Source organism: Streptomyces sp. NPDC057474 (assembly GCF_042802555.1).
Classification (GTDB): Bacteria; Actinomycetota; Actinomycetes; order Streptomycetales; family Streptomycetaceae; genus Streptomyces.
This window is the reverse complement of sequence record NZ_JBHVDX010000021.1, coordinates 1-57,671: the sequence shown is the minus strand read 5'-3', so window position 1 is coordinate 57,671 and position 57,671 is coordinate 1. Positions and strand designations below refer to the sequence as shown.

Sequence of the window (57,671 nt, the reverse complement as noted above, 5' to 3'; positions counted from 1 at the left end):
GTTGCCGACTCCGTACAGCAGGCCGTCCTGCACCCGGAAGTCGATCCCGACCAGGGCCGTGTCGCCGCTGAGCCCGGTGATGACCCGCACCCAGTTGAGCACGTCCGGCCGGTCCGTCGTGAACGTGGCCATCAGGGTGCCGTCGCCGCTGATCCCGAACGCGCGCAGGCTGGGGACGGCGGCGGGGGCGGCCGAAGCGGTGCCCGGCATGCCGAGCATGAGTGCCGTCGACGTGACCACGACCGCCATCGCCGCCGTGATTCTCTTTCTCGTGCCTGCTTTCATCGGGGTTTCCCTCCCGTTTGGGCGAGCGCCATTGTGTGGCGCCTGGCTGAGGAATTTCCGTACCCGGGCCCGTACTGATTGCGGGAACCGTTCCGTAGTCGCGCCGGAATGATTGCCGCGGTCTTCCCCCCATGGGCGTGTACGCGGTTCTCATTAAGGCCGCTTTACGACTCCTCCACAAGCGGAAGAGGTGACGGGAACGCCCCGATCCGTGAATTTTGCGCACTGTGACAAAAACCCTGTCGGTATACTTGCCGCCGATTTATGCGGAGTGATGAACGCCGTCCGGATCTCGTCTGTCGGCCCGTTCGTCCGGAATGACATGCTCGCGTCCATGGGGAGCCTTTTCGCCGAACTGGCCCGTCAGGCGTCGACCAACGCCCGCCGGGAGGTAGAGACCTACACGCGTGAGATCCCGGAGTTCGGGTTCCTGGACAAGGACCCCCGGGCACGGGCCGAGACGCTGGAGCACTCGGTGTGGTTACGGCACCGCACCGTCGAACTGTCTCCGGACAACAGCGAGTTGAGCGCCAACGATCTTGGCTACATCGCGTCCATGGGAGAGCTGCGGGCCGGTGCGGGCATGTCGCTCGACGCACGGCAGTGGGTGCTGCGCGTGCACACCGCGCTCATGCTGCGCGAGATCAACGAGGCGACCGAGGCCCAGCGCGGCGGCGGTGTCGACGAACTCATGCGGATGATGACCTGGTTCGCCCCGCAGGGCGAGCGCGGCATCGGCGCCTACCGCCAGGGATTCGTCCGCGTACTGCGCCGCCGAATGCCGCACACCGAGCAGGTCGCCCTGCTGGCCCGGTCATTGCTGAACGGGGATCCGATAGCGGCGGAACTCGCCGCGGCCGTGGACATGGAACTGCCGGATCACTGCGCCGTGACGGTGTTCCGGCTACCGGACCCTCCCGCCGTCGACCGTTTTCTGCAAAACGAGATCGAAACGCTGGTGAAGAGTCACCAGGTGCCGGTCATGTGGGGCCCGGAGGGCGACGACGGGAGCGGTGAGCTGATCGCTCTGGTTCCCCTGGTCTCCGGCGCCGCGGAAGCGGAGAACGTACCGCCGCACACCGTTCCCGACCTCTTACCCGATCTCACCCCCGACCACTTGCCGGATCTCGTGCGGGACTTCGCCCGGGCCCTCGGCCGCCCCTGCGCCGTCGGCACCGCCACCGCTCCGCTGCCCGGGCTGTCCGACGCCCTGGACAGGGCGCGGCGGATCAGCCGGGCGGCCCCGCTGCGCCGGGCCTCCGCCCAGCAGCGACCGCACACCCTGGCCGACGTCTTCGTCGAACTCGCCGTCGCTGACGTGCCGTTCGTCGACGACTGGCTGCGCTCGCTGGCCCGTCGGCTGGACTCCGGCCCGGACCTGCTGATCACCCTCGACGCGTACTACCGGCACGACATGCACCGCGGCGCCACGGCGACCGCTCTCAACGTCCACACCCGCACCCTGGACTACCGCCTCCGCCGGGTACGGGAACTCACCGGCATCGACCCGGGCTCGACCCGGGGTGTCCGGACGCTCAGCGCGGTCGTCACCCGGCGCCAGTCGGGAGCGTGGCGCTGACCGCGTCAGGCGCGCCGGGCCAGGTGGCCGCCGTCCCCGCGCCGTCTCCGATGCGGCAGGCTGGGGGCGTGAGCAACTCCAGTGACTCCCTCTTCATCAAGATCTGTGGTCTGAGGACCGAGCAGGACGTCGACACGGCCGTCGAGGCGGGCGCCGACGCCATCGGCTTCGTCTTCTCGGCCAGCCCGCGCCGGATCGACGCCGCCACCGCCGCACGGCTGAGCCGCCGTGTGCCGGAGCACGTCCTGACGGTCGGCGTCTTCCGCCAGGAGCCGCTTGGCGATGTGCGGTCCCTGGCCACCGAGTCGGGGATCCGGGCGATCCAGCTGCACGGCCCCGAGGACCGCGCCTACTACGACGACCTGGCGGCCGGCGACTGGACCCTGATCCGCGCCGCGGCGTTCGGCGACTCGGTGCCGAGCTGTGGGGAGTTCGGCGAGGACATGCTCCTCCTCGACGCGCCCGTCCCCGGCTCGGGCATCGCCTGGGACTGGGCGAGCAGGCCGCTGGCGGCCGCCGGGGAGAAGTGGCTCCTCGCGGGCGGCCTCACCCCGGAGAACGTGCGCGACGCCGTCGCCGTCACCCACCCCTGGGGCGTCGACGTCTCCAGTGGCGTGGAGCAGAGCCGAGGCGTCAAGGACCCCGGTCTGATCACGGAGTTCGTCAAGGCGGCCCGCGCCGGGCGGTGACAGGCCGTCGTCGAGGTCGGCGCGCGGCTCGGCCGGCGGCGACCTCCGAGGTCAGCCGTGTGCGGCCGGCCGAGTTCGACCGTGTGCGGCCGGCCGAGGCCCGGGTCGCGGGCGTGCTCACGGCTGTGAGTCACGGGGCTGAAGCTGTGAGTGGTGATGCCCGGCGTTCCCCCGGAAGTGACCCTGGGGTAGGGTCCCACCGTTCCGGCTACCGGCTGAAGGTGCGCCGGTACGGGGAGTGTCGGAGGGGTGGCGTGAGGGAAACCCAGTCGGGTGAGGATGTGTCCGTGGAGCTGGACGGCGCGGGGTTGGAGGCGATGTCTCCCGAACCGCTGCTGACCCGGGACTACGAGACGCGTCCCTCGCTGGTGTACGAGCGGCTGCGGCAGCGGCACGGCGCGGTGGCGCCGGTCGATCTGCTGGGCGTACCCGCCTGGCTGGTCCTGGGCTATCGCGAGGCGCTCCAGGTGCTCCAGGACGACGACGGCTGGCCCAAGGGCCTGGAGAACTGGCGGGCCCGGACCGAGGGCAGGGTCCCCGCCGACTGGCCGCTCGGGCCCTCCCTGGAGGTCAACCACGTACTGATCCAGGGCGGCCCCGGCTACCGGACGCTGCGGACGGCGTGGGACCAGGCGCTCAGGCCGTTCCAGGACCCGCGCAACCCCCAGGCGAAGCGGCTGAAGTCGGCCGTGACCGCCTACGCCGACGAGCTGATCACCCTGATGGGGCAGGCGGGCGGCACGGGGCTGGCGGACCTGTCCGCGCAGTTCTCCCGGCCCCTGCCGCTGATGGTGGCCAGCCATCTGCTCGGCTTCCCCGGTTCCCAGGGCGACGACGCCCTGATGGACATGTGGCGGGTACTGGACGCGGGCCCCGACGCGGGGCCCGCCCTGGACCGGCTGCTGGGCGCGCTGGCGGAACTGGCGGAGCTGAAGCTGAAGACGCCGGGCGAGGACTTCCCGTCCCACCTGCTGGCCGCCCACCCGGACCTTTCGCTCGACGAGCTGGCCCGCGAACTGTTCATGCTGCTGGGTATGACGTCCGACCACGTCGGCATCCTCATCTCCAACACGGTCGTCGAGGTCCTCTCGGGCGAGGACAGCGTGCGGGCCAGCCTCTCCGCCGGCATGGTCCGGGAGGCCATGAACCGGGTCGTCATGCGGAAGCCGCCGCTGGTGAACTTCGTGCCGAGGTTCGCGGCCAAGGACACCCCGCTCGGCAACTACACGATCCGCGCGGGCGACCCGGTCTGGGTCTCCTCCGCCGCGGCGCACGCCGACCCGCTCTTCGCCGACCACGTGGCACCCAGCACCACGGTCAGCACCCGGGCGCACCTGTCCTGGGGCGCGGGCCCGCGCCAGTGCCCGGCACGCGAACTCGCCTCGACGGTCGCGGCCGTCGGAGTGGGCCGGCTGTTCGAGCGGTTCGCCAACCTGGACCTCGCCCTCCCCGTCGACCAACTGCCCTGGCGTTCCTCGCCCTTCATGCGGGGCCTGCGCTCGCTGCCCGTACGGTACGAACTCGCGCAGACGGCCGAACGGCCGCCGGTGGACGGCCAGGCGGCGGAGCCGACGGGGGCGGGGGACGCGGCGGAGACGGTGACGCCGGACGTGTCCGCCCGGCAGCGCTCCTCGCTGTGGCGCTATCTCACGGGACTGATCCGCCCCGGCCGCTGACGCCGGCCCCGGGCTCCGGTCGCGGCGCCGCGACTTCTGCCGGATGACCCTGCCCGTCGTCCTGCGAGGGCAGCCGGCGTGTGGAGCCGAAGAACCCCGGCGACGGCTTCGCCTCCCTGTGGGCGAAGTCCGTCGACGCCGACGGCAACACCGCCGAGCACGGTGATCCGCGCGTACCGGCTGCGCCGACCGGCACGGGCGGGGCCGGCGAAGGAGGTCACGGGCTCCTCGTCGGGCCCGTGACTCCGGCGGCCTCAGCAGTCCTTCCCGGTGAGCAGCCGCCGGGGATTGGCGATGCGGAAGGCGTACGCCGCCGCCCCGCCCAGGCCGAAGCCGGGCTGTTGCGGGGGCTCGGCGTAGGGGCGGTCGGAGCCCTGGACGACGGCGTCCACGCCGAGCGCGCGGACCACGGCTTCGACGGCGGTCGGGCCGTAGGAGGACGTCTCGACGAAGACGTCCGGGTCCACTCCCGCCTCGCTCCCGCCGCTCCGGGCGGCGAAGCGCTCCCCGTGGAGCGGGGCGAGCCCGGCCAGCAGGGCGAAACACACCCGAAGGCGGGGGTGACGGGGCCGGCCGAAGGCGCGGAAGGCGAACCAGGCGGAGTGCATCTGCTGTACGTAGGGGACCATCGCGGGCCACCAGCCGGGTCCCTCGGAGCCGCCGGGCGCGGGCCCCGGGTGGACGAACAGCGGGAGGCCGCGTTCTTCGAGGAGGTCGAGGAGCGGGGCGCAGCGCGCGTAACCGGACGCGTCGGCCAGGGCGTTCGCCGGGAGCTGGAGGCCGACGAAGCCCCGGTCGAGGTCCCCGGCGGTCGCCTTCGCGTCGACGTCCCGTACGCAGGCGGCGGCCCAGGCACCGAACGGTTCGGGGAGCGCGGCCGCGCCCTCGTGGTAGGCGTCGAGCAGGGGGCGGGCCTCGGTCGCGGGCAGCCATTCCACGCCGATCGGGGAGGAGAGCGAGATGAGGGCCCGGCCGAGGCCGTCGGTGCCGGCGAGGTCCGCGCGGCGGGCGATGTCGTGGTCGGCGGGCGGGAGCTCGTAGGGCGGCTCGCCGTCGAGGAACAGGGTCCAGCCGTCCAGGAACGGTGGTTCGCGGCGTGACCGTAGGGCCGTCACCAGCGAGGGGGTCCACAGATGCTGGTGCACGTCGCAGTTGGTCATGCCGCTCCTCCCACCAAGGCCGACGCTTCCCCGGTCAGGGCGCGCAGTGTGCTCCGGACGTCGTCGCATTCCAGGATGTCGCGGCGCACCGTCTCCACGTCCACCCCGCACGGCCGGTCGTCGTCCAGGCGGGGAACCACTGCCCGGATCGCGCGCCGCAGGAACTCCGGACCCCGCCCCAGTACGGCCGGAGCCGCCAGATCCACCGCCTGCGCGGCGACCACGGCCTCCACGGCGAGCACCTGCCGCAGCCGGGTGAGCACCGTCGTGAGCCGCCGGGCGCCCAGCGACGCGTTGGTCGAGTCGTCCTCGACGGCCGCCGCGCCATGACGGGGGTCGGTGGACACGGGGACGGACAGCATGCGGATCTCGGCGACGAGCGCCTGCGCCGTCTTGGTCAGCGGCGCGAAGCCCGAGCGTTCCGGGCCGTACGGCGAGAGGTTCGCCGGCAGTCCGCTGACGGCGGGGTCGAGCAGGCGGCGCATGCGTTCGGCGGAGACCGACGCGGTCTGTGTCAGCGCCAGCGCGAGGGTGTCGAAGGCGAGGGCCAGGGCCGGGGTGTGGAAGTTGCCGGAGGAGAGGATTTCGCCCGTGTCCGCCACGACCACCGGGTTGTCGCCGCAGCCGTTCAGCTCGGGGTCCAGCGCGGCGGCGGCGAAGTCCAGCGCCGCGTACGCGGCTCCGTGCACCTGGGCCGCGCAGCGCAGACTGACGGGGTCCTGGACCCGCCGCGCGTGCCGGGGATCGGTCAGCTCGCCGCCGTCCAGCAGGGCGAGCAGTCCGCCCGCCGCGCGGGACTGACCGGGGGCGGGACGCAGGGACAGCACCCGCGCGTCGAGCGGGCTGGTGTTGGCCCGGAAGCCCTCGTAGGTGAGCGCCGTGACCGCCTGCGCCAACGCGAGGACGGCGGCCGTCTCGTGCAGGGCGAGGGCGCCCTGCCCGGCCGCCAGCGGGCTCGCGCCGCACAGCACATGTCCGTCCTTCGGCCCCAGTGCGGCCGGGGCGAGCCCCGCCCGCCGCAGTGCCGTGGCGCCGTCGAGCACCTCGCCGCCGAACTCGGCGTCGCCCTCCCCGATGACGACCAGCCCGACATGGGCCATCTGGCACAGATCGGAGGCGCCGATCGACCCCACCTCCGGGATCACGGGGTGCACCCGCGCGTTGAGCAGGTCCACGAGCAGTCGCAGGATCTCCGGTCGTACGCCGCTGCCCCCGCTCGCGATGCCGTTGGCGCGGGCGAGGAGCGCGGCCCGTACGACGGGCACCGGCAGCGGATCGCCGACCGCGTGGGCCCGCCCCCGGACCGTACGCACGCTGAAGACCTCCAGCTCGTCGCGCGGCAGCGCGTACGACGAGCGGGTGCCGAGGCCCGTCGTCAGGCCGTACGTCGGCACCTGGCGGTCGACGACGTCCTCGACGACGGCCCGGTCACGTGCCAGCCGGGGGAGAACCTCGTCCGCGAGGGCGACCGGGGCTCCGTGCCGGGCGACGGCCACGACCTCGTCGTACGACAGCGTCCGCCCGTCGACGACGACCTCCGCGCCTTCGCTCGTCCCCGTCCCGAACCGCATGGGGTGTCTCCCCTTCCTCTGAGCCGCCCCATTATGAAGGGGAGTAAACATCGCAGACAGTGAAGAATTCGGGCATCCCCGGTGCGACTTGCTGTGAACGTAACGTGCCGTTCACAAAATTCCATTGACTGTCATTCAGTCACCGACAACTCTGCATGACCATATGCAGTCGGGTAAGGGGCAGTCTTGATCAGATTCGACGCGGTGAGCAAAAAATATCCAAACGGCACGACAGCGGTGGACGACCTGTCCCTGGAACTGGCCGAGGGTGGCATCACGGTCCTGGTCGGTCCTTCCGGCTGCGGCAAGACCACCACTCTGCGCATGATCAACCGCATGGTGGAGCCGACCGCAGGCACGGTGAGCCTGCGCGGCCGGGACATCCGGGAGGTCAACGCGCCCGAGCTGCGCCGGGGCATCGGGTATGTGATCCAGCACGCGGGGTTGTTCCCGCACCGCACCATCCTGGACAACATAGCCACCGTTCCGCTGCTGTTGGGGTGGGGCAAGAAGAAGGCGCGGGCCCGGGCGGCGGAGCTGCTCGAACTGGTGGGCCTGCCCGCCGAGATGGCCAAGCGCTACCCGAACCAGCTCTCCGGCGGGCAGCAGCAGCGCGTCGGGGTGGCCAGGGCGCTGGGCGCCGACCCGCCGGTGCTGCTGATGGACGAGCCGTTCAGCGCGGTCGACCCGATCGTGCGGGCGGAGCTGCAGGCCGAGTTCATCCGGCTGCAGAAGGAGCTGCACAAGACGATCGTGTTCGTCACCCATGACATCGACGAGGCCATCAAACTCGGCGACAACATCGCCGTGTTCCGCACCGGCGGCAAGCTCGCCCAGTTCGACACGCCCGAGCGGCTGCTCGCCAGTCCCGCCGACGACTTCGTGGCCGACTTCGTGGGGCAGGACCGGGGCATCCGCCGGCTCTCCTTCGTCGACGCGGCCGAACTGCCGCTGCGCGACGGCCCGGTGCTGCCGGCCGCCTCTCCCGTCGCCGAGGCCCGGACGGCGGACGCGCCCTGGGTGCTCGTCGTCGACGACGCCCGGCGGCCGCTCGGCTGGGCCGCGACCGACGCGCTGCCGGACACCGGAACCCTCGCGGACGCGCCCCTGGCCCCCCTCGGCCACACCTTCAGCCTCGTCGGAGACTCGGCACGGGCCGCCCTCGACTCGGCCCTCCTGTCACCCGCCCGCCTCGCGGTGGCCGTCGACGCGGAGGGCGCGGTCGTCGGAGTCACGGACGCGCACGAGTTGTCCGCCGGAGCGGTCGCCGCCGAGCGGTCTGCCGGGGCGACGGCCGGGGGAGTGCCGGCCGCCGGGAGTGCGTCGGCCGAAGTCGCCTCGGCCGCGCCCAAGTTGACCGTGGACAAGTCGTCCCCCGCCGACACCCCGGGCGACGGTGACCGATGAGCGACGACGAACCGCTGGTCCGGTGGCAGTGGATAGCCGACCACACGGCCGAACTCGCCGAGTACACCGGCATCCACCTCAGACTCGGCCTGCTGCCGGTGCTGCTCGGGCTGATCATCTCCGTGCCGCTCGGCATCCTGTGCCACCGCTGGCGCTGGCTCTACCCGCCGGTGTTGACCGTGTCGAACATCCTGTACTCGATCCCGTCCCTCGCCCTGTTCATGATCTTCGTCCGGTACACCGGGCTGACCGAACAGACGGTGATGATCCCGCTGACGCTCTACACCCTGTCGGTGCTGGTCCCCAACGTGGTCGACGGCCTCGCCTCGGTCCCCGAGTCCGTCCGGCTCGCGGCCACCGCGATGGGATTCGGCGCCGTACGCCGGGTCGTCCAGGTCGAGTTGCCGATCGCCGTACCCGTCGTCATCGCCGGCGTACGCGTCGCCGCCGTCTCGTCCATCAGCCTCGTCGCCGTGGGACAGCTGATCGGACAGGGCGGCCTCGGCTACTACATCACCCGCGGTCTCCAACTCGACTTCCCCACCCCGATCGTCACCGCGATCGTCCTGATCATGCTGCTCGCCCTTGCCACCGACGCGTTGCTGGTCCTGGCACAGCGGCTGCTCACCCCGTGGTCCCGGAACAAGGTGACGTCGGCATGAACGATTTCCTGAACCAGATGGAGCTCGTGGGGGACTGGCTGACGTCCTCGGCGCAGTGGCACGGAGACGAGGGCATCCCGCAGCGGCTGGTGGAGCATCTCACCTACAGCGGACTGTCGTTGCTGTTCGCCGCCGTCATCGGGCTGACGTTCGGACTGCTCGTCGGGCACACCGGCCGCGGTGCCTTCGCCGTGGCCAGCGTGGCCAACCTCGCCCGCGCGATTCCCACCTTCGGCCTGGTCGTCCTCGTCGTCACGCTCGCCGGGCTCAGCACCACGCCCGTCCTGGTCGCCCTGGTCGCCCTCGCGGTACCGCCGATCCTCATCAACACCTTCGAAGGGGTGCGGGGCGTGGACCCCGCCACCCGGGACGCCGCGCGCGGGGTCGGCATGACCGAGTGGGAGGTCCTGACCCGGGTCGAGGTGCCGATGGCGCTGCCGCTGATCCTCCTCGGACTGCGGGTCGCCGCGATCCAGGTCGTGGCCACCGCGACCGTCGCCGCCTACCCCGGGCTCGGCGGCCTGGGCCGCTACATCGTCGACGGACTCTCCCGCAACGACTACGGGTTGGTCATCGGCGGCTCCACGGTCGTCGTCGCCCTCGCGCTCGTCGTGCAGGTCGTGTTCACCGCACTGCGACGCGTCGTGGTCTCGCCGGGCCTGAGGGGCACGGCGTCGAAGTCCTGAACATTCCGCATCCTGAACTCTTCTGATCCGAATTTTTCGAGCCCCCGGGCTCCGAGAGAGGAAACACCCATGCGAGGCATGTACCGAGGCGCCGCGTTCGGCCTGATCACCGCACTCACCCTGACCGCCTGCGGCGGTGGCGGTGACAGCGACGACAATCCGCTGGCGGGCGACAGCGGTGGCGGGGAGGGCAATTCCATCGTCGTCGGCTCGGCGAACTTCCCCGAGAACCAGCTGCTCGCCGAGATCTACTCACAGGCCCTGGAGGGCAAGGGCCTGAAAGTGACCCGGAAGTTCGACATCGGGGCCCGCGAGGTCTACTACGACCAGGTGGTCAAGGGCGGCATCGGCGTCTTCCCCGAGTACAACGGCGCCCTGCTGTCGGTGGCGGTCGACAAGAACAGCACCGCGACCAGCACCGAGGACATCAACGCCGAACTGAAGGAGAAGCTGCCGTCGTCGGTGGAGATACTCGACTCCGCCGCGGCTGAGGACAAGGACTCGGTGACGGTCACCGCCGAGACCGCCGCCAAGTACAACCTCAAGACCCTCGCCGACCTCAAGCCGGTCGCGGGCGACATGACGATCGGCGCCGGGTCGGAGTTCAAGACCCGTACGCAGGGCGGTGTCGGCCTGAAGAAGGTCTACGGCGTGGACTTCGGGAAGTTCCAGCCGCTCGACGCGGGTGCCCAGAGCACCCTGGTGAAGCTGCTGAAGGACGACAAGGTGCAGGCCGCCAACCTCTACACCACCGACCCCGCCATCGTCGCGGACAAGCTGGTGGTCCTGGAGGACCCGAAGAACCTCTTCTCCTCGCAGAACGTCACGCCCCTCGTCTACAAGGACGCGGTGAACGACAAGGCGAAGGAGGCGCTCAACTCCGTCTCCGCCAAGCTCACCACCGAGGACCTGCTGGAGATGATGAAGAAGCTCGTCAACGACAAGGAGGACGCCGACACCGTCGCCAAGGACTGGCTGACGTCCACCGGCCTCGCGGGCTGACCGTTCTCGGTCACGCCCGCACCGTCCGCCCCCGCTCCTGCCCGGCACCGCGCACCGACCACCCCGCCGGGCAGGGGGAGGGGACCGAGCACGACGAACGGCTGGGAGACCAGATGACGGACGCTGTCGGCACCGAAGGACCTGGCGGAGTCGGCACCGGAAGACCCGATGGTGTCGGCACCGAAGGACGCGACGGGGGCGGCGCGGCAGCGCGGCTGCAGCAGCTCTTCGAAGGCCGTCGGCTCACCCCGACACAGCGCCGCATCGCGCACTGCCTGGTCCGGCAGGCGGCGGACGTGCCCTATCTGTCGAGCGTGGAACTGGCCCGGCTGGCCGGTGTCAGCCAGCCCTCGGTGACCCGCTTCGCGGTCGCCCTCGGATTCGACGGCTATCCGGCCCTGCGCGCCCGACTACGGGCGGTCGCACCCACCGGGAACGGCTTCGACGGACAGTCGGCCAACCCGTACCAGCGTGCTGTGCAGGCCGAGATCGACAATCTGCGGCACTTGGCATCCCTGCTCACGGACCCCGAACCCGTCGAACGCGCGGGCCGTCTGCTCGCCGCCTCCCGGCCGCTGCCGGTGCTCGGGCTGCGCGCCTCCGCCGCCCAGGCCCGCGGCTTCGCCTACTTCGCGGCGAAGGTCCACACCGGTGTACGGCTGCTCGACGAGGGCGGCTCGCTGCTCGCCGACCGCATCGACGCGGCGCGGCAGGCCGGCGCGAGCGCGCTCCTGTGCTTCGCGCTGCCCCGCCACCCGCGCGAACTCCTCGACGCCCTCGCCCATGCCCGCGCCGCCGGCCTCACGGTGGTGACCGTCGCCGACGGCACCTTCGCCCCGGTCGCCGCCCACAGCGACCTGCTGCTCCCCGCCGCCGTGGGCACCGGCCTGGTCTTCGACACCGTCAGCGCCCCCATGCTGCTGGGCCAGGTCCTCCTGGAGGCGATGTGCGACGCCCTCCCGGACGCCCAGGCCCACCTGGAGGAGTTCGACGCGCGGGCCGCGGCGCGTGGACTGTTCGTCGACTGACCGGCGCGGCTCGGCGAGCAGCCCCTCTCACTCCGTGGAGCGCAACGCGGTCCAGACGCGCGGCCGTACGACGCCGTCGGTGACCAGCAGCCCCTTGTCCCGCTGGAAGCTCTGCACCGCGGCCTCCGTCCCGGCGTCGAACTCGCCGTCCACGCCGCCGCCCCCGAGGCTGTAGCCGCGCTTGGACAGCATGCACTGCACCTGCAGGACGCGTTTGCCCGTGTTCCCCAGACGGGTGCGTCCGTTGCCGTAGTAGTACGTGCAGTCCGTGAGCCAAGCCGGGGACGAGGGCTCGGTGGAAGCGAGGCTCGGGGTCGGCGTGGTCTCGGTGGGCGCGCTGGTCTTGGGGGCGGGTGCGGTGGAGTCCGTGTGCGGGTCGTCGTCGCCGGTGGCGGACCCCGAGCCCGAGCCGGAATCGGAGGCGTCGGGGCGCGCGGTGTCGCCGTCGGCCGAGGGGCGGTCGTCCTCGCCGGACACCTCCGAGACCTCCGATCCGCCGTCCGGGTCGGCGTCCGCACCGCCCGAGGCCGCGGTCGCCGACACCGAGGCGGCGTCGCCGGGCAGGGCGTCGGCGGACGTCGCCGTACCCCGCTGCGGCGAGGCCGTGGTGGTGGCGGGGCTCAGGAGGGTGAGTGCGACGACACCGGCGGTCGCCATGCAGAGAGCCAGACCGGCGGCTCCGATCAGCACCCGCTTGCGGCGGGTCCGGGTGCGGGGCGGCGTCGGACGTAACGGCTGGGCCGGTGCGTCGGCGGACGGACTCGGCGGTGCGGCGGCGGGGGCCGACGCCTTGACCAGTGGTTCGGGGCCGGGCTGTTCGAGGGGAAGGCGGCGCAGGGTGTCGCACGCCCGCTGCCGGGCGAGCACCCTGCCGCCCAGCGGTTCGGGCCAGTCGAAGGCCCCGGACGGTCCCGCCGCCTCGGAGCCCGGGGAGTCGGGCCCGGCCGCCTCGATCAGCTGCCCCGGCGTCGGCCGCTGTCCGGGCTCCTTGGCCAGGCCGGCGGAGAGCAGTGCGGCGAGCGGCGCGTCGGCCGCCGCGATCTCGGCGAGCACATCCGGGTTGGGCTCCTCGAACGCCACCCGGTGCATGACGTCGACGCCGGTGCCGTCGCCGAACGGGGCTCTGCCGGTGGCCGCGAAGACCAGGGTGCAGGCCAGGGAGAACACGTCCGACGCGGTGTCGCACGCGCCCGTGCGCAGGTACTCCGGCGACATGTAGGCCGGGGTGCCGACCCGGTTGCCCGTGCCGGTGATCGCGCTCGCGTCGGCGGCCTTCGCGATACCGAAGTCGATGACGTGCGCGCCCCGGGCGGACAGCAGGACGTTGGACGGCTTCAGGTCCCGGTGCACGATCCCCGCGGCGGAGAGGTCGGCGAGGGCCTGCCCCAGCTCCGCCACCAGCCGCCGGACGGCGACGGCCGGCAGGGGACCGTCCTCGTGCACGGCGGCCGCGAGATCGAGCCCCGGCAGATACTCGGTGGCCATCCACAGCAGTTCGTCCCGGAAGCCCGTGCCGGCCAGGCGCGGCATGCGCGGGGTGCGCACCCGGCTGTGCACCGACGCCTCCTGCTCGAACCGACGGCGGAACCGCACGTCCTCCGCGTACTCGGGCCTGATCACCTTCACCGCGACGAGGTCGGGGCCGCCGTCCGCGGGGCGCGCCAGATAGACGCGCCCCATCCCGCCGCTGCCGAGCAGCCCCAGAGACATATACGGACCGATACGGTCCGGGTCGCCGGGGCGCAGGGGCAGCGCCCCCGCCTGGCGCAGCGCCGGAGCCGTCTCTGCCGTCGGACGCGATGGCACCGGCCGCTGGTCTGACACAACACCCCCGAAGTGACTTTTGGCGTACGTCAGTTCGCCCCCAAGAAAACTGAGGCTAGCTCAGCATGGGCTCATGTTCCGGGTTATCGGTCACTTCCGCCCCCACCAGTGGCTCAGGAAGCCGCGCGTCGCACCTCCGTCGTGCCCGAGCCGACCGGGCCGATCCGCAGCACCGTGCCCTCCCGATCGTCGACCTCGCCAACGAGATCCTCGCTCTCTGGGCCGCCCCCCGATCGTCCGGACCGTCCTCGCAGGCGACCTCGGCCCCTTGGCCCAGCCGGTGGCGGTGTTCGGTGGACGAACCCGGCGTTCCGGTGTCACCGGGCTCGGCTAGAGTCTCGCCTCACCTCGGTCGGACGTCCTGGCCGGGGCTGCGCGCTGGGGGTACGGCAACATGGGGCCCGAAAGAACGGACCTGCCCGGTTACGAGATCCAGGAGGTCCTGGGCCAGGGCGGATTCGCCACGGTGTACCGGGCCCGGCAGCTGGCCGTGGGCCGGGAGGTCGCGCTGAAGGTGGACAGCAGGGTGCTGTCCACACCGCGCGACCGACAACGCTTCATGCGCGAGGTCACGGCCGCCGGGCAACTGTCAGGCCACCCCCATGTGGTCCCGGTGTATGACGCCGGGGTCCTCGCCGACAACCGCCCCTACATGGTCCTGGAGCTGTGCCCCGGCGGCTCCCTGGGCGACCGGCTGCACCGGCAGGGCGCGCTCCCGGCCAAGGAGGCACGCGACATCGGCGTGGGCCTCGCCGACGCGGTGACCGCCGCCCACGCCGCCGGGGTGCTGCACCGCGACATCAAGCCCGGCAACGTCATGGTCAACCGGTACGGGGGTGTCGCCCTCACCGACTTCGGCCTCGCCGCCATGCCGCAGCCGGGACGCGAACTGTCCGTGACCCGGGAGGCGTTGACCCCTGCTTACGCGCCGCCCGAGGCCTTCCACATGGCGGACCCCAGCCCGGCCGGCGACGTGTACTCACTGGCCGCGACCGTCTACGCCCTGCTGAACGGCCGCCCGCCGCACTACCCGGACGACGGCACCCAGCTCAGCCTCGCCGAACTGATCGTGCGCCACACCTGGCCGTACGCCGACCTCCCCGGACTGCCGCCCGCGTTCAACTCGGCGCTCCGGTACGCCCTCGCAGCCGACCCCGCCCACCGCCTGTCCGACGCGGGCGCGTTCCGCGACGCCCTCGCCGCGGTCGACCTCGACACCGTGGACCTGGGAGGCGGCGGTGGCGGAGTGGGAGGTGGCGGCACCGGCTTCGGCCCGGCGCCCAGCATGACGACGGTTCCGGCGTATCGGGACGCGCCGCCCACGACGATGCCGCCGTATGGGGACCCGCCGCCCACGACGATGCCGCCCTACGGGGTCGTGCCGCCGGGCTGGGGTGGTACGACCGTGGCTCCCGGGGCGGGCGGGACGGGCGGCACCACCGTCGTTCCCGGCCCCGGTGGCGACGGCGGGCGGAAGGGGGCGGCGCGGCGTCGGCCGGCGGTGATCGCCGTACTGGCGGCCGTGGCCGTCTCCGTGAGCGTGTCGGTCACCGTGGTGACGTACCAGAACGGCGACGACGATGACGGTGGTGGAGGTGGCTCCTCCGCAGCCGCCTCGCCGTCCGCCGGTGCCACCGCCGAGGGCAAGGGCACCTCGGAGTTCGGGGTGGCGACCACGACGGAGAACTGCCCCGCGACGGATGTCGACGGTGTGGGCGGCCGGTGCGTCACGACCCCGGAGTGCTGGAGCGGCATCGTCGACATCTCCGGCATCGTCACCGTCAGCCGTGCGGACTGCCAGACCAAGCACGTGTGGGAGACCTTCGCGATCGCGCCGCTGCCGGAGGACGGCATGACGAACAACGCGCGGGACCTCATCAAGCATCCGGACGTCAAGGCGCTGTGCTCGCAGAAGGTCATGGCCGCGACCATGACCTCCGAGGGCCGTGACGTCGCGGACGAGTGGAACGTCGACATCATCCCGCCGTCGGCGGCGGAGTGGGACAAGGGGCTGCGCGTCTACCGCTGTGTGGCCGCGGCGGTCACGGACGACGGCGAGAAGACGGGAAGCCAGTTCGCGGTGGAGGGGTGAACGGGAGCCGGTTCGCGCGGCCGGGATGAACGGTACCTGGACGATCCGGCCGCCCTGGGTGGTGACGTCCCCGTTGTCGAGGGCCTTGCCGCTCTGCCGACTGGTGAGTCGGTAACGGCCGCACCCCAGGGCCGGGCGGGGCACACGGGACACGCGGCCCGCAGGGGCTCCGTCACGTAGGCCAGACCTCCGATCACCCGTCAGTGACGGGACTCTCATGGCACGTCGGCCGCATTGCCGCGACCATGGTGTTCCTCACCAGGCAGGCCGAAGGGATCGGGAATGCTCCGCAAGGTACTGGTCGCCAACCGTGGCGAGATCGCGATCCGCGCGTTCCGCGCCGGCTATGAAGTGGGCGCGCGGACGGTCGCCGTCTTCCCCCACGAGGACCGCAACTCGCTGCACCGGCTCAAGGCCGACGAGGCTTACGAGATCGGCGAACCGGGACACCCCGTGCGGGCCTATCTCTCCGTCGAGGAGATCATGCGCGCCGCCCGGCTGGCGGGCGCCGACGCCGTCTACCCGGGCTACGGGTTCCTGTCCGAGAACCCGGAGCTGGCCCGGGCCTGCGAGGAAGCGGGCATCACGTTCGTCGGGCCCAGCGCCCACATCCTCGAACTGACCGGCAACAAGGCGCGCGCGGTGGCCGCCGCCCGCGCCGCCGGCGTACCGGTCCTCGGCTCCTCCGAGCCCTCCACCGACGTGGACGAACTGGTCCGCGCCGCCGACGACGTCGGCTTCCCCGTGTTCGTCAAGGCCGTCGCCGGTGGCGGCGGACGCGGAATGCGCCGCGTCGAGGACCCCGCCGCGCTGCGCGAGTCCATCGAGGCCGCCTCCCGCGAGGCCGCCTCCGCGTTCGGCGACCCCACCGTCTTCCTGGAGAAGGCCGTCATCGAGCCCCGCCACATCGAGGTGCAGATCCTCGCCGACGGCCAAGGCAACGTGATCCACCTCTTCGAGCGCGACTGTTCGGTGCAGCGCCGCCACCAGAAGGTCATCGAGCTGGCCCCCGCGCCGAACCTCGACCCGGCCCTGCGCGAGAGGATCTGCGCCGACGCCGTACGGTTCGCCCGGGAGATCGGCTACCGCAACGCGGGCACCGTCGAGTTCCTCCTCGACCGCGACGGCAACCACGTCTTCATCGAGATGAACCCCCGTATCCAGGTCGAGCACACGGTCACCGAGGAGGTCACCGACGTCGACCTCGTGCAGTCCCAGCTTCGCATCGCCGCCGGGGCGACCCTCGCCGACCTCGGTCTCTCCCAGGAGAGCATCACCCTGCGCGGCGCCGCACTCCAGTGCCGTATCACCACCGAGGACCCGGCGAACGGCTTCCGCCCCGACACCGGCCGTATCAGCGCCTACCGCTCACCCGGCGGCTCCGGCATCCGCCTCGACGGCGGCACCACCCACGCCGGTACGGAGATCAGCGCCCACTTCGACTCCATGCTGGTCAAACTGACCTGCCGGGGCCGGGACTTCACCACAGCCGTCAACCGGGCCCGGCGCGCGGTCGCCGAGTTCCGTATCCGCGGCGTCGCCACGAACATCCCGTTCCTGCAGGCCGTCCTCGACGACCCCGACTTCCAGTCCGGCAACGTCACCACGTCGTTCATCGAGCAGCGCCCGCACCTGCTCACCTCCCGGCACTCCGCCGACCGGGGCACGAAACTGCTCACCTATCTGGCCGACGTGACGGTCAACAAGCCGCACGGCGAACGCCCCGCCCTCATCGACCCGGCCACCAAGCTGCCGCGGCCCACCGTCACCGAACCCCCGGCCGGCTCGAAGCAGAAGCTCGTCGAGCTCGGCCCGGAGGGCTTCGCCCGCTGGCTGCGCGAGTCGCCGACCATCGGCGTCACCGACACCACGTTCCGGGACGCCCACCAGTCGCTGCTCGCCACCCGGGTCCGTACGAAGGACATGCTCGCCGTCGCCCCCGTGGTCGCCCGGACCCTGCCGCAGCTGCTCTCCCTGGAGTGCTGGGGCGGCGCCACCTACGACGTCGCCCTCCGCTTCCTCGCCGAGGACCCCTGGGAGCGCCTGGCCGCCTTCCGGGCCGCCGCGCCCAACATCTGCCTCCAGATGCTGCTGCGGGGCCGCAACACCGTCGGGTACACGCCGTACCCGACCGAGGTGACCGACGCCTTCGTCCAGGAGGCCACCGAGACCGGCATCGACATCTTCCGGATCTTCGACGCGCTCAACGACGTGGGCCAGATGCGGCCCGCCATCGACGCCGTACGAGCCACCGGCACGGCCGTCGCCGAGGTCGCCCTCTGCTACACCTCCGATCTCTCCAACCCCGCCGAGCAGCTCTACACCCTCGACTACTACCTCCGGCTGGCCGAGCAGATCGTCGAGGCGGGCGCCCACGTCCTGGCCGTCAAGGACATGGCGGGACTGCTGCGCGCCCCGGCCGCCACGAAGCTCGTGACGGCCCTGCGCCGCGAGTTCGACCTGCCGGTGCACATCCACACCCACGACACGGCGGGCGGCCAGCTCGCCACGTACCTCGCCGCGATCCAGGCCGGCGCCGACGCCGTGGACGGGGCCGTGGCGTCCATGGCGGGCACCACCTCGCAGCCGTCGCTGTCGGCGATCGTGGCCGCGACCGACTACTCCGACCGGCCCACCGGCCTCGACCTGCAGGCCGTCGGCGACCTGGAGCCCTACTGGGAGAGCGTCCGCCGGATCTACGCCCCCTTCGAGGCGGGCCTCGCCTCACCCACCGGACGGGTCTACGACCACGAGATCCCCGGCGGCCAGCTCTCCAACCTCCGCACCCAGGCCGTCGCGCTCGGCCTCGGCGACCGCTTCGAGGACATCGAGGCGATGTACACCGCCGCCGACCGCATCCTCGGCCACCTGGTCAAGGTCACCCCCTCCTCCAAGGTGGTCGGCGACCTCGCCCTGCACCTCGTCGGTGCCGGAGTCGCACCCGCCGACTTCGAGGCCACCCCGGAACGCTTCGACATCCCCGACTCCGTCATCGGCTTCCTGCGCGGCGAGCTGGGCACCCCGCCCGGCGGCTGGCCCGAGCCGTTCCGCAGCAAGGCCCTCCAGGGCCGCGCCGACGCCAAGCCCGTCCAGGACCTGAACGCCGAGGACCGCACGGGACTGGAGAAGGACCGGCGCGCCACCCTCAACCGGCTGCTGTTCCCCGGCCCGACGCGCGAGTTCGAGACCCACCGCCAGACCTACGGCGACACCAGCGTCCTCGACAGCAAGGACTTCTTCTACGGCCTCGGCCCCGGCAAGGAGTACGCCGTCGACCTGGAGCCCGGCGTCCGGCTCCTCATCGGGCTGGAGGCCGTCGGCGAGGCCGACGAACGCGGTATGCGCACGGTGATGTCCACCCTGAACGGCCAACTGCGGCCGATCCAGATCCGCGACAAGGCCGCCTCCTCCGACATCCCCGTCACCGAGAAGGCCGACCGCTCCGACCCCGGCCATGTCGCCGCCCCGTTCGCCGGCGTGGTCACCCTCGCGGTCGCCGAGGGCGACGAGGTCGCGGCGGGCGCAACGGTCGCCACCATCGAGGCCATGAAGATGGAGGCCACCATCACCGTCCCGAAGGCCGGACGCGTGTCCCGCCTGGCCATCAACAAGATCCAGCAGGTGGAGGGCGGCGACCTGCTGGTCGAGATCGTTTGACCCTCCCGCGGGCGGTACCGCGACCAGTCGACCGGACCCCGGCCCGCCGGACCCCGGTTTACCGGAACGGTGCCGCCCGCATCCGTGCGGTCCTCTGCCATTGCGGCCCGTTGCGACCCGCCCGAGTCCGGACGGGTCGGAACGCGGGTGCGGGGCGGCGCGAGGAGGACGGGCGATGACGACCACCGGTGGTACGCCGAAGGCGGAGCGACAGCGGCTGGCGGAGGCCGACGCGGGCGAGGCGCCCTGGCGGAGCTGGGGGCCTCCCGGACCGTTCCCCACTGACGCTCACAGCGCTGGGGGACCCGGGGAGGAGCCCCTGTCATGACGGTGATCCACGAGATCAACACCCGCGTCTGGCTGAGTGGGTTGAGCGAACGGTACGGGCGCCGCGTCACCCTCGGCGACGTGCCCGGCGAGGTCTGGGACGAGGTCGTGCTGCCGGGCCTCGACACCGTCTGGCTGATGGGGGTGTGGGAGCGCAGCCCCGCCGGCCTGCGCATCGCCCTGCACGACGAGAGCCTGATGGCGTCGCTCCGCGCGGCTCTGCCCGACCTCACCGAGGCGGACATCGCCGGATCCCCGTACTGCGTACGGAACTACGTAGAACGTTGTCGCCGGTGACCTTCGTGACGCGCAGATCACCGACGCCGAACCGGCTGTCGACCTCGATGGACATGGGCTGGGACACGGCGAGTTCGCAGCGCCCGTCGAAGCAGGCGTCGACATCGGTGCCGTCGGCCGCGCCCGATCCGCCGTCGCCGTCGCCGCCGTCCTCGCTGTCATTGGGGGCATCGCTGTCGCCGTCGCTGTCGTCGTGGTCGCCCTCGATCCGCTCCGGTTTCAGCGCGACGTCCTGCCCGACCACCGTGTCGTGGGCGAGCCACACATCGCCGCTGCGGCCGGCCCCGATGACCTCCCTGAGGACGAAGCGGCCGGCGAATTGTTCCCCGGAACGCACGGCTCCCCCCTTCACCCGGTTCACGACGCGCGCACCCCACTTGGCCACGTGCGTCCCACGAAGTTACTGCGCGTGGCGATCAGTTCGCCCTACCTACCCGGAGCCTGCATCAGACGTCCCCATGTGTAGAGGCTGTGGGACGGGAGGGCGGCGGGGAGGGGTACGGAACGCATCGGAACCGAGCCCCGCCGAAGCCGCCATGAGCGAGGCCGTGAACGGGTGTTGTGGGGCGGTGAGGATGTGTCGGGTGGGGCCCTGCTCGATGACGTGTCCGGCGTCCATGACCGCGATGCGGTGCGCTACGGCGGCTGTGTCCAGGTCATGGGTGATCAGGACGAGGGCCGGGCCGGTCCCCCTGCCCGTTCCGTCGCTGTCGCTGTCGCTGTCGCTGTCGCTGTCGCCCTCGCCCTCGACGAGCAGGGCTGTGAGGACGTCGAGGATGCCACGCCGGGTGACCGTGTCGAGGCCCGAGGTGATCTCGTCGCAGATCAGGACGCGGGGGTGGGCGAGGAGGGCGCGGGCCAGGGCGGCGCGCTGGAGTTCGCCGCCGGAGAGCTGGGCGGGACGTCGGCCTACCAGTTCCGGTGGGAGGCCGAGGCGGGTCAGGGTGGTCAGCGCCTCGGCCTCGGCGGTGCGGTCGTCGGCACCGCGCAGCCGGATCGCTGTGCGGGCGACCTGGCGCAGGACCGGACGGTGCTCGTCGAAGGCGGCGCGGGCGTCCTGGAAGACGTACTGCACCGCCGCCAACTGCCCCCGGCTGCGGTCGCGCAGGCTGCGTGGCAGGGGAGTGCCGTCGAGGAGGATCTCGCCGTCGTGGTCGCGGTGAAGCCCGGCGAGACAGCGGGCGAGCGTGGTCTTGCCGCTGCCCGAGCGCCCGACCACAGCCAGCAACTCACGTGCGTGCAAGGTGAGTTCGGGTGCCTGCACGACCACCGTCGTGCCGCGTGAGCCGTCGCGGTGGCGGGCCGCGAGAGCGCGTACGCGCAGCACGGGCGCGACGGCCGCCGGGGCGCCCCGGTCGTGGGATTCCGTGTCCGTGTTCGCGGCCACCTCCGCTTCCATCGCCTTCTCTGTGAACGACGGCTGTGCGCACAGGAGTTGGCGGGTCCATCCATGCCGGGGCGCCGACCACACCCGCTGTGTCGGACCCGACTCCACGACACGCCCCGCTCGCATGACATGGACCTCGTCGGCGAGCGCGTGTACGACGTCGAGGTCGTGGCTGAGCAGGACGACCGCGATGCCGCGCGCCGCGACCGCAGCCAACTGCTCGACGATGAGGCTCTTGGTCAACGCGTCCTGGCCGGTGGTGGGTTCGTCGGCGACGATGACCCGGGCGCCGAGCAGGAGGGCCTGGGCGAGGACGACGCGTTGCTGCTGACCACCGGAGAGCTGATGCGGGTAGCGGTACAACAAGGGCTCGGCGTCAGGGAGTTGGGCATCCGTCAGGGCTCGCAGCACGCGTTCCCGGGCTGCGGTTCGGCGTGCGCCACGAGGCAGATGACGTATCTGCGTGCGGGCGATGTCGGTCAGGAGGGCGGTGCTCCGGCGGGCGGGGTTGAGGACGGCCGCCGGATGCTGAGGCACGTACCCGACGAGGCCGTCGGCCGCGACGCGGACGCCGCCGGTGACGCGCGCGCCCGCCGGGAACTCACCGAGCAGGGCCAGCCCGGTGGTCGTCTTCCCGCTGCCCGAGGCACCCACCAGCGCGGTGACCTTGCCGGACAGCACCCGCAGACTCACCCCGTCGACGATCGCCCGGTCGCCCACCTCGACCCGCAGGTCTGTGATCTCGGCCAGGGGTGCCGGGGCAGCTTGTCCGGTCCCGTCGTCGTACTGCTTCATGAACGTCGTTCCTTCCGTACCCGGCACCGGTTGCGCTCGTGGCGCCCAACGCGCCCGCCGGGCTTCTCCAGCGCGGCGTCGAAGATGAGGTTGGTCCCCGTGGTCAGCGCGACGATCAGCAGAGCGGGCACGACCACGGCCCACGGCTGCACGAACAGACCCGTACGGTTGCGGTCGACCATCACCGCCCAGTCGGCGGCGTCAGGGGCCACCCCGACACCGAGGAACGCGGCCGTGGCGACCAGGTACAGCACGCCGGTCAGCCGGGTGCCGGCGTCGGCGCCGAGGGTGCGCAGGATGGTGCGGCCGACATAGCCGACGGCGGTACGCCACCAGGTCTCCCCCTGGAGGCGGAGCGCCTCGACGACCGGCCGGGCGGCGGCCTCCGTGGCGGCGGCGCGCACGAGGCGGGCGGCGTCCGGCACGTTGACCAGCGCCACGAGGAGGGCGAGGCCTACGGCTCCGGGCGTGAACACGGACGCGACCAGCAGGATCAGCAGCAGCGACGGGATCGCGATCACGACGTCCAGGGGCCGCATCAGCAGCTCCTCCAGCCAGCGCCGTTGGGTGAGTGCGGCGACCAGGCCGACCGGCAGTGCGACGAGATAGGCCAGCGTTCCGGCGCCGAGCGCGGTCAGCACGACCGGTCGGCCGCCGTGCAGCACCTGCTGCCACACGTCCCGGCCAACGAAGTCCGTGCCGAGCCAGTGCCCGTCGCCGAGGGTGAAGGACGTGGCCCGCACCCCCGGCTCACCCGCGAACACCGGACCCAGCAGGGCGAGGAGGAGAGGTACGACGATGACCGCGACGCCGAGCGCGAAGCGGCCCGTACGCCGCCGCCGGGGGCGGGAGAGGACGCCGGTGCCCGCCGCCGCGCCGATGTCCGCGCCCGTCGTCACGCCGCCACCCCCGCCCGAGGTGCGAGCCGTCGGGTGACGACGTCCGCGCCCAGGTTGAGGACGACGGTCAGGACGCCGAAGACCACGGCGAGGCCCTGGACGACGGGGACGTCGCGTTCGGCGACGGCGTTGAGGAGGACGGTGCCGAGTCCGGGGATCACGTAGAGGGCCTCCACGACGATGACGCCGCACAGCAACCAGTCGACGGTGCGGGCGAGTTGCTGGGCGGCGGGGGCGAGGGCGCCCGGGAGGGCGTGGGCGTAGCGGATGCGGGCGCCCGGGACGCCGTACCGGCGGGCGTGGGCGACGTAGGGGGAGGCGAGGGCGTCGACCATGCCGGCACGGACCAGGCGGACGAGGGAGCAGACCGGCCGGGAGAGCAGGACGAGGACGGGCAGGACGAGCGCGGCGGGGTGGGCGAGCAGGTCGGTGCCGTAGCCGACGGCGGTCGGCGGCAGCCAGCTCAGCTTCAGCGCGAAGACGGTCACCAGCAGTACACCGAGGGCGAACTCGGGGACCGCGTACACGGCGAGCGTCAGGGAGCTGACCAGCCGGTCGACGAGTCGGCCCTCGTGCCGGGCGGCCAGCACGCCAAGCCCGAAGCCGATCGGCACGAGCAGGGCCACGGTGAGCGCGGCGAGCAGCAGGGTCGGGCCGAAGCCGTCGGCGATGTACCGGCCGACCGGGCGGCCGGAGGTGAGGGAGGTGCCGAAGTCGCCGTGCAGCAGGCCGAGCGCCCAGTCGGCCAGCCGTTCGTGCACCGGCCGGTCGAGGTGCATCGCCTCGCGGATGGCGGCGACGCGCGCCGGGTCGGGCTGGTCGCCGGCGAGGGCGACCGCGGCGTCGCCCGGCAGCGCCTCGGTGAGCGCGAAGACCAGCAGCACGACGGCCACGGTCTGCGCCACGCCGAGGAGGAGCCGCCGGGCGACGAAGGAGCGAAGACCGCTTCCGCTCACGCGAGCCACACCTTGTCGAAGCGGGCCCAGTCGAGCGTGTTGGCGGGGGCCTTGGCCTCAACTCCCTTCACCGTCTTGGCCGTTCCGATGATCCAGTCGGCGAACCCCCAGATCAGGAAGCCGCCTTCGGCGTACAGCCGGCGTTGCATCCGCTCGTAGACTGCGGTCCGCTCCGTCTTGTCCCGCGTGGACTGTGCCTGCTGGTACAGCGCGTCGAAGTCCCTGTGCTGCCACTTGGTGGCGTTGGTGGTGGAGTCGGTGAGCAGCCGCTGCGAGATGTGCGCCTCGATGGGCATGGCGCCGGAGCGGTAGCAGGCGAGGGTGCCGGAGTCGAGGATGTCGCTCCAGTACGAGTCCTTGCTGCCCATCTTCACGTCGATCGTGACGCCCGCCTTCGCGGCCTGGTCGCGGAAGATGCCGGCCGCCTCGGTGAACCCGGCGGCCACGGCCGAGGTGTCCAGGCTGACCTTCAGCTTCTCGGCACCGGCCTGCTTCAGCAGGGCCCGGGCCCGGTCGAGATCCTGCTCGCGCTGCGGGAGGTCGGCGGCGTAGTACTCGTAGCCCATGCCGAAGAGGTCGTTGCCGACCACACCCGCCCCCGACAGGGCACCGTCGACGAGTTCCTGACGGTCGGCGATCAGGAAGAACGCTTCCCGCACCCGCTTGTCGTCGAAGGGTGCCCGGTCGGTCTTCATGCAGAACGCCTGCATGGCGCTGTTGCGCAGCCGGACGATCTCGATCTGCCCCTTGCCCTCATGGGCACGGGCGGTGGTGGGATTCAGCTCGTGGGCGTACTCGACCTGGCCGCCGAGGAGTGCGTTGACGCGGGCCGACTCCTCGTTGGCGACGACGAATTCGAGCTCGTCGAGGTGCGGGGCGCCCTCCCAGTAGGCGTCATACCGGCGGAAGACCGCCGAGCGGCCGGGGGCGAAGGACACGAAGCGGAAGGGGCCCGAGCCGATCGGCTTCTTGTCGAAGTCGGTGTCGGCGGTGTCCTCGGGCACGATGTACGCGCCGAACGCGGCCAGCACATTGGGGAACTCGGCGGTCGGCCGCTTCAGCGCGAACTCGATGCTCCGCTCACCGGTGGCACGGCTCGCGTCGAGGTCGATGGGCTCCAGGGACGCCTTCGCGCGGAACGCCTTCTCGGGGTCGGCGATACGACGGTAGCTGTACAGCACGTCCTGCGCGGTGACCGGCCTGCCGTCGTGGAACGTCGCCTCGCGCAGGGTGACCTGCCAGCGGTCCAGGGCCTTGTTCGACTCCCACTTCGCGGCGAGGCGCGGCTGCGCGGACAGGTCGGCCCCGTAGTCGGCGAGCTTGTCGAACAGCGCCTTGGCTCTGGCGACGTCGGCGAACAGACTGGCCAGGTGCGGGTCGAGGGTCTCACTGGCGCCGCCACCGGCGAACGCGGCACGCAGCCGCCCACCGCGCTTGGGTGCGCCGTCGTCGCTGCTCGCCTCGGAGTCGGTCCGGCCTCCGCCGCACGCTGTCAGGGCGAGCGCGCCGAGCGTGGCGGCGCCCGTGGCGGCGAGGAAACCGCGTCGTCGCAGACCGGAGAAACGTTCGTCGTGCATGAGGGTTCCTTGGGTGAGTGAGTGAGTGAGTGAGTGAGTGAGGTGAGGTGAGGTGAGGTGAGGTGAAGTGAGGTGTTGAGTGAGGTGAGATGGAGTGGGGCGAGAGATCAGTGGGTGCTGATGCCGAGGCGTGCGACGACGTGCAGTCGGTCTGCGTTCGTCACCCGGCCCGGCAACTGCCCTTCCCGCCATTGCGGTTCGGTGCGCGGGCCCGGCCCGTCGTGCAGTTCGAGTACCTCGAAGCCGTGCGTGGTCAGGACGTTGCGCAGCTCCTGCGGGAACAACAGCCGCCAGGCTGAATGCTGTTCGGCGGGTGGCGTTCCGTCGTCCGAGGTCCAGACTCGGATACGGCGCAGAAGTTGGGCGGTGCGGTCCACGGTGAGGGTGGTGGTGGACTTGTGGGCGGTGCCCTGCCAGGTGAAGGCGTTGACGGTCGGGGTGTCGAGCAGGTCGGTACGGCCCAGGAAATAGGCGCCGTTGCGCATCTCCGCGACCAGCAGCCCGCCGGGTGCGAGCGCCTGGCGGCAGGAGGCGAGGAAGCCGTCGAGCTGGGTGTTGGTGTGGCAGTACAGGAGGGAGCTGTCCAGGCAGACGACCGCGTCGAAGGCGGCCCGGCCCAGGTCGAAGCCGTGCAGGTCTGCCCGTACGTACGCCGGACCGGGGTGTCGGGTTCTGGCATGGGCGAGCATCGCCTCGGAGAGGTCGGCGCCGGTCACCGTACGGCCGACGCCGTGCAGGTGGGCGGCGTCGCGCCCGGTGCCGCAGCCCATGTCCAGGACCCGTGGGCCCGCCCCGTGGCGTCGCAGACAGTCCTCGGCCCAGCGCCCGGCCAGCCGCTCGGCATCGGGGAATCGTGCCTCGTACAGCTCGGGGTTGTCGGTGAGGAGGTTGCCGTTCGTCATGCGCTGCTCCTCTCACCGGCTGAAGCGGGGACGACGGCCGCAGGGCTCGCGGGCAGCGCCCCCAGCCGGTGCAGCCAGCCGACGCCGGCCGCCGAGACCAGCCCGAACAGGGCGCAGCACACCCAGGGCAGCCACGCATGGCCGCCGCGCTCCCCGGCATCCATCGCCCAGCCGACGAAGGTGTTGCCGATGGCCGCGGCGACGCCCGAGACGACGTAGAAGATCCCGAAGTACGTGCCGGTCAGCTCCGGTCGCCCGAAGCGTGGGATCAGCTCCATCACGAACGGCGAGGCGACCATGAGCCCGAGGTAGAGGAGCAGCGCGCCGAGCAGGACGGGTACGGCGGCGAGCCACCCGGAGGTGCCGAGACCGGCCCCCACGGCCGGCGGCAGGAAGGCCAGGCCTGTCACGCCGAGCCCCACACTGATCCAACGGCCCCTGTCGCCGAGCGACTTGAGCGACTTGGTGATGCGCAGCTGAAGCGCGAGGTTGGCGAGCGTGCCGACGAGGAAGACGAGACCGGCCGCGCCGTCCCAGCCGGTGGCCTCCCGTGCCCCGGCCGGCAGCAGCAGGTACAGCTGGTTCTCCAGGGTGAACATGCCGACCATGGCGAGCGCGAAGGCCAGGAAGGCCCGGTTTCCGAGGACCTCCCGCCAGTCCCCGAGAACACCGCCGTCGCTCGGCTCGACCTTCCGCGCGGGCAGGACGAGGGCCTGCGCGACGGTGAGGACCGCGAAGATCCCGGCGGCGGTGAGCGCGGACGTACGGAAGTCCACGAGCAGCAGCAGGCTGCCCAGCAGCGGCCCGATCAGGGCACCTGTCGTCGCGAAGACGTTGAACAGCGCGAACGCCTCCGCCTTGCGCTCCCCGGCCTCCTGCGAGAGATACGCCCGTACCGCCGGGTTGAACAGCGCCCCGGCGAGCCCACTGAGTACCGACGCGGCCAGGAGTACCGGCAGCCCGTCACCGAGTGCGAACAACCCGAACCCGACGGTTCGTAGGGCGCACCCGGCGATGATGACGCCCCGCGCGCCGAGCCGGTCGGACGCGGAACCGCCGATGATGAACAGGCCCTGCTGGCTGAGATTCCGGACGCCCAGCACGATGCCGACGACGGCCGCCGACATGCCCAGGTTCTCGGTGAGGTGTGTGGCGAGGTAAGGGATCAGGAGGTAGAAGCCGATGTTGACGCCGAGCTGATTGACCAGCAGGAGCCGGACGGCGAACGGGAAGCGGCGTATCTCATGCCACGTCTGCACGGCGTATCTCCCCCGTCTCCTCGGTCTTCCCCGTCTCCCCCGTCTCCTCGGTCTCCCCCGTCTCCTCGGTTCTCGTGGTCTTGCGAAGCCGGACTCCCAGCCCAGGCAGGTCGTTTGTCCGTACGAACCCGTCGGTCCCCCCGATGCCGGTCCACGGGTCGTCGGCGAGCAGGAGATGGCCGTCTAGGTCAACCCAGCGGGCGCGGTCGGCGAGATGGACGGCGGGTGCGAGGCCGAGGCTGCTGGCGGTGAGGCACCCGAGCATCAGCTCGGTGCCGCTGCCCTCGATCGACCGGGCGATCCGGAGGGCCGCGTGGACGCCCCCGCACTTGGCGAGCTTGACGTTGACCCCGTGCACGCGCCCCGCCAGCCTCCGGACGTCCTCCAGCCCCACGGCGTCCTCGTCGGCGATGACGGGCAGCGGCGAGCGCTCTGCGAGGGCCGCCAGGGCGTCCGGATCGCCGGGGGCGAGGGGCTGCTCGACGGCCTCCACCCCGAGTTCCGCGAAACGCGGCAGCAGGGCCTCGGCCTGTGCCGGTGTCCAGGCGCCGTTGGGGTCCAGGAGCAGCCGGGCCCGGGGAGCGGCGTCACGGATGACCCGGACGCGTTCGACGTCGTCCTCCGGGTCGGGCGCCCCGGCCTTGACCTTGACGACCTCGAAGCCGCTCGCGGCGAGGCGGCGCGCCTCGGCCGCGGCACGCGTCGGCGAGGTGATGCCGATGGTCCGGGCGGTCGCGGCCACCGGCGCGACCGGCGCGCCGAGAAGCCGGTGCACGGGGCTGCCCGTCCGCTTCCCGACGAGGTCGAGCAGCGCCGCCTCGACGGCGGCGGTGACGGCCGGGGGGACGGCGAGCGCCTGGCCGACACCCGCAGAACCGCCCACCGCGGCCAACTCGCCGGCCCGCAGCGCCTCCAGCGCGAACTCCGGGCCGCGGAACCGTACGAGTTCCGAGGCGACGTCCGCGAACAGCCGCCCCAGGGTGTTGGCATCGAGGCCGTAGTAGACGCTGGTGACGGCCTCGCCGTGACCGGCGAGCCCGTCGTGCTCGACGGTCAGCCACACCGCGTCACGCGCGGCCATGGTGGAGCGGGAGATGCGCAACGGCTCGGCGAGTTCGAGGCGTACGGTGCGCTGGGTGACCTTCACAGGCTCTCTTCCGAACGGGGGACCTTGAGCGGGTCGGCGACCCTGCCGCACCGGACCCAGCCGACGGCCTCGGCCGCGCCGGGATGGGGGATCTCGACGGGCCGGACGGCGGCGGAGGCCGGGTCGAGGCCGTGGGCGGTGGCGAAGTCGTCGTCGTAGACGCTGCCGAGGTAGCGGTGCGGGCCGTCCGGGAAGACCGTGGCGACGACGGCACCCGGGTGGACGCGGGCCGCCCAGGCGGCGACGAGCGCGACCGCTCCGGTGCTCCAGCCGCCGCTGACGAAGCTGCCCCGCGCGAGGCGACGACAGCTGTCGACGGCCTCCGACGGGCCGACCCAGTGCACCTCGTCGAAGGCGTCGTAGGCCACGTTGCGTGGGTGGATGCTGCTGCCCAGGCCGCGCATCAGCCTCGTCCGGGCGGGCTGGCCGAAGATCGTCGAGCCGGTGGAGTCGACGCCGATGAGGCGCAGCGCGGGCCAGTGTCGCCGCAGCGGGCCGATGATGCCCGCGCTGTGGCCGCCGGTGCCGACGCTGCACACCAGGACGTCCAAGTGGTCGAGCTGGACGGCGACTTCGGCGGCCAGTGAGGCGTAACCGGCGGCGTTGTCGGGGTTGTTGTACTGGTCGGGCCAGTACGCGCCCGGCAGCACGGCGAGCAGCTCCTGCAGCCGCGCGAGGCGTGCCGCCTGCCAGCCGCCCCGGGCTGCCGGGCGGTCCACCAGCTCCAGCCGTACGCCGTGGGAGCGCAGCAACTGGCGCATGGAGGGCTCCAGTTCACTGTCGCCGACCAGCACGACCGGATGGCCGAGCGCCTGCCCCGCGAAGGCCAGACCGATGCCCAGAGTGCCGGATGTCGACTCCACCACTGGTGCGCCGGCCCGCAGTTCACCGCGCTCCCGGGCCCCCAACAGCATGGACACGGCGGCCCGCGCCTTCATACCGCCCGCCGCGAGCCCCTCCAGCTTGGCCCAGAACCCGGGCTGCGGCCCGGGCAGATCGGTGGTGATGCGTGCCAGTGGCGTCCGCCCGACGAGGGACAACAACTCCGGGCGCGCGACGGCACGCAGGACGGTCGACGAAGTCACTTGCCGCCTCCCGAATCCGAGGCCGGACCCGAGGCCGGGGCCGAGGCCGGACCCGGGACTGGGCCCGAGGCCGGGCCCGAGGCCGGACCCGGGGCCGGACCCGAGGCCGGACCCGGGACTGGGCCCGGGACTGGACCCGAGGCCGGGCCCGGGACTGGGCCCGAGGCCGGGCCCGGGACTGGACCCGAGGCCGGGCCCGGGACTGGACCCGAGGCCGGGCCCGGGACTGGGCCCGAGGCCGAATCCGAGGCCGGACCCGGGACTGGACCCGGGACTGGACCCGGGGCCGGGCCCGGGGCCGGGCCCGAGGCTGAATCCGGGGCCGGGCCCGGGAGTGGACCCGAGCCGGTGTCCGCTCCGTCCAGGCGGTAGCGGTGCAGCGTGCCCGGCCCCGCGTCCAGCCAGAAGAAGGGGTAGGGCTCCGCGCACACCGCGCTCACCCCATGACCGAGGAACCGGGGCAGCACCGCACTGCCCGTCTGCGCGAACAGCACCAACTGCTTGCCGTGCAGCAGCGCGTGCCGCCGCAACGCCTCGAAGCTGCCGTTGCTCAACGTCATCCCGGAAACCAGCAGCGCGTCACAGCGGTCGGCCGCCGCGAGCGCGTCGGTGACGACCTCCTCGCCCCACTCCGTGGCCCCGCCCTTGAGATCGCACGGCACATAGCGGAGGCCACGCGAACGCAGCACCTCCAGAAGGGAGTTGACGACGCCCACCACAAGAACAACCGCGCCCGTCGGCAGATCCAGCAGTTCGACGACGGCCCGCGCCCGCGCCCGCGACTTGTCCAGCGACGTGCCGGCCGGCAGCGGGAAGGGGCGTGCCCCGTTCTCCGGCGAGTGCGGGTCGACATGCATCAGATAGGCGTCCAGCGCGGCCACCCGCACCGGGAGGAGCGGATGCTCCAGGAGTCGGGCGACATCGGCGCCGACACAGTCGTCGATCGCCGCGTCCGGCAGGGAACCGGGTTCGACCGCGCAGGACCCCACGGCACCGGCGAGACGCAGACTGAGCACCTCGTTGCGATAGCCGGTGCCCCGCCCGTCGTGCCGCACGGCCTGCCGCGTCACGAACGCCACCGCGATGCGCAAAGTCCGTGGGTCCGGGCCGAGTTGGCCGGACCGGGCATGCTTCAGCAGCTCCTCGTACGTGGCCGCGCGGGCCACCGGCGCGACGGCGGTCACCGGATCACCAGCCCGGAGCTCAACTCGCCCAACAGCGCCTCTACCTGCCCGCGCGCGCCCAGCCCGTCCGGGTCTCCCACCATCACATGGCCGAGATACTCGTTGTTGCTGCCGGCCGACCTGACCTGTCGGCCGGGCTCGGCGAGCTGTACCTCCAACACGTTTGCCAGGTCGGCTAGTTGACTGCCGTCCAGTGCTTCGAGCGTGCCCGACGTCTCCGGTACGAGGAAGCCGACGGCGGCGCTGCGCAGCCCGGTTTCCCGGCGCCGCAGGTCGGGCTCGCGGCCGAGGGCGACCTCCACGGCGGCCGCGGCGAGGTCGATGCCGGTGACATGGCGGATCAGCTCGGTGATGCGATTCCCGGCGGGCCGGGGGTTCACCTCGACCACGCGCGGACCGGCCGGGGTCAGCTTGATCTCGGTGTGCGCCACGACGCCGTCGGTCAGTCCGAGCGCCTTCAGCGCGCCCAGCGCGGTCTGCTCGGCGGCCTCCGCGTCGGCGCCCGTCAGGGCGGCGGGGAACATGTGCCCGGTCTCGATGAACGCGGGCGCCCCGCCGATGCTCTTGTCGGTCACGCCCACGACGTGCACGGCTCCCGCGTACGACACGGTCTCGACGCTCACCTCGGGCCCGGTCAGCAGCTCTTCGAGGAGTACGGCGGGCACCCGCCGCTGCCCGCGCGCGTTCAGCGGGAAGTCGGCCAACAACCGTACGGCTGAGGCGAGTTCGGCCTCGTCGTCCACGCGTCGTACGTACATGCCCGCGCACAGGTCGACGGGCTTCACGACCAGCGGATAGCCGATCTCCCGCGCGGCCCGGGCGATGTCGGCCCACTCCTCGTGGAGGGCGAAACGAGGTCCGGGCACGTCGGCGTCGGCGAGGACGCGGCGGGTGGCGTCCTTGCGGCAGGCGTTCGCGACGGCCGCCGGGCCCGGCCCGGGAAGTCCGAGGCGTCCGGCGATCCGGGCCACCGTCGGCAGGTAGTAGTCGCAGGACGAGATCACCCCGTCGAAGCCGAACACCGAGTGCAGGCGTTCCGCCTCCGGCAGGAGGGTGTCGATGTCGTTGGTGTCGACCGTGACCACGTTCCGCGCGCCGAGCAGCGGATGGGCCGTGCCCTCGGGGGCCGAGCGCAGGTAGTGGTGCAGGTCGCGGGTGAGGAACGTGAACTCGTGCCCGCCCTCCCGGATGGCCCGTGGCAGCAGCCTGCTCATCGATCCGACCCAGCTCTCGACCACCAACAGATGAGCCACAGCTCCCCTTTTCGTGCGGTGCGTTCAGGCGTCAGGGCAGCCCGACGACACCTCCACAAGGAGGTGCCCGGCTTGGCATGTGCACCTTATCGATAATCGTTTTCATTGTCATGGGGAGATTGTGATGCGGGATGCGGGATGCGGGATGCGGGATGCGGGGGTGGTCGTGCTCAGATTTCGCCGAACGGGTGCCGCTCCGCGAACTCCGGTGCGGTCATCCCGAAGAGCACCAGGTCGTGGTGGCGCCCGGCGAAGAACTTGTGGTCGCGCTGTCTGCCTTCCTCGACGAAGCCGACCCTTCGGTGCAGGGCGAGCGACGCCTCGTTGTAGGCGTACACACCTGTCTCGCACTTGTGATGGCGCCGCTCGCCGAACATGAAGCGCAACAGCAGCACGACCGCCTCGGAGGCGTACCCGCGTCGCTGATGGTCGCCGCCGACACCGATGCCGTACGCGAACCTGGCGTCGCGCGGCTCGGTGTCGTGCGTCGAGACCGCCCCGACCAGCTCGCCACTGTCCAACGCCTCGATCGCCAGCCGGAAGACGTCCCCGTCCGGCTTGGCGACGGCCTGTTCCGCCGCCCAGACGCGGTAGCCCTCCGCGGAGCGCGGCGGAAAGAGCGCGTCCACCGACCGCTGGTGTCCCGAATGCCCGTCGATCCGCATGAACGCCTTCCAGTCCTCGGGCTCGATCCCGCGCAGCCGTACCCGCTCACCTGTCCAGAAGTTGCTCATCCGCCCATGTCAGCAGGGCCTTCGGGAGGTCGTCCAACGATTTCGGACCGTGTCACCGGCCTACCCGATCTCGACCACACGGGCCCAGTCGGGCGGTGAGTCCGGTACGTAGTCGGGGTCGTCCTCGTCCCACGAGGTGCGTCGGTGATGCCGGGGGAACAGGCCGACCACCGTCCGGCACGGTGGGCGGGAGCTGGGCCAGGGTGTCTGTCCGTCGGTGAGGGCCACGATGACGTCGGGCCTGGGGTGGCTGCGGAGCGCCTTGGCGAAGCCGGCGCGGAGGTTCGTACCGCCGCCCCCCAGCAGGGGGATGCCCTCGGCCCGGCACAGCGGGTGGGCGATTCGGGCCGCCGCGTCGCACGGTACGACGGTGACGAGGTCGCGGCGGCCGCCCACGGCGCGGGAGATCGCCGCCACCTCCAGGAGCGCGCTGCCCAGTTCCGCGTCACTCACCGACCCGGAGGTGTCGATGATCACGGAGACATGGGGAGGCCGTCGCCGCAGACTCGGCAGCACGGTTCCCGGCACGCTTGCCGAGCGTCGCGACGGCCGGCCGTAGGTGTAGTCCTCGCCCGCGCCGGGCGCGGAGGCCGCCGACCGGACCGCCGCGCCCAGCAACTCCCGCCACGCCTGCGGCGGATGGAACGCCTCCTCCGCCCAGCGCTGCCAGCCCTGGGGCGCCGACCCCGGGCGGCCGGTGATGCCCTGCGCCACCCGGAACCGGACCGCATCCCGTTCCTGCTCGCTCAGGCCGTGCGCCCCGTCCGGTCCCAGCTCCCAGTCCCGTTCCAGACCGTCGGCGCCACTCCCGCAGTCCAGCCACGCCAACTCCAGTGTCTGCGCCCCCAGTTGGAACTGGCGCAGGTAGTCCTCCATCAACTGTCCCTCGGGCAGCTTCAGGAACGCCGGATCGACGACCCCCTCGGGCTTGACCAGTCCGTCGCCGAACGCGTCGTCGTTGATCTCGCAGTCGGCGGCGATGTTCATCCGCAGCCGCTCCCCGGGTCCGGTCAGCCCACGCTCCTTGGCGACCCGGTCGCTGCGCCCGTGATGGTCGCGCAGCAGATGCGACACCTCGTGCACCCATACCCCGGCCAGCTCCTCCACGGGCGTACGGTCCACGAAGCCCGGGGAGACGTAACACCGCCAGTGCCGGTCCACGCCCATGGTGGGCACCTGCCGGGACTCGACGGTGTGCAGCGCGAACAACGCCGTCGCCAGATAGGGCCGGGCCCGCGCCGCCTGCAGCCGGGCGGCGAAGAGCTTGTCGAGGTCGAGATCGAGGTCGAGACTCCGGGGGCCCGTCGCGGCGGTGCTCACTTCGGCGCTCGTGCCAGTGATCACTTCGGCACTCGTGCCGGTGCTCGCATACGCACTCGTGTCGGTGCTCGTGCCGGCGCTCATCGGCGGGCCTTCGTCGCCGTCTTGGCACGGGCCGCCGCCTGGTCCGCCCGCCGGGACAGGGTCACCACTCCGGCGAGGTTCTCGATCGCCGCCGGAACGTCCCAGTCGTCGCGGCGCAGTGAGGCGAGGGTGGTCGCGGGGACGACCACCAGATCCGGGGCACCGGTCTCCAGCGCCCGGACCAGCAGCGCCCACGCCGCGTCCCAGCGTGACTTCTCCGGACGCGCCCGGACGGCCGCCACCACGCCGTCGAGCACCGCCTGCCGCAGATCCCCCCGTTGGGGCAGGTCCGCCCCCGCCGGGTCGGCGAGCAGCACCTCGGGGTCCGGGAGGTCCAGCCGGTCCAGACTGGCCAGCAGCTCCAGCCCCGGACCGTCGCCCACGGTGCCCCTGACCAGTAGGGAGAGCACGTCGCGCGAGACACCGGAGGCGGTCGCGAAGGCGATCAGATGCAGCGTCATCTCCCAGCTCCGGGGCGACGGCCAAGGCCCGCCCCGACGGCTCTCGCTGTTGGGCAGCTGATGCACGAGCTTGGGGCGCGCGGCCAGCAGCGAGCACACCGCGCGTCGGGCGAAGTCCACCGCCTCCGACAGCCGCTCCGGTGCGAGCCGCGGCAGGGTGGCCCGGGGCCAGGTCCCACCGAGACCCCGTACGACGACTTCGTGGTCGTGCGTCCACTGCAGGTGTACGAACCGGTTGGCCAGCGGCGGGCTCAGCTCCCAGCCGTCGGCCGCCGAGGACCGGGGGTTGGCGGCGGCCACGATCCTGACGCCGGGCGGCAGTTGGAGCGCGCCGATCCTGCGCTCCAGCACCAGCCGCAGCAGCGCGGCCTGGACGGCGGGCGGTGCCGTCGACAGCTCGTCCAGGAACAGCAGCCCCCGGCCGGCCCGCACCAGCCGCACCGCCCAGTCCGGCGGAGCCATCGGCACACCCTGCTCGGCCGGATCGTCTCCCACGATCGGCAGCCCCGAGAAGTCGGACGGCTCGTGCACGCTGGCGATCACGGTCGTCAGTGGAAGATCCAGGGCGGCCGCGAGCTGCGTCAGCGCCGCGGTCTTGCCGATCCCCGGTTCACCCCACAGCAGTACGGGCAGGTCCGCGGCGACGGCCAGGGTCAGCGCCTCCAGCTGGGTGTCGGGGCGGGGTTCGGTGGTCGTGGTACGCAGCAGGCTCAACAGGTCGCCCGCTATGTCGAGTTGGGAGGTGTGGTCGGAATCGGAGCCGGCGCCGGCATCGGAGAAGGTGGTGGGCATGGCGAACGGGGTGCGTGTGGGCATGTTTGATCACCTTGGGGTGTAGAGGGCTGAAAGCGCGTGGGGATGACGGTCCCCATGACGATGTGAGAAGCGCGGCAAGCGGGTGTCGGTGGGGGATGCGGGTCCCCGGTCAGAAGAAGGTCGCGTCGCGGGGGCGGCGGTGGCGGGGTGGGCGGCGACCGACGTCGGCGCGGAACCGGCCGCGGCTGGGATCGGCGAGGCCGGCCCGGTACAGGCCGTAGGCGATCCGCCGTTGCGCGGCCGACTCCAGCTCGTCCCGCAGTGCGCCGTCGCGCAGCACCGCCTCGGGGCCGAGGAGCCCCTCGACTACGGCAAGCGCACCGGCGATGTCACCGTGGTCCAGGCGTTCGCGCACGCCGGTGAGACAGTCGGGGCGACGGTGTGCCTCGTCGATGGCCCGTAGGCAGGGGAGGGGGGTACCGGTCAGTTCGACCAGCAGTTCCTCCCGGCGAAGCTCGGCCGGGTCATGGTCCAGTGCCACCAGTACCCCGTCGACCAGGCAGATCCGGTGCCGCTCGCCCCGGCACTCCACGATCCGTGGTCGCCCGGCCGGGTCCGGAGCCTCGGACCGGCCCGACCGCACATGACCCGGTACCAGCGCCGACGCGACCAGCGGATGCAACCGCTCCACGTCGATCGCACCGGCCCGGATCAGCTCCAGATCGGGCGGCACCCAGGTCGCGGCGTCGGGCAGGACCGGCAGCGAGGTGGCGGCACCGTCGTCGCCGGTTACGGCCCTGATCCGCAGGGCGGGTGACCCGTTGCCGTTGCCGTTGCCGTTGCCGTTGTCGAGGTCCGAGGTCGGGCCCCACTTCCGGCTCGGCCCCGGCCCCAGGTCCAGGAGCAGTCGATGCCGGGCGCCGCACCGCACCAGAACGGTTCCGGTGTCACGCTCCTCCTCGCGCAGCACGATCGCCGCCTCGTCCGCCCACTGTCCGACGGCACACGCGCGCTCCGAAGCCAACGCCGCCAGCTCTTCCGACCCCGGTGGCAGCGGGCCCGGTGGAGGCGGCCGGTCGGCGGCCGGCCGATCCGCTCCGGAACGAACCCGCAGCTCACCCGCCCTGCGCGCATCCCACAGATGGCGATGCAGATCGAGCCGGTACCGACGGCTGGGACGCGGATGCGGATGGCCGCGGGCACCGGCCCCGTAGCGGGACCCGTCCCACAGCGCGAGGCCGATCCGCTGACCGGCGTCCGCCCAGGCGGGCGGAGTGCGGGCCACGAGGTGCACGGGATACGGGCCGTCGCGCCCCGCCGCGTGATACCGGGCCAGCGTGATGGTCAGGCCCGGGCGCAGCAGCCCGTCGGGAGCGATCCTCGGCATGTGCCAGCGCAACAGGTCCGGAGCCAAATGCCGGAGATCGGCCCGGACTTGGGTCGAGAGCTCCTGGCCGTGACCAATCGCCAGGGAACGCATATCGAGGTCGATGTCGATGCCTGCGGCGGCACAGGCCCCGGCCCAGTCGCCGACAGCACGGCGGGCGGTCGCAGTCTCGATCATGGAGAGTGGCACGGCGAACTCGCGCACGCGCAACCAGAAGGAAAGCCGGGAATCCCCGTTCGCGATGTGAGTGAGCATCAGCACTCACCTTGCGCGGACGGGACCCCCATTCTGCCAATGGAGTGAGTAGTCATCGCGGTGATCGTAACGCCACCCGTGCTGATCCCGCACTTGTTTTTCGACCTGATACGCGTGTGGAGGAGGCGTTCCGAGGGCACTGACCGCCGTCCGGGCGACACCGGCGCTCAAGTGGTGACGGCCAGGGCCTCGGCGTACGGTCGAACAGTGAACGCAGCGGTGGACGGAACCGTGCACTGAATCCTGCCTTCGCGATACGCCATGAGCGACCCGCAGCCGAGTTCCCCAGCGCGGACCACCACCCGGGAAACAGGTGGTGGTGGGAGTGCGATGGCGTTGTTCGTCATCGCTTCGTGTCAGCTGATGGTGGTGCTGGACATCACCATCGTGAACATCGCGCTGCCGGACATCCAGCGTTCGCTGGACTTTTCGACGACGAGCCTGGCCTGGGTGGTCAACGCGTACACGTTGACCTTCGGCGGGCTGTTGCTGCTGGGCGGGCGGGCCGGGGACATTCTCGGCCGGCGGCGGGTCTTCGTCTTCGGTGTGCTGCTGTTCGTGTTGGCCTCGCTCCTGGGCGGTCTCGCCCAGAACGCGGGCCAACTCCTCGCCGCCCGCGCCCTCCAGGGTGTCGGCGGCGCCATCGCGTCCCCGACGTCCCTCGCGCTGATCAGCACGACGTTCCGTGAAGGACCGGAGCGCAACCGGGCGTTCGGGGTGTTCGCGGCGGTCTCGGCGGGTGGCGGCGCGATCGGGCTGCTCGCGGGCGGCATCCTCGTGGAGTGGCTGAACTGGCGGTGGGTGCTGTTCGTCAACGTGCCGATCGGACTGTTGATCGTGCTGGCGACACCTCGCTGGATCAAGGAGTCGCAACGCCACCCGGGACACTTCGACATCACGGGCGCGCTGACCTCCACCCTGGGCATGGTGCTCCTGGTGTACGGATTCATCCGGGCCGCGCAGGAAGGCTGGCGGGACGGGCTGACGCTGGCCTCGTTCGCCGGGGCCGTCGTCTTTCTCGCCCTGTTCATTCTGGTCGAGCGGCGTTCGAAGCAGCCGATCACGCCGCTTCACATGTTCCGCGACCGGAACCGGGCGGGCACCTACGGAATCATGCTGTGCCTCGCCGCCGCGATCTTCGGCATGTTCTTCTTCCTGACGCTCTTCGTGCAGAACGTGCTGGACTTCAGCCCGTTGCAGGCCGGGCTCGCCTTCCTGCCGGTCAGCGCGGTCATCGCGGTCGGCGCCGGGCTGGCCTCGAAGTTCCTGCCCACGTACGGGCCCAAACCGTTCATGGTGGTGGGCGCGATCCTGTCCGCGGCCGGGCTCGCCTGGCTGACCCTGACCGACGTCCACTCCACGTACGCCGGCAGCGTCCTCGGCCCGATGCTCGTCTTCAGCCTGGGCATGGGCATGGAGTTCGTCTCACTGACCCTGATGGCGCTCTCCAACGTCTCCACCCCCGAGACCGGCGCGGCCTCCGGGCTCCTCAACGCCACCCAGCAGGTCGGCGGTTCACTCGGCCTCTCCATCCTCGTCACGATGTACGGCACGGCCAGTACCAACGAGGCGGAGAAGCAGGTCCCGGACTTCCTGTCCCAGGCGACCCCGGCCGAGCGCCTGCAGTTCGAACGGACCGGGCAGCTCCCGCCGCCCTGGTCCCACGAGGTACTCACCGCAGGCGTCTCGGCCGCCTTCGTCATGGCCGCCATCTTCACCGTGATCGCCGCCCTGATCGCGGTACTGGCCATCCAGGTGCGGCCTTCCGACCTCGAGCGGCTCAAGGGCGGGACGGAGCTCGGTCCGCCCGGCTGAGTTCCCGCCAAGTCGACGTGCAGACCACCCCGTTGAGGGTGAACGTGGTCGGAGCCGGGTTCGCGCTCCCGCGCGTGGCCTTGAAACCGAGGGCGGCCGAGCCGGCCGCGGGGATGACGATCTCGCCCTGGAAGCCGCCGGACCGCTCTCCCGTCACCCGGTAGCCGATGGCGCAGGCCGGTGCGGAACCGCCGGAGGCGGTCGTGACGGTCACTGTGCCGGCCGCGCGCCGAGCGGTTGCGGTCGGGGTGCCGGGCGGGGGCGGGGAGTGGTGTCACCGCCGGAGGAGAAATGGTTCGCGGCCTCCTCGGACGTCGCGGCGATACCGTTCGCGCCGGTCGTTCGTCAGTACTGTTCGTGCGCCGCCCGGCCGGACCGGGGCGGCGCTCACTTCACTGGTCGGTTCCCGGCCTCCCGGTGCGCAGGCCGTCCATGACGAGGTCGAGGAGGCGGGTGGCGCGCGGCTGCCAGTCCTGGGGGTCGATCTGCCAGAGGCCGGCGATCGCGAGGAAGAAGTCGTCCGCGGTGACTCCGGGGCGGATGGTCCCGGCCTTCTCGCCCGCGCGGAGCAGGAGTTCGGCGGCTTCGGCCGCCGGGGCGTGTCCCGGCTTGTCGGGGCTGCCGGGGCCGCTGGTCGCCCGGCGGATCGCCTCCGCGAGGCCCACCTTGGTCATGGCGAACCGGGCGAGGCGGTCCATCCACTCGCGGAGCGCGCGGTCCGGCTCGCGGGTGGCGAGCAACTCGGCGGCGGAGTCGGCGACCTGTTGCAGTTCGTGCCGGTAGACCTCCAGGACGAGGGCCTCCCGGGTGGGGAAGTGGCGGTAGAACGTGCCCTGTCCGACGCATGCCTTCCTGGCGATCCTGCTCAGGGGTACGTCCGCGGAGCGTGTCAATTCGGCCAGGGCGACTGCCAGGATGCGCTCGCGATTCCGCTGTGCGTCCGAGCGCAGAGGGGCGCCCTTCTTCTGTCGCACGCGGCCTCCTCGCGGGTCCCTGGCCGAAACCCGTGCTTGATAAGCGGACAACTGTCCGTTACGTTTTCCCGGAGAGGACAGCTGTCCGGTTGTTGCATCGTAGCGTCGGCGCGAGCGGCGCCGGGACCCCGGCTGCCCCACATCCCTGATTCGACCGCCTGCCGGAGCGAGTCCCTTCGACATGCCCCGGATACGCGAAAGAAGGCTGATCATGTCCCCAGCCACCTCATCGACGTACAGCGCCATCACCTTGAACATCAACGGCGAGAAGCACACGCTCTCCGTCGACCACCGCACCACTCTGCTCGACGCCCTGCGCGAGCGACTCGATATGACCGGCACCAAGAAGGGCTGCGACCAGGGGCAGTGCGGTGCCTGCACCGTCCTCGTCGACGGACGCCGCAACGTCTCCTGTCTGCAGTTGGCGGTGGCGGCCGAGGGACGCGAGATCACCACCATCGAGGGCGTCGCCGAGGGTGAGCGACTGCATCCGGTGCAGCAGGCGTTCCTCGATCTGGACGGCTTCCAGTGCGGCTACTGCACGCCGGGGCAGATCTGTTCGGCGATCGCGGTGATCGAGGAGCACGCGGCGGGCTGGCCCAGTGCCGTCACCGACGACGTCCGCCCCGAGGCGGGGCCGCCACCGCTGGGCGCCGAGGAGATACGGGAGCGGATGAGCGGCAACCTGTGCCGCTGCGGCGCGTACGTGTCGATCGTCGAGGCCGTCGCCCGCGCCGCCGCCGACAGCACCGCGAAAGCCAAGGAGGCCGTGGCGTGAGGGAGTTCGACTACCGGCGTGCTCACGACGTCTCCGGCGCCCTCGCCCTGCTCGGCGCCGATCCCGAAGCGCGCTTCCTCGGCGGTGGCACCAACCTCGTCGACCTGATGAAGACCGGCGTCGAGCGGCCCGCCCGGCTCGTCGACGTCCGCGAACTCCCCCTCGACGGGATCGAGTCGACCCAGGACGGCGGACTGCGCATCGGTGCGACCGTCACCAACAGCGACCTCGCCGCCCACCCCGAAGTCCGCCGCCGCTACCCGGCGTTGACCCAGGCGGTCCTGGCCGGCGCCTCCGGGCAGCTGCGCAACATGGCCACCGTCGGCGGCAACCTCCTGCAGCGCACCCGCTGCGGCTACTTCGCCGACGTCACCAAACCCTGCAACAAGCGGGTCCCCGGCAGCGGCTGCCCCGCGATCGAGGGCGAGCACCACAACCACGCCATCCTGGGCGCCTCCCAGCACTGCGTGGCCACCCACCCCTCCGACATGGGCGTGGCACTGGCCGCCTTCGACGCCGTCGTGACGTACGAAACAGCCGACGGACCGGAGGCGTTGCCCTTCGCCGACTTCTACCTCCCGGTGGGGGACACCCCGCACATCGAGACCGCCCTGCCGCCGGGCGCCCTGATCACCGGCATCACCCTGCCGCCCGCCCCCGTCGCCGCCCGCTCCCGCTACCGCAAGGTCCGCGAGCGCGCCTCGTACGCCTTCGCCATCGGCTCCATCGCCGCCGCGCTCGACGTCCGGGACGGCGTCGTACGGGACGCGCGACTTGCCTTCGGGGCGGTCGCCTCCCGGCCGTGGCGCGCCTACGCGGCGGAACGCGTACTGACCGGGGCGCCGGCCGACGCCGAGACCTACGCGGCCGCCGCCGACGCCGAACTGGCCGACGCCGAGCCGCTGCCCCACAACGCGTACAAGGTGACGCTGATGCGCAATCTCGTGGTCGCCGTCCTGTCCGAACTCACCGAGGAGGCCACCCGATGACCACCGCCCCCACGGCACACAAGGGCGCTGTCGGCACCGCGCACACCCGCGTCGAGGGCCGCGACAAGGTCACCGGAGCCGCCCGCTACGCGGGAGAGATCCCCTTCGCCGGACTCGCCCACGGCTGGCTGACGCTGTCCACCATCGCCCGCGGCCGGATCCGCGCGATCGAGACCGCCGCCGCGCTCGGGATGCCGGGCGTGCTCGCCGTCCTGACCCACGAGAACGCCCCACGCGTCGACACCGACTACACAGGGCTCATGGGGATGAAACCCGACCCGACCACCGCCGTGTTCCAGCACGACCGGGTGCCGCACCTGGGCTGGCCGGTCGCGCTGGTCGTCGCCGAGACCTCCGAGCAGGCCAGGGAGGCCGCCGAGGCGCTGGTCGTGCACTACGAGCGGGAGACGCACGACATCGCGTTCGCCGCCGGGCACCCGGACGCGTACGCACTGGACGCCTTCGGCCCCGCGGTGATCGAGAAGGGCGACCTGGAGGCCGAACTCGCCGCGTCCGCCGCCGTCGTGGACGCCGAGTACACCACCCCCGAGGAACACCACAACGCCATGGAGCCGCACGCGGTGACGGCCCGCTGGGACGGGGGCCGGCTCGACGTCTTCGACTCCAACCAGGGCACCCTGTGGGTCCAGGGTGAACTGGCCAACCTGTTCTCCCTCGACCCGGCCTCGGTGCGGGTCCGCTCCGAGCACGTCGGCGGCGGTTTCGGCAGCAAGGGTGTCCGCGCGCACCAGGTCGCCGCCGTCATGGCCGCGACCGTCCTCCAGCGCCCGGTCCGGGTGGTCATGACCCGGCGTCAGATGTTCTCCCTCGCCGGCTACCGCAGCCCCACCAGCCAGCGGGTCCGGCTCGGCGCCGACCCCGACGGACGGCTGCGCGCCCTGGAGCACCGCTCCCAGAGCCTCACCTCGACCGTCCACGAGTTCATCGAGTCGAGCGCCGGACCGGCCCGTGTGATGTACGCCGCCGACGCCCACCACACGGCCAACAAGGTCGTACGGCTCGACGTGCCGACCCCGACCTGGATGCGCGCGCCCGGCGAGGCGCCGGGGTCGTTCGCGCTGGAGTCGGCGTTCGACGAACTCGCCGAGAAGCTGGGCATCGACCCGATCGAGCTGCGGGCCCGCAACGAGCCCGACCGGGGCCCCGTCTCCGGGCTGCCCTTCGCCGGTCGCAACCTGCACGCCTGCTTCCGGGAGGGCGCCCGCAGGTTCGGCTGGGCCGACCGTGACCCGCGGCCCGGCGTGCGCCGCGACGGACGCTGGCTGATCGGCACCGGCACGGCGGCGGCCTCCTTCGGCGCGGGAGCCGCACCGTCCACGGCGGCCGTGACGGCCGAGGCCGACGGCACCTTCACCGTGCGGATCAACGCGGCGGACATCGGCACCGGTGCCCGCACCGCGCTCACCCTGGTCGCCGCCGATGCCCTGGAGGTCGTACCGGACCGGGTCCGGGTGCGGATAGGGGACAGCGACCTCGGCCCGGCCATGATCGCCGGCGGCTCGATGGGCACCCGTTCCTGGGCCTGGGCCGTCACCCTCGCGGCAGGCGAACTGAGGGAGCGGCTCGCCCTCGGCGACGACATCCCGCCGGAGGGCATCACCGTCCGCTCCGACACCACCGCCGCCATCGGCGCCCTCGCCCAGAAGGAACGCCACTCCTACGGCGCCCAGTTCGCCGAGGTCGCCGTGGACCCCGCCACCGGCGAGGTACGCGTGCGCCGCATGCTCGGCGTCTTCGCGGCGGGCAGGATCGTCAACCCGCTCACCGCCCGCAGCCAGTTCATCGGCGGCATGACCTGGGGCATCTCCATGGCCCTCCACGAGGAGGCGGTACGCGACCAGGCCTCCGGCGGCCACTACGCCGCCGACCTCGCCGGCTACCACGTGGCCGCGCACGCCGACGTCCCCGCCATCGAGGCGGACTGGGTGGACGACCCCGACCCCGACGACCCCGTCGGCATCAAGGGCATCGGCGAGATCGGCATCGTGGGTGCGGCGGCCGCCGTCGCCAACGCGGTCTGGCACGCCACCGGCGTACGCCACCGCCACCTGCCCATCCGGCCCGACCGCGTCCTGATGGCGGGCCGGGATGCTTGACGCGGCCGCCGAGCTGAGTGCCTGGGCCGAGGAGGGCCGGGACTTCGCCGTCGCCACCGTCGTGGCGGTGAGCGGCAGCGCCCCGCGCGGCCCCGGCGCGGCTCTCGCCGTCGACAGCACGGGCACGGCCGTCGGTTCGGTCTCCGGTGGGTGTGTGGAGGGCGCGGTGTACGACCTGTGCCAACAGGCGCTGGCGGACGGTGAGACCGTGTTCCAGCGCTTCGGCTACAGCGACGAGGACGCCTTCGCCGTCGGCCTGACCTGCGGCGGCGTCATCGACATCCTGGTCACCCCCGTCACCGCCGGTTCACCGGCCCGAGCGGTGCTGCGCGCCGCGCTCTCGGCCGCCGCCGAGAGCGAGCCGACGGCCCTCGCCCGCGTCGTCAGGGGCCCGGCCGAACTCCTCGGGCAGGCCCTGCTCGTACACCCCGACGGGTCGACCGACGGGGCGCGTGACGGGTCGTACGACGGGGCGCGTGCCGGTTCGTACGAAGGCGGTCTCGGCGGGCACCCCGAACTCGACCGGACGGCCGCCGCAGCGGCCCGGGCGATGCTGGACGGCGGACGTACGGGCACGATCGAGCTCTCGGCGGACGGATCGCACTGTGCCGGTGGGCTCACCCTCCTCGTGGAGACGAGGGTGCCGCCACCCCGCATGATCGTGTTCGGGGCGATCGACTTCGCGGCGGCACTCGTGCGCGCGGGCAGGTTCCTCGGCTACCACGTCACCGTGTGCGACGCCCGGCCGGTCTTCGCCACGCGGGCCCGTTTCCCGGAGGCCGACGACCTCGTGGTGGACTGGCCGCACCGCTACCTCCGGCGCACCGAGACCGACAGCCGTACGGTCCTGTGCGTGCTCACCCACGACGCCAAGTTCGACATACCCCTGCTGAAGACGGCCCTGCGGATGCCGGTCGCGTTCGTGGGTGCGATGGGCTCCCGCCGCACCCACGCCGACCGCGACCGGCGACTGCGTGAAGTCGGCCTGCACGACGAGGAGTTGGCCCGGCTCAGGTCCCCGATCGGCCTCGACCTCGGCGCCCGCACGCCCGAGGAGACCGCCCTGTCCATCGCGGCGGAGATCGTCGCGGCCCGGCGCGGCGGCACGGGTGTACCGCTGACCGGTTCGGGGATGCCGATCCACCGGGAGGTGGCGGAGCGGGGGGCGGTGGCGGCGGCCTGAGTACTTCGGCCGGGGCGACTGAGTATGTGGTCCGATGCCCCGCACCACGGGCCGCTGGTGCACTGTCGTCATGGACACGCACCCCTCGCGCTCGCGCCCCCTCCGGAACGTCACCGCCACGGCCACCGCCACCGGTTCGGCCCTCGCGGTGGTGCTGCTGCCGCTGGTGGTCGGGGCGTTGGCGGCGCGGTCGGCCGGCGGTGACCCGATGGCGTCGGTCAACGCCCTGATCGCGGGCGGCGGGGAGCGGGCGAGGCTGTCCCGGAGCCAGTTGCCCATCCTGCGGGGCATGCGCACGGCGCCCCGCAGGATGGGCGCGCGGCTGGCACGGCGGCGGCCGACGAACGGCCGTCCGCTGTTGGACGGCCGTCTGCCCGGGCGACGGCTACTGTCCCGCCGTGAGGACGTACGTGTTGAGGTTCCCCACGGTCGTGAGCGGTGACGGCGAGCCCAGCTCGTTGCGGTCCACGGCGAGGTAGCTGGGCTTCTTGCGCGCGGCCGGAGCGCAGAAGCTCTGCGCGCGGTTGACCAGCTTGGCGTTGTAGGTCTCGGCCGTGCCGCTGATGCGGGGCCCGAGCCCAGGACGGACACACCCAGGGCGAGCGCGGCGACCGTGGGGTTGATGTCAGAGGCATGTCACTTCGAGCACCGGGTCGCGCACCAGCCCCGTCACATGAAGGCATCATGAGCGCGAACTCGTCTTTGCCGAACGGGACTTGGCCGGTAGACGTTTGAGATTCAAGCAAGTCTTGGGGATTCTGTGCAGAAGATCTGTTTAAACTCTGGAATCCGCTCGAAGAGAGACCACGCGTGAGTGAACCGACAGCCCCTGTCTGCCCGCAGTGCGGTACGCCCCGGGCGACGGACGGCACTCCGGCCTGTTCCTGCGGCCGTCTCGCGTCGGAAGCTCATCGCGACATCCGTACGGCGCAGGCGGAAGCCGCGGAGGACTTCGACCCGGTACGCATACGGCCGTTCGTGAAGGTCGGTGACGACACCGAGCCGGCCGCCTCCTCGGCGGCCCCCGAAGGCGAGCCGCAGCCGAACGCCTCGGAAGACGGCGACGCACCGGAGGCGGCCCCTGACGAGCCGCACCGCGCGGCAGCCGCTCCCTTCGACGAAGAGCCTTTCCTCGACGAACAGTCTCCGGCCGACGAACTGCTCCCCGTCGACAGTGTCCAGGGCGGCCGTCGGCGGCGCCGAGCGGTACTGGCCGCAGGGGTGGGGGCCGGCGCGGCGGCTGTCCTGGTCACGGGAGGGATTATCGGCGGGCTCTTCTCGTACGAGGCTCCCGCACGGGACGGCTCGGGCCCCGGCGACGTCAGGGCGGACCTCCCGGAGGCGGCGGCCGGTGAGGGGACGTCGTCGTCGGCGGCGGCCCCGTCCCGTACGACCTCTTCGCCCTCCCCGTCGGGGACCTCGTCCACCTCGCCGGAGGCGACCCCCACCGAGAGCCGGGCCACCCCCACCGGCTCCGGCACCCCGACCAAGTCCCCCTCCAACAGCGACGCCACCGTCACGGCGGCCCCCGCGCCGACCCAGTCCGACGCGCAGCCCCCCGTCCTCGGCCTCGGCGACCGGGGAGCGGAGGTCACCGAACTCCAGCTCCGCCTGCGCCAGATCGGCCTCTACAACGGAGACGCCGGCGGCGACTACGACCGCGAGGTCGAGAGCGCGGTCCGCGGCTACCAACTGACCCGTGCCGTCCTGGAGGACGACCCGGGTGTCTACGGAGAGGCGACTCGCGCCTCACTCGAATCCGAGACGTCGGAGCCGTGACCCAGGTCGCGACGCTGAACGGGCAGCGGTGGCGCATGCCGTACGGCCGGGCTGGCGCTGGCGGTGGCGGTGGCGGTGGCGGTGGCGGTGGCGCGTGCCGTACGGCCGGGCTGGCGGTGGCGAGCAGCCGGCGGACCGGATCCCGGATCCGCCGACCACCCGCGCCGGTCCCGCGGGCTCCCTCAGCCCTGCCGACCCCACAGGGCGCCCCCTGGGTCAGACCCGGTCCGCGACGATCAGCAGGTACTGGAAACTGCCGTTCTCGTACGCGGTGATGAAGGTGTCCTCGATGCCGGTGACGAGGTGGTCGGCCTGTTTGCGGAGTTCCCAGTAGGGGAGGGCGGCTGCGGTCAGGTCCATGACGTGGACGGGGACGAGGCGGTTGTGGGCCAGCGCGCGGAAGTACTCGGAGCGGGGGTGGATATCGCAGATGTAGTGGGCGTTGATGAGGGACACCTCGCGGGAGGCGCGGCCGTAGGTGTCGTTGTAGCAGCCGGTGACGGTGACGTAGCGGCCGCCGCGGCGCAGCAGCCGGGCGTGCTCGGCGAAGAGCAGGTCCAACTCGACGTACATGGTGGACTCGTTGTTCCAGGACGCCGCGAACTCGCCGGAGGGGAGGCCCGTGTCGAGCATGTTGCGGTGGTGATGGCGGACCCGGTCGGCGATCTCCCGCTTGCGGGCCTGTTCATTGGCGAACTCGGCCTGCTTGCGCGAGATCGTGACGCCGTCGACTTGGCAGCCGTACCGCAGATGGGCCACCACGCTGCCGCCGCCGCGCCCGCAGCCGGCGTCGAAGACGCGGTCGGCGGGGGAGAGGGGGCCGAGATGGCGGGCGAGCAGTTCGGCCTGGGCCTGTTCCAGGCGGTGCAGTTCGGCGGTGATGCGCGCGCGGCGGCGCGCCGGATCGGGGCCGTCGTCGAGGACGGACCAGTCCGCGTCGCCGATGCCGTAGTGATGGTGGTACAGGTCGTCGATCTTGCCGAGTTCGAGGTTGACCGGGTTCTCCTCGGCGTTCCAGTAGTCCGCGACGCGGTTCTGATACACGGACTGGGCCGGAGAGGGTGCCGGGGACTGGGCCGGCGGCGGTGCGGCGGTCGTGGTGACGGCGTCGATGGTCAACGGTGGCTCCTCCGGTGATGTCGGGCGTCGGCCATGTCGGGGCGTTACCAGTAGTCGGGCAGGCTGTAGCGGTCGGTGTTGGTGGCGTGCCATTCGTGGTTGCCGGCGACCCAGGCGGCGAGACCGGTGGCGTAGCGCTCGATCAGCGGCGAGGTGGCGGACAGGGCCGCGGACTCCTCCTCGAACGCCTCCATGATCCGGTTGTGGATCTCGACGGCCTCCAGGTAGGCGGCCTTGAGCCCGCACCGCTCGTTGGCGGCGATCACCATGGGCAGATTGAGATGGTCCGGGTCGTTCGACATCTCCTTGGTGAAGGAGTACAGGTCGTTGACGATCGTGGCCGCGTTCCCGGCCAGCGCGGTGATCCGCTGGACCTCGGGCCGGGCGTAGATCGCCTCCGGCAGCTCCCAGCCGTCCACGGCGTCGACGACCGTCAGGCAGGGCCGGAAGTTGTTGAACTGCCGCATCACCAGGTACTCCCAGACCCGCGGCAGATGGTCCGTCTCGGCCCAGGCAGCCTCGCCGAGATAGCCCAGATGCAGCCGGGCGAGATCGTGGACGAGCCGGTCGGTCTGGCTGGGCGTGGCGAGGACGGCGTAGTCCCGCAGCGCGAAGTGGTACGAGCGCAGCGGTCCGTCGGCCCGTACGCCGTGCCCCCACCGGTCCTCCATCTCCGGGGTGCTGTGGAGCGGGTCGAGTGCCGACTGGGCCATGATCAGCCGGCCGCCGAGGCCGCGCGGCGAGCCGCCCTTGCCCTCGTCGACCTCGCAGTAGAGGTTGTCGACCAGGTTCTCGGCGAGCAGCAGCTTCCCGGCGGCGGTGAGGTGTTCGAGGCCCGCCCCGCCCGGATACGCGAGCACGATCGCCCGGCCCAGACCGAACCCCGCGAACTGCCCCTTCCATTCCCGGGGGAACAGGTCCAGCCGCTCCGCCCAGGCCTCCAGCCTCCGGTCGACCTCCGCGACCTTCGCCGGGTCGGCGGGCCCGGCGGGCCGGTACCGCAGCCCGGGGACCGCGCCTGCGCGCCGGTCCCGCCGGGAACGGGCGGGACTCGGCGGACCGGGCAGCCGGGTACGAGCGCGGCTGTCGGCCACTGACGGCTCGCTCATTCGGGCATCCACCCGACCTGCACGTTCTCCAGGATCCCGGCCGCGTCGGGCACCAGCACGGCCATCGAGTAGTAGGCGGTGATCAGATAGCTCATGATCGCGGTGGTGTCGACGCCCATGAACCGTACGTTCAGGGAGGGCTCGTACTCCTCGGGGATGCCCGTCTGGTGCAGGCCGACGACCCCCTGGTCCTTCTCGCCGGTGCGCAGCGCGATGATGCTGGTGGTGTGCTGCGGGGTGATCGGGATCTTGCTGCACGGGAAGAGCGGCACACCGCGCCACGCGGGCACCTCGTGTCCGTCGACGTTCACCGTGCCGGGCACCAGCCCGCGCCGGTTGCACTGCCGGAAGAAGGCCGCGATCGCCTTCGGATGGGCCAGGTACAGCCGGGTCTTGCGGCGCATGGACAGCAGCTCGTCCATGTCGTCCGGGGTCGGCGGCCCGGAGAAGGTGCTGACGCGCTGGCTGTAGTCGATGTTGTGCAGCAGCCCGAACTCGCGGTTGTTGACGAGCTCCCATTCCTGGCGTTCGCGGATCTCCTCGATGGTCAGGCGGAGTTGCTGCTCCGTCTGGTTCATCGGGTTGTTGTAGAGGTCCGCGACCCGGGTGTGGACGCGCAACACCGTCTGGGTGAGGGAGAGTTCGTACTCGCGCGGCGCCAGGTCGTAGTCGACGAAGCCGCCCGGCAGCATCAACTCGCCCACGTGCCCGGCCTCCAGGGGCACGTCCGCCTCGCCCTTGCGGTTCACGGGCTTGCGCTGCCGCTCGGCGAAGGCGTCGAACTGGGCGGCGAGGGACGGCGTGCGCTCCACGAACGCCGTCAGCACGTCCCAGTTGAGCGCCAGCACCACCCCCGCCGTGTCGGCCCGTACCGAGCTGAGCCACAGGGGGTCGGCGTGGCCGATGGCCTCGTCGCCCAGACCGTCGCCGTCGCTGATGACGCCGAGGACCTCCTCCTCGCCGTACTTGCCGGTGGTGTAGCGCGTGAACCGGCCGTGCACCACGAGGTACGCCTCGGTCACCGGCTGCCCGGCGTCCACCAGCACCTGCCCGGCTCGTACTTCACGCACCCGGAACCGGGAGGAGATCTCCCTCAGGGCCGCGAGGTCGCAGTAGCCGCGTAGCGCGGGGAGTTCGGTGAGCGTCTCCGGGATGACCTTGACGTCGTCGGCGCCGTGCTGGTCGAACTGCACCCGGCCCCGGCCGATACGGAGCTGGAGACGGCGGTTGACCCGGTAGGCGCCGCCCTTGACGTCCACCCACGGCAGTGTCTTGAGCAGCCACCGCGAGGTGATGGCCTGCATCTGCGGTTCGGACTTGGTGGTCGTCGCGAGTTGCCGCGCGGCCTGGGTGCTGAGGCTGGTGAACTGCGGTTCGTCGGCGGGTTCCGGTGCGCTTTCGGAGGAGCTTACGGGGGCGGTCACATTCCCTCCCGATAGGTGAGCGGATGTGCGTGGACGTACGGATGCGTGCGGGGACGCGCCTGGACACGGGCGAACGCCGGGTGCGGTCGAGACACGGAACTCGGGTGGCGCGCTTACGACTTGGTCGTGGGGGCGGATTCCGAGGAGATCGACGCCGGATCGACGCCGGATCGGCGACGGCGAGGCGGCACGTGCGACGGTGAGGCGGCACGTGCGGATGAGTGGCGCGCGTCGCGGTTCAAGCCAAACAGGCGGGACGGCCTGTCGGGCACCGCGTGAAAGGGGCGACTTCGGGTCCTGGGGGTGCGGAAACCGCCGACCGAGGCAGATCACCGGCCGCTCCGTGCTCACGCGCCCGTCGCCCGCCTCCCGCGACCGGCGCGGAGGGCGCACGACGCCGCCCACGCGAAAAGGGGCTGCCCGGAGGCTGCCCCTGATCAGCGGTGATTCACCAGCGCGGCGGTCACAGGTGATTCACCAGCGCGGCAGTCTCAGCTCGTACCCCGGCTGGATCCGGCGCATGTACCCGGTGTCGTCCCGGGAGCGCATGCCCGAGTCGACGTACAGCCGGTGCAGCCGGTCGAGGGCCTCATGATCCAGTTCCACGCCCAGCCCGGGCCCGGTGGGCACGGCGACCTCCCCGTCGCGGAACTCCAGCACGCCCGGGACGATGACGTCGTCCGCCGAGTTCCACGGGTAGTGCGTGTCGCAGGAGTGGTCGAGGTTGGGGATGGCCGACGCGACATGGGTCATCGCGGCCAGACTGATGCCCAGGTGCGAGTTGGAGTGCATGGACAGGGCGAGCCCGAACGCCTCGCATACGGCGGCCAGTTCACGGGTGCGGCGCAGTCCGCCCCAGTAGTGGTGGTCGGTGAGCAGCACCTGGATCGCGTTCTGTTCGATCGCCGGCTTCAGATGCTCCCAGGCGACCACGCACATGTTAGTGGCGAGCGGCATCGGCGATTCCTTCGCCACCTCCGCCATACCGGCAATGGTTGCGGTCGGATCCTCCAAGTACTCCAGTACGCCGTCCAGTTGGCGGGCGACGTAGGTCGAGGTCTCCACCGTCCAGGCCGTGTTGGGGTCCAGCCGCAGCGGCTGCCCGGGGAAGGCCTCCGTGAGCGCCTTGATCGCGGCGATCTCCTCGTCCGGCGGGAAGACACCCCCCTTGAGCTTGAACGAGCTGAATCCGTACCGCTGTTGCATCAGTCGCGCCTGCTCGACGACACCGGCCGGGTCCAGTGCCTCGCCCCAGTCGTCCCCGACCGCCGGGCGACCGTCGAGCGCCGGGTGTTCGGCCCACTTGTAGAAGAGGTACGCGGCGAAGGGCACGGAGTCGCGGACCCGGCCGCCCAGCAGATCGCTGACCGGGCGGCCGAGCAGCTTGCCCTGCGCGTCGAGGCAGGCCACCTCGACCGCCGAGGTGGTCCAGCCGCGTTCGTGGGAGCTGGGCACGGTCGGCAGCAGGACGGTGTCGATCGCGGCCGAGACGGCGGTGGTGTCGAAGACGTCCAGGCCGACCACCGCCTTCGCGGCGGCATCGAGCCGCTCCAGGCGGACGGTGCCGCCCGTCGACTCGCCGAGCCCCACCGTGCCGTCCTCCAGGACGAGTTGGAGGATGGTCCGCAGGGCGAGGGGCTCGTGGACGCCGTTGGAGTTGAGCAGCGGCGGGTCACGGAAGGCGATCGGGGTGACGAGCAGTTCCCGGATCCGGGTCCCCGGTGCGGCGCCGGTCATACGCCCACCCTCTCAAAGCCGTGAAGGCCAAGGCCATGACGGCCAAGTCCGTGACGGTTCGGCATCACGCGCCCACCACCTCCAGGCCATGGTCGATGAGCTTCGCCAGCCGGGCGACGTGCTCCGGGGCCGGGTCGATCAACGGCGCCCGTACACCGCCGACGTCCAGGCCGCGAAGGGTCACCCCGGCCTTGACCAGCGCCACGGCGTATCCGGGCACCTCGTCGCGCAGTTCGACGAGCGGGCCGTAGAACTCGTCGAGGAGCGTGGCGACCAGTGCCTCGTCGCCCTCGGCGAGCGCCCGGTGGAAGGCGAGGGCGATCTCCGGGGCGAAGGCGAACACGGCGGAGGAGTACAGGCCGACGCCGATGCCCTGGTAGGCGGGCGCGGTCATCTCGGCGGTGGGCAGTCCGTTGAAGAACTGGAAGCCCTCCGTGCCCGGCACGGCCCGTACCGCGCGCACGATCCGGTGCATCCGCTCGATGTCCCCGATGCCGTCCTTGAGACCGACTACCCCGGGCAGGGCCGCGATCTCGGCGGCGGTGTCCGCGGTGAGGCGGGCGGTGCCGCGCTGGTAGAAGATGACCGGCACGCCGGTGGCCGCCGTGACCTCCCTGACGTACCGCACCAGGCCCTGCTGCGGCGCGCTCACCAGATAGGGCGGCAGCAGCAGGATGCCGTCGGCGCCGGCCCGTTCGACGCGGGCCGCCTGGTCGCGGGCGACCGGGGACGGGCCCCCGGCGGCGGCCAGCACGGGAACCCGCCCGGCCGTCGTCGACACGGCGACCCGCGTGGCCCGCTCGATCTCCGCGGGCGTCAGCGCGTGGAACTCACCGGTGCCGCAGGCGACGAACACGCCCCCGGCACCGGCCGCGACCCCGGCCTCGATGTGCTGTGCGAGCCGTTCCTCGTCCACCGAACCGTCCGAAGCGAACGGCGTGACCGGAAAGAACAGCACTCCTTGGAACTTCATGTATCCCTCGTATTACCAGTGGGGGTTCAGCCCTTGGTGGCCCCGGCGGCGATGCCGGTGACCAGCGAGCGCTGGAGGAGCAGGTAGACGACAAGGCTGGGCAGGAGCGCGATGACCGCGCCGGCGAGGACGACGCCCGAGCCGACCTCGGGGTCGGTGCGCAGGACGGAGAGGGCCACGGTGACCGTGTAGTCGGTCGGGTCCTTGGCGGCGATCAGCGGCAGCAGGTACTGGTCCCAGATCATGATGAAGCCGAGGACCCCGGCCACCCCGAGCGCGGGCTTGCACAGCGGCAGGACGACCTGCCACAGCATCCGCAGTTCGCCGACGCCGTCGAGCCGGGCGGCCTCCTCGATCTCGCTCGGGATGTCCTTCATGAACTCGGTCAGCAGCATCACCGAGAAGCCCCAGGCACCGAGCGGCAGGATGACGCCCCAGACGGTGCCCTTCAGGTCGATGCCGACCACCGGGACATGGCCGAGGACCAGGGACAGCGGGATGGCGATGACCTCCTCGGGGAGCATCATCGTCAGCATGAACAGGGTCATGATCAGCGCCTGACCACGGAACCGGTGCCGGGCCAGCGCATACGCGGCGAGCACGCACACCACGAGCTGGAGCAGGAGTCCGCCGCCCGCGATGACGAGCGAGTTGGTGAAGTAGTCCCAGATGCCGCGCTCCCCGGCCACCCGAAAGTTGAGCAGCGTGCTGTCGTGCGGGAGGAACGACAGGGACGAACCGCTGGGGTGGGTACTGAGGGCACCCGAGACGATCGTCAGGAAGGGCACGGCGAAGATGCCGAGCGCTGTCGCGCACAGCAGGATCCGCAGGGCCCAGGAGACGCCGGGCCGGTCGTTCCAGCCGAGCGCGGTGTCGAAGCGGGCGGGCGTCGTACGGGCCTGCTTGCCCGTTCGCCTGGACGAAGTGACGGCCTCGTCGGACGACGGGGTCCGGACGGGGTCGAGGGCTGGTGCGCTCATCGCACGTCTCCCCTCTTGCGGAAGTGGTAGACGGAGACGGTGAGCAGCAGCGTCACCGCGAGCAGGACGACGGAGGCCGCCGACGCGCCGCCGATGTCGTTGCGGGTGAAGCCGAGGGTGTAGGCGCGGGTCATCCACACTTCGGTGGATCCGGCGGGGCCGCCGCCCGTGAGGACGTACACCTCGGTGAAGACACGCAGACCGCGGATGGCGGCCAGTGTGAGGACGATGCCGATGGCGGGGCGGATCGCCGGCAGGGTCACGTACCGCAGCCGCTGCCACAGCGAGACACCGTCCATCGCGGCGGCCTCGTACAAGGTGCGGTCCACGCCCGCGAGTCCGGCGAGGATGATCACCATGTTGTAGGGGGCGGTCATCCAGATGCCCATGACCATCGTCGCCCAGAGCGCGGTGTCCGGGTTGTCGAGGAACGGTGTCGGGCCGAGGCCGAGGAAGCCGAGGGCGCTGTTCACGAGGCCGTCGGAGGTCGGGTAGTACATCAGCCGCCACAGCTCACCGACCACGGCGGTCGCGGTGACGACCGGCAGGAAGACGGCCGTGCGGATGATCTTCAGTGAGCGGGCCTGGCCCTCCAGCAGCAGCGCCAGGAAGAAGCCGACGACGATCGCGCCGAGCGACTGCCCTATGCCGAGGAGGAGGGTGTGGCCGACCGCGTCCTGGAAGCGGTGGTCGGTCAGGACCCGCGTGTAGTTGTCGAGGCCGACCCACTTGTCGCCGAGGAACGGCCGTACGTCGAAGAAGCTGAGCCAGATGCCCTTGCCCATCGGCACGAACTTGAAGACGAGGGCGAGCAGCAGGCCGGGGGCCAGGAACAGCCAGGGAAGGACGGCCTTCTTGGAGAGGACCCGCTTGGCGAGCGCTCTGCGCCGGTCCGGCGCGATGGTGGTAGCGGTCATTGCAACAGGTCCTGGTCCTTGAGGTCACCGGCGAGCGTGTCGTTGAGTTCCTTGAGTCCGGTGCCGACGTCGCTGCCGCAGTAGGTGAAGACCGCGTTGAGGGCGTCGGCGGTGTCCTGTTTGATCGGTGCGAAGTCGGGCGCGTTGGGGAACTGCTCCGAGGCGTCCTCGTACGCCTTCTGCACGACGCTCCAGCGGGGGTCGTCCCGTACCTGGGCCGCGTCGAGCGTTGCGTTGACGGGGATGCGGACCACGGGCTGGTTCGCGCCGGTCATGGCGAGCTTCTGGCCCTCGGGGGAGATCAGGAAGGCGGCGAGGGCCTGTTCCTGCTTCGTCTTGCCGGTCCTGGCGCCGAAGTAGATGTTCTCGCCGTCGGCCAGCACGGTGGACCCGGCCGGGCCCGCGGGGAACGGGACGACCTCGTACTTGTCCTTGCCGGGTGTCGCGTCGTAGGTGGCGATGTTGTACGGGCCCGTGAGGTACATCCCGGCGTTGCCGTCCTGGAAGTTGGTGGCCGTGCCGGTGACGGCGCTGATGGCGCCGGGCTGGATGACACCGTTGTCACCGCAGAAGAGGTTGTCCTTCATCCAGGTGACGGTGCGCACGGCGGCGGCCGAGTCCATGGCGGGGCGGTAGCCCTTGCCCTCCGGCTCGATGATCTTCGCGCCGCCGGACCAGAGGAAGCTGGCGCCCCACCAGGCGGCGTAACCGTTCTGCGCGCTGCCCGGGACGACCATGCCGTAGGTGTCCTTCTTGCCGTCGCCGTCCGGGTCGCGCTCCGCGAAGGCCTTCGCGACGCCGAGCATCTCCGCCCAGGTCGTCGGCGCCTTGAGCCCGAGCTTCTGCAGCCAGTCCTTGCGGATCATCAGGGTCTGGGCCTGACGTGAGTACGGGATGCCGTAGTGCGCGCCGTCGATGCCGACGGTGGAGGCCCAGGTCCTGTCGGTGATCTGGTCGTGGCCCTCGATCGCGGCCGGATCGATCGGCTTGAGCAATCCCTGGCTCTGGTAGCTGCCCATCAGCGCCGTGTCGTTGATCATCACGTCAGGGAGGTCCTTGGTGGACGCCCGGCTCTGGAGCTGCTGGTCGAAGTTGATGACCGGCTGGTAGTCGATCTTGATGTCGGTCTTCTCGGTGAAGGCGGCGAACACCCGCTCGTACGTGGCGGCCGGGTCCGGGTTGCTCCGGGTCCAGACCTCCAGTGTGTTCGGATCACCGCCCCCGGCGCTGTCGGCCCCCGATCCGCAGGCCGCCGTCCCGAACGCGAGCCCCGCGACGGTGATCATGGCTGCCAGGCGGCGACTTCGTCGGCGAACGCCCATGGGCACACTCCGTTGTTCTCCCGGGCCGTCCGCCCGACTGTTCATATCCGTGAACTTACTTCACGAATCTAAATGATCGGCCAAGCTACGGAGCGTTTCGTTTGTATGTCAAGACATGGGTAGGAGATTTCACCGGCGCCACACCTGGGGCTCGCGGGATCCTGTCAGACGTCTGAGGGCATGAGATCTGGAGGTGATGCGCCGTGGCCGATCGCACGGCACCCGGTGCCCTGGCGGCGAGGCTCACCGGCCGCCCGGCGACCGGCGAACGCCGACTGTCCGGGACGCTCGCCGAGGTCAGCCTCGACGACGGCCGGAAGGTGCTCGTCAAGCTCGGCGACGGCCCCGGCGCGGCCCAGGCCGAGGCGGCCGGACTGCGCTGGCTCGCCGGGGCGGACACGGTCCGCGTCCCGACGGTGTACGGCCACGACGGGCGCCGCCTGGTGATCGACCTGGTGGAGCAGGGGGCACCGAGTGCCGTGGCGGCGGCCCGTCTCGGAGCCGACCTGGCCGCCCTGCACGCCGCCGGCGCGCCCGCCTTCGGCTCCCCGCCGCCCGGCGGCCCGAGGGAGGCGTACATCGGGCGTGCCCCCATGCGGAACGTCCCCGGCACCGACTGGCCTGCCTGGTACGCCGAGCACCGCGTGCTGCCGTATCTGCGCCGCGCGGTCGACGACGGCACTGTCCGCCCGGCCGAGGCCGCCATCATCGAGGACGTGTGCGCTCGGCTGCCCGACCTCGCGGGCCCCGCCGAGCCGCCCGCCCGGCTGCACGGCGACCTCTGGAACGGCAACGTCCTGTGGGGCGCCGACGGCCACGCCCGGCTCATCGACCCGGCCGCGCACGGCGGCCACCGCGAGACCGACCTGGCGATGCTGGCCCTCTTCGGCTGCCCTCACCTGGACCGGGTGCTGGAGGGCTACCGACGGGCGGCGCCCCTCACCGACGGCTGGACGGACCGCGTCGGCCTCCACCAGCTCTTCCCGCTGCTGGTGCATGCGGTGCTGTTCGGCCGTGGCTATGCGGAACAGGCCTTGGAAACGGCTCGGGCGGCGCTCGCGCGGTGAGCGCG

46 protein-coding genes and 2 pseudogenes (1 of these 48 running past the window's edge) are annotated in these 57,671 nt (G+C 71.8%); 19 read left to right on the top strand and 29 right to left on the bottom strand.

The features are described from left to right. Nucleotides 1-285, bottom strand: the 5' portion of a protein-coding gene (locus ACFU53_RS08875) for a DUF4394 domain-containing protein (RefSeq protein WP_383987851.1). The gene continues 591 nt to the left of window position 1, outside the view; the window shows 285 of its 876 coding nt (coding positions 1-285); it begins with the start codon at nucleotides 283-285; its stop codon lies off the left edge, out of view. 334 nt (nucleotides 286-619) lie between these two features. Between ACFU53_RS08875 and ACFU53_RS08870 the strand changes: the two genes are divergently transcribed. The 3 genes from ACFU53_RS08870 to ACFU53_RS08860 all read left to right on the top strand — a co-directional run bounded on the left by ACFU53_RS08870 (nucleotide 620) and on the right by ACFU53_RS08860 (nucleotide 4,229). Then, nucleotides 620-1,864, top strand: a complete 1,245-nt coding sequence (locus tag ACFU53_RS08870; protein WP_383987848.1) for a PucR family transcriptional regulator — start codon at nucleotides 620-622, stop codon at nucleotides 1,862-1,864. A gap of 50 nt (nucleotides 1,865-1,914) precedes the next feature. Next, nucleotides 1,915-2,553, top strand: a complete 639-nt coding sequence (locus ACFU53_RS08865; RefSeq protein ID WP_383987912.1) for a phosphoribosylanthranilate isomerase — start codon at nucleotides 1,915-1,917, stop codon at nucleotides 2,551-2,553. A 317-nt stretch (nucleotides 2,554-2,870) separates the two neighbouring features. Then, nucleotides 2,871-4,229: a cytochrome P450 gene (locus ACFU53_RS08860; protein WP_383987908.1), complete on the top strand. Its 1,359-nt coding sequence runs from the start codon at nucleotides 2,871-2,873 to the stop codon at nucleotides 4,227-4,229. A 254-nt stretch (nucleotides 4,230-4,483) separates the two neighbouring features. Here ACFU53_RS08860 and ACFU53_RS08855 read toward each other — a convergent pair whose 3' ends face one another. Both ACFU53_RS08855 and hutH read right to left on the bottom strand, forming a co-directional pair. Continuing rightward, complete coding sequence (locus tag ACFU53_RS08855) at nucleotides 4,484-5,389, bottom strand: amidohydrolase family protein (protein ID WP_383987845.1); 906 nt, start codon at nucleotides 5,387-5,389, stop codon at nucleotides 4,484-4,486. Beyond that, a complete protein-coding gene (gene hutH / locus ACFU53_RS08850; RefSeq protein ID WP_383987842.1) occupies nucleotides 5,386-6,960 on the bottom strand; it encodes a histidine ammonia-lyase in 1,575 nt (524 codons plus the stop codon). The genes ACFU53_RS08855 and hutH overlap by 4 nt, the downstream gene beginning before the upstream one ends. 186 nt (nucleotides 6,961-7,146) lie before the next feature. Here hutH and ACFU53_RS08845 point away from each other — a divergent pair, with 186 nt between their 5' ends. From ACFU53_RS08845 to ACFU53_RS08825, 5 genes are all read left to right on the top strand, one after another. Continuing rightward, nucleotides 7,147-8,367 (top strand): ABC transporter ATP-binding protein, encoded by a 1,221-nt coding sequence (locus ACFU53_RS08845; RefSeq protein WP_383987839.1) that lies wholly within the window; start codon nucleotides 7,147-7,149, stop codon nucleotides 8,365-8,367. Further along, nucleotides 8,364-9,029 carry an ABC transporter permease gene (locus ACFU53_RS08840; RefSeq protein ID WP_383987836.1) on the top strand — a complete coding sequence of 222 codons (666 nt, stop codon included), beginning with the start codon at nucleotides 8,364-8,366 and terminating at the stop codon, nucleotides 9,027-9,029. Before ACFU53_RS08845 ends, ACFU53_RS08840 begins: the two co-directional genes overlap by 4 nt. Continuing rightward, nucleotides 9,026-9,715 carry an ABC transporter permease gene (locus tag ACFU53_RS08835; protein ID WP_383987833.1) on the top strand — a complete coding sequence of 230 codons (690 nt, stop codon included), beginning with the start codon at nucleotides 9,026-9,028 and terminating at the stop codon, nucleotides 9,713-9,715. Before ACFU53_RS08840 ends, ACFU53_RS08835 begins: the two co-directional genes overlap by 4 nt. 78 nt (nucleotides 9,716-9,793) lie before the next feature. Further along, nucleotides 9,794-10,717, top strand: coding sequence for an ABC transporter substrate-binding protein (locus ACFU53_RS08830; RefSeq protein ID WP_383987905.1), 924 nt, complete (start codon nucleotides 9,794-9,796; stop codon nucleotides 10,715-10,717). Between the two features lie 113 nt (nucleotides 10,718-10,830). After that, on the top strand, nucleotides 10,831-11,745 hold the full coding sequence (locus ACFU53_RS08825; protein WP_383987830.1) for a MurR/RpiR family transcriptional regulator: 915 nt from the start codon (nucleotides 10,831-10,833) through the stop codon (nucleotides 11,743-11,745). A gap of 27 nt (nucleotides 11,746-11,772) precedes the next feature. On the opposite strand, the gene ACFU53_RS08820 is transcribed toward ACFU53_RS08825, so the two are convergent. Next, entirely contained in the window at nucleotides 11,773-13,455 is a 1,683-nt protein-coding gene (locus tag ACFU53_RS08820; RefSeq protein ID WP_383987902.1) for a protein kinase, read from the bottom strand. Nucleotides 13,456-13,963: 508 nt separating this feature from the next. Here ACFU53_RS08820 and ACFU53_RS08815 point away from each other — a divergent pair. The 3 genes from ACFU53_RS08815 to ACFU53_RS08805 all read left to right on the top strand — a co-directional run bounded on the left by ACFU53_RS08815 (nucleotide 13,964) and on the right by ACFU53_RS08805 (nucleotide 19,942). Further along, nucleotides 13,964-15,661 (top strand): serine/threonine-protein kinase, encoded by a 1,698-nt coding sequence (locus ACFU53_RS08815; RefSeq protein ID WP_383987827.1) that lies wholly within the window; start codon nucleotides 13,964-13,966, stop codon nucleotides 15,659-15,661. A 282-nt stretch (nucleotides 15,662-15,943) separates the two neighbouring features. Further along, nucleotides 15,944-19,318 (top strand): pyruvate carboxylase, encoded by a 3,375-nt coding sequence (locus ACFU53_RS08810; RefSeq protein ID WP_383987824.1) that lies wholly within the window; start codon nucleotides 15,944-15,946, stop codon nucleotides 19,316-19,318. Nucleotides 19,319-19,642: 324 nt separating this feature from the next. Next, a complete protein-coding gene (locus tag ACFU53_RS08805) occupies nucleotides 19,643-19,942 on the top strand; it encodes a hypothetical protein (RefSeq protein WP_383987821.1) in 300 nt (99 codons plus the stop codon). Here ACFU53_RS08805 and ACFU53_RS08800 read toward each other — a convergent pair. From ACFU53_RS08800 to ACFU53_RS08730, 15 genes and pseudogenes are all read right to left on the bottom strand, one after another. Further along, nucleotides 19,875-20,279: a hypothetical protein gene (locus tag ACFU53_RS08800; RefSeq protein WP_383987818.1), complete on the bottom strand. Its 405-nt coding sequence runs from the start codon at nucleotides 20,277-20,279 to the stop codon at nucleotides 19,875-19,877. The genes ACFU53_RS08805 and ACFU53_RS08800 overlap by 68 nt on opposite strands. A 93-nt stretch (nucleotides 20,280-20,372) precedes the next feature. Beyond that, nucleotides 20,373-22,316, bottom strand: coding sequence for an ABC transporter ATP-binding protein (locus ACFU53_RS08795; protein WP_383987900.1), 1,944 nt, complete (start codon nucleotides 22,314-22,316; stop codon nucleotides 20,373-20,375). Further along, nucleotides 22,262-22,663, bottom strand: a pseudogene (locus tag ACFU53_RS08790) (ABC transporter permease subunit); the annotation flags it as partial. The gene ACFU53_RS08795 and the pseudogene ACFU53_RS08790, both read right to left, overlap by 55 nt. Nucleotides 22,664-23,019: 356 nt before the next feature. Continuing rightward, on the bottom strand, nucleotides 23,020-23,979 hold the full coding sequence (locus tag ACFU53_RS08785; RefSeq protein WP_383987815.1) for an ABC transporter permease: 960 nt from the start codon (nucleotides 23,977-23,979) through the stop codon (nucleotides 23,020-23,022). Next, on the bottom strand, nucleotides 23,976-25,556 hold the full coding sequence (locus ACFU53_RS08780; RefSeq protein ID WP_383987812.1) for an ABC transporter substrate-binding protein: 1,581 nt from the start codon (nucleotides 25,554-25,556) through the stop codon (nucleotides 23,976-23,978). The genes ACFU53_RS08785 and ACFU53_RS08780 overlap by 4 nt, the downstream gene beginning before the upstream one ends. 107 nt (nucleotides 25,557-25,663) lie before the next feature. Then, nucleotides 25,664-26,458, bottom strand: coding sequence for a class I SAM-dependent DNA methyltransferase (locus ACFU53_RS08775; RefSeq protein ID WP_383987809.1), 795 nt, complete (start codon nucleotides 26,456-26,458; stop codon nucleotides 25,664-25,666). Beyond that, a complete protein-coding gene (locus ACFU53_RS08770) occupies nucleotides 26,455-27,717 on the bottom strand; it encodes an MFS transporter (RefSeq protein ID WP_383987806.1) in 1,263 nt (420 codons plus the stop codon). The genes ACFU53_RS08775 and ACFU53_RS08770 overlap by 4 nt, the downstream gene beginning before the upstream one ends. Then, on the bottom strand, nucleotides 27,701-28,864 hold the full coding sequence (locus ACFU53_RS08765; RefSeq protein ID WP_383987803.1) for a dipeptide epimerase: 1,164 nt from the start codon (nucleotides 28,862-28,864) through the stop codon (nucleotides 27,701-27,703). The genes ACFU53_RS08770 and ACFU53_RS08765 overlap by 17 nt, the downstream gene beginning before the upstream one ends. Beyond that, on the bottom strand, nucleotides 28,861-29,949 hold the full coding sequence (locus tag ACFU53_RS08760) for a PLP-dependent cysteine synthase family protein (protein WP_383987801.1): 1,089 nt from the start codon (nucleotides 29,947-29,949) through the stop codon (nucleotides 28,861-28,863). Before ACFU53_RS08760 ends, ACFU53_RS08765 begins: the two co-directional genes overlap by 4 nt. 341 nt (nucleotides 29,950-30,290) lie before the next feature. After that, nucleotides 30,291-31,133 (bottom strand): annotated as a pseudogene (locus ACFU53_RS08755) (Rossmann-like domain-containing protein); the annotation flags it as partial. Beyond that, nucleotides 31,130-32,386: an ATP-grasp domain-containing protein gene (locus ACFU53_RS08750; RefSeq protein WP_383987798.1), complete on the bottom strand. Its 1,257-nt coding sequence runs from the start codon at nucleotides 32,384-32,386 to the stop codon at nucleotides 31,130-31,132. The pseudogene ACFU53_RS08755 and the gene ACFU53_RS08750, both read right to left, overlap by 4 nt. A 170-nt stretch (nucleotides 32,387-32,556) precedes the next feature. Further along, nucleotides 32,557-33,120, bottom strand: a complete 564-nt coding sequence (locus ACFU53_RS08745) for a GNAT family N-acetyltransferase (RefSeq protein WP_383987795.1) — start codon at nucleotides 33,118-33,120, stop codon at nucleotides 32,557-32,559. Nucleotides 33,121-33,180: 60 nt separating this feature from the next. Then, the gene (locus tag ACFU53_RS08740) at nucleotides 33,181-34,524 is read right to left on the bottom strand and encodes a VWA-like domain-containing protein (RefSeq protein WP_383987792.1); all 1,344 of its coding nucleotides are present in this window, start codon (nucleotides 34,522-34,524) and stop codon (nucleotides 33,181-33,183) included. Beyond that, entirely contained in the window at nucleotides 34,521-35,801 is a 1,281-nt protein-coding gene (locus tag ACFU53_RS08735) for an AAA family ATPase (protein WP_383987789.1), read from the bottom strand. Before ACFU53_RS08735 ends, ACFU53_RS08740 begins: the two co-directional genes overlap by 4 nt. Before the next feature lie 109 nt (nucleotides 35,802-35,910). Further along, entirely contained in the window at nucleotides 35,911-37,383 is a 1,473-nt protein-coding gene (locus ACFU53_RS08730; RefSeq protein ID WP_383987785.1) for a hypothetical protein, read from the bottom strand. 330 nt (nucleotides 37,384-37,713) lie between these two features. Between ACFU53_RS08730 and ACFU53_RS08725 the strand changes: the two genes are divergently transcribed. Further along, nucleotides 37,714-39,198 carry an MFS transporter gene (locus ACFU53_RS08725; RefSeq protein ID WP_383987782.1) on the top strand — a complete coding sequence of 495 codons (1,485 nt, stop codon included), beginning with the start codon at nucleotides 37,714-37,716 and terminating at the stop codon, nucleotides 39,196-39,198. Here ACFU53_RS08725 and ACFU53_RS08720 read toward each other — a convergent pair. Next, nucleotides 39,164-39,412, bottom strand: a complete 249-nt coding sequence (locus ACFU53_RS08720) for a hypothetical protein (RefSeq protein ID WP_383987779.1) — start codon at nucleotides 39,410-39,412, stop codon at nucleotides 39,164-39,166. The two genes, ACFU53_RS08725 and ACFU53_RS08720, sit on opposite strands and share 35 nt — an antisense overlap. A 178-nt stretch (nucleotides 39,413-39,590) precedes the next feature. Beyond that, on the bottom strand, nucleotides 39,591-40,172 hold the full coding sequence (locus ACFU53_RS08715) for a TetR/AcrR family transcriptional regulator (RefSeq protein ID WP_383987776.1): 582 nt from the start codon (nucleotides 40,170-40,172) through the stop codon (nucleotides 39,591-39,593). A gap of 211 nt (nucleotides 40,173-40,383) precedes the next feature. Here ACFU53_RS08715 and ACFU53_RS08710 point away from each other — a divergent pair, with 211 nt between their 5' ends. From ACFU53_RS08710 to ACFU53_RS08685, 6 genes are all read left to right on the top strand, one after another. After that, the gene (locus ACFU53_RS08710) at nucleotides 40,384-40,950 is read left to right on the top strand and encodes a (2Fe-2S)-binding protein (RefSeq protein WP_383987773.1); all 567 of its coding nucleotides are present in this window, start codon (nucleotides 40,384-40,386) and stop codon (nucleotides 40,948-40,950) included. After that, nucleotides 40,947-41,939, top strand: coding sequence for an FAD binding domain-containing protein (locus ACFU53_RS08705; RefSeq protein ID WP_383987770.1), 993 nt, complete (start codon nucleotides 40,947-40,949; stop codon nucleotides 41,937-41,939). Before ACFU53_RS08710 ends, ACFU53_RS08705 begins: the two co-directional genes overlap by 4 nt. After that, nucleotides 41,936-44,056 (top strand): xanthine dehydrogenase family protein molybdopterin-binding subunit, encoded by a 2,121-nt coding sequence (locus ACFU53_RS08700; protein ID WP_383987767.1) that lies wholly within the window; start codon nucleotides 41,936-41,938, stop codon nucleotides 44,054-44,056. Before ACFU53_RS08705 ends, ACFU53_RS08700 begins: the two co-directional genes overlap by 4 nt. Beyond that, nucleotides 44,049-45,239 carry an XdhC family protein gene (locus tag ACFU53_RS08695; RefSeq protein WP_383987765.1) on the top strand — a complete coding sequence of 397 codons (1,191 nt, stop codon included), beginning with the start codon at nucleotides 44,049-44,051 and terminating at the stop codon, nucleotides 45,237-45,239. Before ACFU53_RS08700 ends, ACFU53_RS08695 begins: the two co-directional genes overlap by 8 nt. A 70-nt stretch (nucleotides 45,240-45,309) precedes the next feature. Continuing rightward, complete coding sequence (locus tag ACFU53_RS08690) at nucleotides 45,310-45,681, top strand: hypothetical protein (RefSeq protein WP_383987762.1); 372 nt, start codon at nucleotides 45,310-45,312, stop codon at nucleotides 45,679-45,681. Between the two features lie 368 nt (nucleotides 45,682-46,049). Further along, nucleotides 46,050-47,018, top strand: coding sequence for a peptidoglycan-binding protein (locus ACFU53_RS08685; protein WP_383987760.1), 969 nt, complete (start codon nucleotides 46,050-46,052; stop codon nucleotides 47,016-47,018). Between the two features lie 216 nt (nucleotides 47,019-47,234). On the opposite strand, the gene ACFU53_RS08680 is transcribed toward ACFU53_RS08685, so the two are convergent. From ACFU53_RS08680 to ACFU53_RS08645, 8 genes are all read right to left on the bottom strand, one after another. After that, the gene (locus tag ACFU53_RS08680; RefSeq protein WP_383987757.1) at nucleotides 47,235-48,137 is read right to left on the bottom strand and encodes a geranyl diphosphate 2-C-methyltransferase; all 903 of its coding nucleotides are present in this window, start codon (nucleotides 48,135-48,137) and stop codon (nucleotides 47,235-47,237) included. Nucleotides 48,138-48,181: 44 nt separating this feature from the next. After that, entirely contained in the window at nucleotides 48,182-49,246 is a 1,065-nt protein-coding gene (locus tag ACFU53_RS08675; protein WP_383987754.1) for a family 2 encapsulin nanocompartment cargo protein terpene cyclase, read from the bottom strand. Next, nucleotides 49,243-50,670, bottom strand: coding sequence for a family 2B encapsulin nanocompartment shell protein (locus ACFU53_RS08670; RefSeq protein ID WP_383987751.1), 1,428 nt, complete (start codon nucleotides 50,668-50,670; stop codon nucleotides 49,243-49,245). The genes ACFU53_RS08675 and ACFU53_RS08670 overlap by 4 nt, the downstream gene beginning before the upstream one ends. A 474-nt stretch (nucleotides 50,671-51,144) precedes the next feature. Beyond that, the gene (locus ACFU53_RS08665; protein WP_383987748.1) at nucleotides 51,145-52,407 is read right to left on the bottom strand and encodes a glucarate dehydratase family protein; all 1,263 of its coding nucleotides are present in this window, start codon (nucleotides 52,405-52,407) and stop codon (nucleotides 51,145-51,147) included. Nucleotides 52,408-52,471: 64 nt separating this feature from the next. After that, the gene (locus tag ACFU53_RS08660; protein WP_383987745.1) at nucleotides 52,472-53,380 is read right to left on the bottom strand and encodes a 5-dehydro-4-deoxyglucarate dehydratase; all 909 of its coding nucleotides are present in this window, start codon (nucleotides 53,378-53,380) and stop codon (nucleotides 52,472-52,474) included. A 26-nt stretch (nucleotides 53,381-53,406) separates the two neighbouring features. Then, nucleotides 53,407-54,360 (bottom strand): carbohydrate ABC transporter permease, encoded by a 954-nt coding sequence (locus ACFU53_RS08655; protein ID WP_383987742.1) that lies wholly within the window; start codon nucleotides 54,358-54,360, stop codon nucleotides 53,407-53,409. Beyond that, the gene (locus tag ACFU53_RS08650; RefSeq protein WP_383987739.1) at nucleotides 54,357-55,277 is read right to left on the bottom strand and encodes a carbohydrate ABC transporter permease; all 921 of its coding nucleotides are present in this window, start codon (nucleotides 55,275-55,277) and stop codon (nucleotides 54,357-54,359) included. Before ACFU53_RS08650 ends, ACFU53_RS08655 begins: the two co-directional genes overlap by 4 nt. Further along, complete coding sequence (locus tag ACFU53_RS08645; protein WP_383987735.1) at nucleotides 55,274-56,563, bottom strand: ABC transporter substrate-binding protein; 1,290 nt, start codon at nucleotides 56,561-56,563, stop codon at nucleotides 55,274-55,276. The genes ACFU53_RS08650 and ACFU53_RS08645 overlap by 4 nt, the downstream gene beginning before the upstream one ends. Before the next feature lie 239 nt (nucleotides 56,564-56,802). Here ACFU53_RS08645 and ACFU53_RS08640 point away from each other — a divergent pair, with 239 nt between their 5' ends. Next, complete coding sequence (locus ACFU53_RS08640; protein ID WP_383987732.1) at nucleotides 56,803-57,666, top strand: fructosamine kinase family protein; 864 nt, start codon at nucleotides 56,803-56,805, stop codon at nucleotides 57,664-57,666. Nucleotides 57,667-57,671: the final 5 nt, after the last annotated feature.

Bases quoted from the DNA above. Each gene is read 5' to 3' on its own strand.
- ACFU53_RS08815 (WP_383987827.1), top strand. From the start codon at position 13,964: ATGGGGCCCGAAAGAACGGACCTGCCCGGTTACGAGATCCAGGAGGTC.
- ACFU53_RS08725 (WP_383987782.1), top strand. From the start codon at position 37,714: ATGGCGTTGTTCGTCATCGCTTCGTGTCAGCTGATGGTGGTGCTGGAC.
- ACFU53_RS08820 (WP_383987902.1), bottom strand. From the start codon at position 13,455: ATGTCTCTGGGGCTGCTCGGCAGCGGCGGGATGGGGCGCGTCTATCTG.
- ACFU53_RS08660 (WP_383987745.1), bottom strand. From the start codon at position 53,380: ATGAAGTTCCAAGGAGTGCTGTTCTTTCCGGTCACGCCGTTCGCTTCG.
- ACFU53_RS08675 (WP_383987754.1), bottom strand. From the start codon at position 49,246: ATGAGCGAGCCGTCAGTGGCCGACAGCCGCGCTCGTACCCGGCTGCCC.
- ACFU53_RS08650 (WP_383987739.1), bottom strand. From the start codon at position 55,277: ATGACCGCTACCACCATCGCGCCGGACCGGCGCAGAGCGCTCGCCAAG.
- ACFU53_RS08740 (WP_383987792.1), bottom strand. From the start codon at position 34,524: ATGAGCGCCGGCACGAGCACCGACACGAGTGCGTATGCGAGCACCGGC.
- ACFU53_RS08745 (WP_383987795.1), bottom strand. From the start codon at position 33,120: ATGAGCAACTTCTGGACAGGTGAGCGGGTACGGCTGCGCGGGATCGAG.
- ACFU53_RS08780 (WP_383987812.1), bottom strand. From the start codon at position 25,556: ATGCACGACGAACGTTTCTCCGGTCTGCGACGACGCGGTTTCCTCGCC.
- ACFU53_RS08840 (WP_383987836.1), top strand. From the start codon at position 8,364: ATGAGCGACGACGAACCGCTGGTCCGGTGGCAGTGGATAGCCGACCAC.
- ACFU53_RS08735 (WP_383987789.1), bottom strand. From the start codon at position 35,801: ATGCCCACACGCACCCCGTTCGCCATGCCCACCACCTTCTCCGATGCC.
- ACFU53_RS08825 (WP_383987830.1), top strand. From the start codon at position 10,831: ATGACGGACGCTGTCGGCACCGAAGGACCTGGCGGAGTCGGCACCGGA.
- ACFU53_RS08690 (WP_383987762.1), top strand. From the start codon at position 45,310: ATGGACACGCACCCCTCGCGCTCGCGCCCCCTCCGGAACGTCACCGCC.
- ACFU53_RS08835 (WP_383987833.1), top strand. From the start codon at position 9,026: ATGAACGATTTCCTGAACCAGATGGAGCTCGTGGGGGACTGGCTGACG.
- ACFU53_RS08695 (WP_383987765.1), top strand. From the start codon at position 44,049: ATGCTTGACGCGGCCGCCGAGCTGAGTGCCTGGGCCGAGGAGGGCCGG.
- ACFU53_RS08700 (WP_383987767.1), top strand. From the start codon at position 41,936: ATGACCACCGCCCCCACGGCACACAAGGGCGCTGTCGGCACCGCGCAC.
- ACFU53_RS08870 (WP_383987848.1), top strand. From the start codon at position 620: ATGGGGAGCCTTTTCGCCGAACTGGCCCGTCAGGCGTCGACCAACGCC.
- ACFU53_RS08860 (WP_383987908.1), top strand. From the start codon at position 2,871: ATGTCTCCCGAACCGCTGCTGACCCGGGACTACGAGACGCGTCCCTCG.
- ACFU53_RS08805 (WP_383987821.1), top strand. From the start codon at position 19,643: ATGACGGTGATCCACGAGATCAACACCCGCGTCTGGCTGAGTGGGTTG.
- ACFU53_RS08830 (WP_383987905.1), top strand. From the start codon at position 9,794: ATGTACCGAGGCGCCGCGTTCGGCCTGATCACCGCACTCACCCTGACC.
- ACFU53_RS08730 (WP_383987785.1), bottom strand. From the start codon at position 37,383: ATGCTCACTCACATCGCGAACGGGGATTCCCGGCTTTCCTTCTGGTTG.
- ACFU53_RS08865 (WP_383987912.1), top strand. From the start codon at position 1,915: ATGCGGCAGGCTGGGGGCGTGAGCAACTCCAGTGACTCCCTCTTCATC.
- ACFU53_RS08665 (WP_383987748.1), bottom strand. From the start codon at position 52,407: ATGACCGGCGCCGCACCGGGGACCCGGATCCGGGAACTGCTCGTCACC.
- ACFU53_RS08655 (WP_383987742.1), bottom strand. From the start codon at position 54,360: ATGAGCGCACCAGCCCTCGACCCCGTCCGGACCCCGTCGTCCGACGAG.
- ACFU53_RS08710 (WP_383987773.1), top strand. From the start codon at position 40,384: ATGTCCCCAGCCACCTCATCGACGTACAGCGCCATCACCTTGAACATC.
- ACFU53_RS08775 (WP_383987809.1), bottom strand. From the start codon at position 26,458: ATGACGAACGGCAACCTCCTCACCGACAACCCCGAGCTGTACGAGGCA.
- ACFU53_RS08855 (WP_383987845.1), bottom strand. From the start codon at position 5,389: ATGACCAACTGCGACGTGCACCAGCATCTGTGGACCCCCTCGCTGGTG.
- ACFU53_RS08645 (WP_383987735.1), bottom strand. From the start codon at position 56,563: ATGATCACCGTCGCGGGGCTCGCGTTCGGGACGGCGGCCTGCGGATCG.
- ACFU53_RS08810 (WP_383987824.1), top strand. From the start codon at position 15,944: ATGCTCCGCAAGGTACTGGTCGCCAACCGTGGCGAGATCGCGATCCGC.
- hutH (WP_383987842.1), bottom strand. From the start codon at position 6,960: ATGCGGTTCGGGACGGGGACGAGCGAAGGCGCGGAGGTCGTCGTCGAC.